Source organism: Campylobacter sp. GB48, from assembly GCF_049221845.1.
Classification (GTDB): domain Bacteria; phylum Campylobacterota; class Campylobacteria; order Campylobacterales; family Campylobacteraceae; genus Campylobacter_D; species Campylobacter_D lari_C.
The window spans coordinates 1-57,671 of sequence record NZ_JBMJAR010000007.1 but is presented as its reverse complement, the minus strand read 5'-3'; the positions used below and the strand labels follow the sequence as shown (position 1 = coordinate 57,671).

The window sequence follows — 57,671 nt, the reverse complement described above, 5'->3', positions numbered from 1 at the left end:
TTTCAAGCCTTATAACATATTTAGCAATTTTTGTTGTAATCATAGCTGCAACACAAATTAAAATCACATATTCAGGAGTTTTAATCCAAGTTAGCGGATGATGATCAAGTAAAATATCTCTAATCGAACCTCCGCCAATAGCTGTTACCAAAGCTATAAATATCACTCCAAAAAGATCCATTTTATGCCTTCCTGCAGCAATAGCTCCTGTCATCGCATCAACAGTAATTCCGATAATATAAAGTATAGTTAAAAGCATAATGAGTTTTTAAAAACCCTTGTTAAAACAAGGGTTAATTTTTACTTACGATATCAATGATATTTTGAGCTACTTTTTTAGCAATAGGCTCAACAAATTCAGCAGGAGAGGTAAATCCTACGCAAGAGCAGTTAATCTCACCTAAAACATATTTATCTTTACCATTTTCATCTGTATCTAAAATAAAATCAGCAGTCCAAATCAAAGGAATATCATAATTTCCAAGTTTTGAACGAATTTCAGGTAAGGTTGCTAAAAACCAATCAACCAATCCTTGCCAATCTTTTGGCTCATCATATCTATATTTTGCACCTGAAAAAAGTGTAGCAGAGAATGCATCAGCACCTTCTGCAGGCTTTTTATGCACTACATAAATTGGAGTATGATAAAGCATTAAAATTCTAATTTCACCTTCTTTAATACGCGGTAAGAAAGTCATATCTACAAGCATACCATTATCACCTATAATGTATTGCTCACAAAAGTCCATAAACTCACCAAGTTCTCTTTCTTCTGTGTGATTATCTTTTGCTTCTGTGCATTTGATTTTTGCATTTAATGGCACGCTCACAGCTCCTGCTGGTAGCTCATCCATCAATCTTACACGCCAAATTCCCTCACCTGTTGAGCCACGATTTTGTTTTAAAACCCTCTCACCCTTTGCTAAAGTTTTTGGAAAACTTTCTTTAAAAGTTTTGATATCATAATACGCATAAGTATCTTCAGGTACTAAAGCTGTTTTATTAAGCTTAGTAAGCGCATCTTTAGCGCCATATCCTATCATCGCATCAGGATGAGGCATACCTATAACACCATTTGCGCAAAGTTTTCTAAGCATATCAAAATACTCATTTTCTTCTTTTAAATTTCCTGGGTTGATTCTAGAAACATAAGCATCGGCATTGTTTTTTACATATTCATAAATTTCATCTTTTTTCTCTACTTCAAAAAAGATAACCTCAGCATTCCAACCTTGTTCTTTTAAGGCATTTACCATAGGCATAGTATCTTTTCTATGACCATCCTCACCTTTATCGCTACCACCTCTAACTTCAAAAAACACAATATTTTTTTTCATATTTCTCCCTTTTTAAAGATATTTTATCATCATATCTAAATAAGTATTAAATTTTTATTTATTTTTTACATAAACTCGTTGTAAATTTTGCAAATTTGAACTTGCATTTAAAAGCAAAGCATCAGCCATGCAAATTGCCACCATAGCATTTACTACAACACTACCCCTTATACCCACACAAGGATCATGTCTACCTTGTAACTCGTGTATAATATTTTCTCCTTGAATATTTTGTGTTTGTTGGGGTAAAAATATAGAGGGCGTTGGTTTAAAATATGTTTTTATATCGATAAAGTCCCCATTAGAAATTCCACCTAAGATCCCACCGCTATGATTGCTTAAAAACACCCCATCTTTTAACTCATCATTATTTTCGCTTCCATACATATAGCTACTTTGAATGCCACTTCCTATTTCTATAGCTTTAACCGCATTGACTCCCATAATTGCATGAGCAAGTTTAGAATCAAGCTTATCATACAAAGGCTCACCTAAGCCTATGATAGGATTTTTTACTCTAGTAAAAACTCTAGCACCTATGCTGTTTTTAGCTTTTTTAGCTTTTAAAATTTCATCTTTAAAACTTTGCTCTAAATTTTTATCTAAAGCATAAACTTCACTATTTTTAGCATAATCAAAATCAAACTCATCATTACTAAGTTTGCTATCAATACTTCCTACTCCAAAAACTCCACTCATTATCTCTATGTCAAATTCTTTTAAAAGCATTTGTGCCACAGCTCCTGCTGCTACTCTTGCTACACTTTCTCTAGCACTAGCTCTTCCACCACCTCTATAATCTCTAATGCCATATTTGTGATAATAAGTAAAATCAGCATGTGCGGGACGAAATACATCTTTTTCATAATCCTTCGAACGTGTATTTTCATTATACACCAAAACACTTATAGGAGTTCCTGTTGTATAACCTTCAAAAACTCCACTTAAAACTTGAGCCTTATCTTCTTCTTTTCTAGGAGTGCTAAATTTATTTTGACCTGGTTTTCTTTTATCTAGCATTTCTTGCAAAAAATCAAAATCAAATTTAACCCCTGCTGGCATACCATCTATCACACAACCTATAGCTTGACCATGAGATTCACCAAGGCTTGTAAATTTAAATCTTATTCCAAAGCTATTCATAGTTTTCCTAATTTTTCAAGTGCGATTTTAGCACATTGTTGCTGGGCTTCTTTTTTGCTACCTGCTGTAGATCTTGCTACTTCTATGCCTTGAATTTTCACTGCAATTTCAAATTGCTTTTTATGATCAGGTCCAAAAGCCTTTACTACAATATACTCAGGAGTTCCCGCCATATTTGCTTGCGTGATTTCTTGTAATCTTGTTTTATAGTCTTTAAATAAACTTTGTGTGTCAATATGCGGATAAACTTCATTAAGTAAATTTAATGCTATATTTTTAGTTTTTTCAAAACCTATTTCTAAATACAAAGCTCCCATTAGTGCTTCAAAAGCATCAGAAAGTATGGAAGGTTTATTGCGTCCATCGTTATTTTCTTCTGCAATAGACATAAAAATACATGCTCCAAGATCAAGTTTTTGTGCTAAAGTTGCAAAAGATTTTTCATTCACCAAAGCTGCTCTAAGTTTAGAAAGGTTTCCTTCTGAGTCTTTTTGAAATTTAAAAAACAAAAACTCCCCTACTACTAAATCCATTACAGCATCACCCAAAAACTCTAATCTTTCATTATTATAAGGCTTTTTGTAGCTTTTATGCGTCAAAGCTTCGATGAGTAATTGCTCATTTTTAAAATGATAATTTAGTCTTTCTTGGAGTTTTTTAAGCATTTATTGCCCTTTCTTCTTGGAGTTTTAAGGCTGCATTTCTTGCTAGCTCATCACAACGCTCATTTAATTCATGGCCATTGTGTGCTTTGATCCAAAAAGCAGTTATTTTATGATCTTTAGCTACTTTTAAATACTCTTTCCAAAGATCAATATTTTTTTTACCCTTAAAATCTTTTTTTACCCAACCTTCAAGCCATTCATTAATACTTTGTACCATTAAATTTGAATCTGTATATAATTTTACCTCACATGGTTCTTTTAAAGCTTTTAAAGCCTCTATAATAGCCATTAACTCCATGCGGTTATTTGTTGTATTCTCACACGCCCCACTTTGTTCTTTTTGATGATTTTTATAAGTTAAAACATAAGCCCACCCTCCAAAACCAGGGTTGTTTAAACAAGAACCGTCGGTATAAATTTCAATATTTTTCAAGCTTTTACCTCATAATAAATCTCGCATTTTCCAAATTCATAACAAAATGGACAATGATAAAAAAACAAAGGACTTTGATTTTTACAATTATTACACACATAAGTAAAGCTAAGATTTGCACTTAGCTTATTATCATTTAAAATTTTTAAAATTTTTAGTTTATGATTTTTGATAAGAATAGCTTTTGTGCTTAAATTTTTTGCATAAAAAAACTCATGATATTTTTCATCTTCAAGATTAAGCGGACTTTTGCATTCATTAAGCAAATCAACGACATTTTCAAATTGAGGCATTTGGGTAAGTTTATCTTTATAATGTAAAAAACAAAGTCTTAAAATATACTCATTATCCTTGCTTAAAGCTAAAATTTTTTTTAGTTTTTGCTCTTGCTCTTTAAAACTTGCTTGAATTTTCAAAGCTTTTATCAAAGCTTTTTCTGCATATATATTTTCTCCTAGCTCAAACAAACATTCTAAAACATCCAAAACCTTATCATAATCTTTGAGTTTTAAATAAACAATTTTTAAAAGTTTTAAGCTTTCTTTATTACGTGCTTTGATTTTTAAAGCATTTAATAAAGCTTCTACGCTACGCTCTAAAAATCCTGCTTTTAAATATACTTGTGCTAGTGAAAAAAAGATAAATTCTTTTTGGCTTGCTTCATTTGCTTTTTGCAAAGCTATGAGATAAATCCCCACAGCTTTTTCAAATTCACCACTTTTGGTAAAAATTTGAGCTAAGAAGTTTAAATTTTCTATGCTTAAATTAGCATTTTTTAAAATTTGTTGGTGTGTAGAATTAATTTCAAATTTTTTTACAAAACGATCAAGTTTGCTTTTTTGATCTTTATTTGCAAAAATACGCCATATATAATGCGAACTGGCTATGATAAAAACCAAAGCAGTCAAAACAATAAGACCAAATAAAGGATCGCGGTATTCTACAAAGAAAAAATCCATAACCTTGCAACTTAATTTTCAAATTTATAACAATTATAGCTAAATGCTTATATAATTTTCTTTAAGGTTTAAAGATGATAGAACAAGCAAGTATAGAACAACTTTTACAAAAAACAGATATTGTTGATATCATAGCTCATTATGTTGAAGTAAAAAAACAAGGCTCAAGCTATGTTTGCATTTGTCCTTTTCATGATGATAAAAATCCTAGTATGCATATTAATTCTATTAAAGGATTTTATCATTGTTTTGCATGCAAAGCTGGGGGTAATGTTTTTAAATTTGTAATGGATTATGAGAAATTAAACTTCGTTGAAGCAGTAGAAAAAGTTGCTTCATGGAGTAATTTTTCACTTACTTATACCTCGCAAAAACAAGATAATAAAAAATCCATCATTCATATCTTGCCTACTCTTAACGCTTTTTATAAGCAAAACTTAGCTAAAAACAAAGAAGCTTTAACTTATCTTTATAAAAGAGGTTTAAATGATGAGGATATTAGAACTTTTGAGCTAGGTTTTGCACCAAGTTCTAATGAAACACTAAGACTTTTACAAAATGAGCAAATCACTCAAGAAGAGGCTTTAGAAGTAGGCGCAATAAAACAAAATGAAAATGGCGCTTATGCAAGCTTTATCAACCGCATTACTTTTAGCATTTATGATCATAAAAATTTGCTCATAGGCTTTGGTGGTAGAACTTTAGATGAAAATAATATGGCAAAATACGTTAATTCCCCCCAAAGTAAACTTTTTGATAAATCACGCGTTTTTTACGCACTTAATTTAGCAAAAGATACCATTTATAAACAAAAAGAAATGATAATTTGTGAGGGTTATATGGATGCTATAGCCTTTCATAAAGCAGGATTTAAAAATGCTGTAGCAGTTTTAGGAACCGCTTTAGGTGAAAATCACATACCTTTGATAAAAAGATTAGAAGCAAGAGTAATTTTGTGTTTTGATAATGATAATGCAGGACTTAACGCTGCTGTGCGTTCAGCACATTTGCTAAGTTTAGCAAAAATTGATGGAAAAGTGGTCTTAATAGAAGGTGGGAAAGATCCGGCTGAACTCGTAGCAAACCATCAAGAAAAATTACTTTTTAATATTTTAGAAAAAGGTATAGAACTTGGAGAATTTTATATAAGAAGTTTGATTGCAGGTTGTGATTTAAACTCAGCACTTAGCAAACAAAAAGCTTTAGAAGAGGTACAAAAATACACTTTTAACCTTGAACCTTTAATAGCAAATTCCTACACTACCTTAGTAGCAAATCTTTTGGGTGTAAATATTAATGATATTAAACTTTCTAAAAATACAAGAAAAAACAACAACTTTACTAATCCCACCAAACAAAGCAAAATCAATAATATAAGCGAATTAGAGCTTTTGAAATTTTTATATGAAAATAATGAAATTATAGGACTTTTTAAACTTTTAAGCGCAAAAAAATATTTTTTACACCAAGATATCACTAAAGCTATTTTAGAACAAAAAAACTTTGAAGATCCTAGCATAAGAGAACTTTATGAGTTTGAAAATATCAAGAATTTAAGCAATATAGAAGAATTTTTATATGCTATTTGTAAGATCAACCTTGCATATTTTAATAAATTAAAAAGTTTAAATTTAAAACAAGCTTTTAAAAAACAAATTTATAATTTACTTAATCAAAATTTAGAAAAAATCAAAAAAAGCTATCAAAACGATGAAGTTTTTTTTAACCACTTGATAGAAGTTTTAAAAAGCGTACATTTTTTAGATGATGAAGAAAGTTTGGAATTATTTTTAAACAGACTACAAAAAAACATCAAAGATAAAAAAGCAATTCATTATAACTTCGAAGAAGAAGTTTTTTAAATAAAAACTTACACAAAAATTAAAAAATATTCACTACAATATGCCAAAAATTTCGAAAGGAAAAAATGAAAGCATTAGCACTTTTTAGTGGTGGCCTTGATTCTATGCTTGCTATAAAACTCATAAGCTCTCAAGGCATAGAAGTAAAAGCTTTAAATATCAATATAGGCTTTGGCGGCACAAGCGATAAAAGCGAACTCATGGCAAAACGTGCTGCTATGGCAGGAGCTAGTTTTGAGATGATAGATGTAAGAAATGCTTATTTGCAAGAAGTTTTATTTAATCCTCAATATGGATATGGAAAACATTTTAACCCTTGTATAGATTGTCATGCTTTTATGTTTAAAACTGCTCTTTCTATGTTAAAAGATGAAAACGCAAGCTTTATCATCACAGGAGAAGTGGTTGGTCAACGCCCAATGAGCCAAAGAAATGATGCTATGGCAAAGGTTAAAAAACTAGCTCTTGATGAAGAAGATTTAATCTTACGTCCAATGTGTGCTAAAAATTTACCTCTAACCAAACCTGAACGCGAGGGTTGGGTTGATAGAGAAAAGTTAGAAAACATAAGCGGAAGAAGTAGAAAAAGACAACTTGAACTAGCTGCCAAATTTGGTTTTGAAGATTTTGAAAGCCCAGGTGGTGGATGTTTGCTCACACTTGAGAGTTTTTCAAATAAAATCAAAGATTTTATTAATTTTGATAAAAATATGCAAGTTAATGACGCTCAACTTTTAAAATACGGGCGCCACTTAAGACTTCCAAATGGCTCTAAAATGATAGTGGGTAGAAATGAGTTAGAAAATCAATTTTTAAAAGAATTAAAAACTCAAAAATATGAAGAATTAAAACTTTTTGATTTAATAGGTGCTTATTCTTTAGTAGATGAAAACATCAATCCACAAGATCTTGAACTTGCTCTAAGCATAGCACTAACTTATGCTAAAACTCAAAATAATACAAAATACAAAATAGGCTTTAAAGATAAAATTTTCCAAAGTATGGCTTTTGAAGATAAAAATAAAATTCAAGAATATTTTATAAATTAAACTACCCTTTAAAGGGTAGTTTTTTAGAATTTCTTTCTTCTAACTTCTGCTACAATATCAGCTGACATAGAATCAACTTCATTTGCTACAGAATTTGTTGCATGTGCAATTTGTGAATTTTCCTTAGTTAAACCATCTATTACTGAACAGATTGATTAATTTGTGAAATTCCTAAAGCTTGCTCTTTAATACTCTCACCCATTTCATTAATAGATTGAACTAAGATATTAGTATTAGCTTCAATCTCACCTAAAGACTTTTGAGTTCTTGCTGCTACTGCATTCATAGAAGCACTCATTTCCTCAACCGCAGCGGCACTTTCTTGTAAAGAATCAGCTTTAGTTTGAAACATTTCTCCTTGACTTAATGAAGCTTGAAGCATTTTTCTAATCTCTGCTCCTACTGCATTAAGTGATTTTTCTATCTCTCCTTCTGCATTGTCAAGTTTATCTGAGAAATCAAGATTTTGAAAACTACAAAAACTCTTTCTATTTCATTTAAATCTTTACCTATTTTCATTTGCATATCATCAAGCATTTTATTTAATACTTCTTTTAACTCTACAAGTTTTGGATTAACAGGATTTGTATTTATTCTTTGGGTAAAATATCCTTTTTCTATATCACAAGATACTTCTATAATATTTTGCACTGTTATTTCATCTTTTTCTAAGCACGTATGAATATATTGAACATTATCATTAATCATTAATGCCATTTTTCCGAGTTCATCATTATATCTAGGTGTTAAAACTTCAACAGATGCTACTTCGTGATTTAAATATTTAAAAAATTTCATCAAATGGTTTTGTAATCTTTGTATTTGTATTGAAACAATTCTTTTTACCGAAGTACTAATAACAATCACAATGAAAACTACCGCAATAACCGAGCTAATTAGGATAATATTTCTAAGTTCTGTAATAGGCGCATATACAGATTCATTTGGAACTATAGCCAACATTGCCCAATGAATTCCAGTGTTTGGCCATACTTCAAACACCCTTATAGCCCCATGATATTCACTACCATCATCTGCTATATAATTAATTGGACCAACATAAGCTGTTTTTTGCAAATCTAATATAAAAGCTGCATTTTTATTCACATCAGAAATTTTTTCGTAACAAATTCCGCATTTGGATGTGTAGCTATAACACCATTACTTGCTATTAAAATTCTTCTTGCACCTTGATAAATCGATCTTGAAGAATCATTCAAAAATGTAGCAATAGGCTTAAGATCAAAAAGCATACCGACAACACCTATTGCCTTGCCTTTTTTATCTGTTATAGGTGCAGCTACGTTAAGCCCTAAAAACTTGTTTCCGTGAATATTATACCATCTTGGTTCACCAAAATATAACTTATTTCCATTCATTAAATTTTTAACGGCTCTAGTTTTTGCAATCTCTTCACTTGCTGCTAAAATTTGCATTCCTCCAGCATTGTTTATATCCGAATCTCTCATCAAAACCATAAATTCGTTATTATTGGTAAAATATTTTTCTTTAACATCCAAATTCTTATACATTGTTCCATCTTGCAAATAGTAATACCCATAAGCTATGTCACGATTAGCATCAACGGCTTCTCCAAGAATATTTTCTATTTTTTTTGGATTTATAGCACCTTCTAAAATAAGGTTATTTAAAGTTCTTTGCGTACCAATGGTACTAATAAACAAAGATTTAATAGATGTCTCAGTTTGATTTCCATAACGATGCACAGAAGCTGTGAGTGTATTTTCTATTTGTGTATTTAAAATGGTAATAGATCTGTTAATAATAAGCACAGATAAAATATTTAAAATCAAAACAACCGTGATAATAGCTATAGCAACAATTTTTGCACAAGACTCCAATTACGCATTTTTTCTCCTTAAATAACTATGGTAAAAATTTTTTGTTATTGTAAATCTTTTTTATTAAAAAAGTATAAAAAATATTTTATTTTTATTTATTTATTTTTTAAACAATATTGTATAAATTTACTTTTTTACACAAATGTCTATAAAATATGGGGGGGGGAGGTATAACGGATTTTTAGCTAATAAAATTTATTATTTACATTTAAAATACATTAAATTTAACAAAATCACTTGCTCCATTTTCACTAATAATATTAAGAGTGTATTTACCTTTTTTTAAATCTAAAGGTAAAAGCTCTTCTTTTCCTTCAAAAATCAATTCTTGATTTAAATACCAAAAAAGTTTTTCTTTTTTAGGATTTATAAGCTTAATTAACAATTTTTGCTGATATTTTAAATCTTTTGGCAAAATGATATTAAGATTATTTAGCGGATATATGATTTTTAAATTTTGATTAGAGCTTTGTAAATTTTGCTTTTCTTTTGTAAAAAAAGCTTGTGCATTAGAAGGTAAATTTAAAATAATTTTTTTCTTTGCGTGGATAAAATTTTTATCTAAAGAATCAACTTCTTTGTTTTTATACATAAAAACTTCTTTTAAAAACGGTGAAGTTCTTAATATATTTGCATTTTTTGGGTAAAGCACCTCTTTAAAATCAAATTTATAATCATATCTATACCCTGTTTGGTTTTCTATCTTGATAGTAACTAAATCATTAGGTTTTTCAAATTCTAAATTAATCCCATCAAGTAAAGATAAAAGCTCAAAAAACAACTCTCCTGCTATACTCACACCATATAAATTTGCATTTGCCTCACCATTAAAATTTCCAATCCATACTCCTAAAGTGTATTTTGGAGAAGTTCCTATGGCCCAGGCATCTTTTCTACCATAACTTGTGCCTGTTTTCCAAGAAATGATAGTATTAAAATCATATTGTCTTAATCCTACTTTATCTAAATCCTTTAAGGTTTGCAAGGTTAAAAAGCTTGCTCCACCACTAATAAGCTTTTTATCTTCTTTAGTAAATGCATTTTCTTCATATAAAAGTTCTTTAAAATTTCCATAATTTCCAAGCCCTAGATAAATTTTTACCATATCTTCTAAACTCAATTCTTTTGTACCCAAAATCAAAGAAAGTCCGTATTTTTTAAAATTTTCATCTTCAAAATCTAAAATATCTTTGAGTTTATAAAAAAACTTCTCATACCCATATTCTGCAAGTAAGCTTACAAAAGGAATATTAAGTGATTTTTGCAAAGATTCTTTTGCGCTAACAAAACCATGATATTTTTTATTTGCATTTTGTGGAGCAAAATTAGAAAAATATGTAGGCACATCAAGCATTAAAGATTCAGGCACTATAAGTCCCTCATCTATAGCAAAAGCAAAAAGCAAAGGTTTTAAGGTTGAACCCACACTACGCTTTGCTATCACCCCATCAACTTGACCAAAACTTGCAAAATCATAAAAATCATTAGAACCTACATAAGCTAAAACTTTATTTGTTTTGGTATCTGCTAACAATATAGCTAAATTTTTTATACCTTTTTGTTGTAGTTTATAAGAATATTCTTTGGCCTTTTCTTCAAATTTAATTTGAATTTTTTTATCTATACTAGAAATGATTTTTTCTTTATCCGCTAAAAACCTACGTGCTAAATGTGGGGCCAAGTTTTTTCTTGCTTTAAAACTAGGAAGTTTTTCAGCCTTTGCAAGAGTTAAAATATCTTTAGAAAAATATCCCTTTTCAAAAAGTCTATCAAGTAAAACATTGCGTTTTTTTAAAAGCTTATCTTTGTTTTTTTCAAGATTAATTAAACCTGGATTATTAGGAAGCACAGCAAGCAAAGCTGCTTCACTCCAAGTAAGATCTTTTAAATCTTTTTCAAAATAAAACAAACCCGCACTTGCAACACCTACTAAATTTCCTCCATAAGGAGCATTGTTTAAATAAAGCTTTAGAATTTCATCTTTTTCATAAGCACTTTCTAAAGCAAAAGCTTTGATGATTTCGTTAAATTTATTAAAATATGTGCGTTTGTTTTGCTCTAGAAGTTTGATTGTTTGCATAGAAATCGTGCTTGCACCACTTCTTTTACTTGAAAAAAGATTATTTTTAAAAGCCCTTATAAGCGCTAAAAAATCTACTCCATAATGAGAATAAAAATTTTTATCTTCATATAAAAGAACTGCACTTTTTAATTTTTGCGGTATAAACTCACTCTCTAAATGCCATTGTTCATTAGCATCTAAAAACACACTAAGAATTTCTTTATTTTTATCAAGCAAAACCTTGCTATAAGTGCCTTTAAATAAATCCTTGCTATCAAAACTAAAATAAACTAAGCCTATGTAAAAACATAGGCTTAAAAAGCATATTGCAAGGCTTATTTTGATTTTCACTGCACTACTTTGACTCTTTTACTCTCACTTAAAGCTTTATAAGCATTATCATACATTGCCTCAGCATAAGCTCCGCTCAAAGTATAAACACCCGGAGTAACAGCACTTAATTTCACAAAAAATTCTCTTGATTCATCAGAATACAAAGGAAAGAAATACATAATCTTATCATCTCTTATATCTACAAAATCATAATAAGAATTTTTTACAAAATCAGGAGCTTCATCATCTAAAAGATCATACACTATCTCCCATCCACTTGGTAAAATTTGAGTTAAAGCTATATTAGAAGCACCTGGATAATTTTTATTTGATATTTTTAATTTCATATAAAAAATTTGAGAGCTTTTTATAGCACTTTCATCTATTTCATTTCCATTTTCATCATAAAAACTTCTTTCTATATACATACGCTGTGCAAAAGGCTCAGCAATACCTTTTTTAATACCCTCTACTCCAAAATGTACATAGGTATCTTCTTTAGCTTCTATCAAAGCACTACCTTGATTGAACTCGAATTTAGAAAAACTTGCATTGAGCTTTTTACTCTCACCGTTAATTTTTAGGCTTGCATTGATAGTTTTAGAACTTTCATCGCTAAAGCTATTTGCCAAAGCATATAAAGCATAACCTGTACTTTGAGTGCTAAGCCAAGCATGGCTTTCTAAAGTTTTTTTAATATCATCTAATAATTCATCATTATCTTTACCATAAACTATTTTATACGCATTTGCAATAATAGCTTCATCTCTTAAAAAAGATCCATAAGTATGAGTGTAATTAGCTTTTCCATCAGGCTTTATGCTTAAATTTTTAGCTATATTTAAAGCTACCTCATCAAAACCTGCTAATTTATAAGCTGCGCTAAGTTGCCAAAGACTTACATTATTTAGGCTTTGCAAATAAGCGCTATCTTCATAAATAGCATTCATTATACTTAAATTTGGCTCTTTAGCTAAAGCTAAAAGATATAAAGAATTTATTCTAATTTCTTTATTTGTTTGAGCTTTTAAAACATAGCGTTTTTGATAATCAAGCCATGCTTTAAACATACCCTCACCCACATAATAGCCTCTTTCTTTGGCTAAAATCATAAACATACCCGCATAATTACTTCCCCAAGCATCAGAATCTTTAAGTCCTTGCCAATAAGCAAAGCCACCATTAGCGGTTTGAAAATTTGCGTATTTACTTAACAATGCATTGATATTGTTAATATTTTTTTGCTTATTTGCCCCTTGATCAAGTTTTTGTAAAAAAAGTTGTGGTAAAACTGCTGAAGTACTTTGCTCTATACATCCATAAGGATAATTTTGCAAGTATTTTAATCTATGATTTATATTTAAAATAGGCTTAGAACTCACACTTAAAAACGCTACTGGATTAATATAATCTTGTGTGATTTTAAACTCCATAGAAGTATTTGCAGGAATTTTAAAAGATTTACCCTCATAAGTAATGGTATTTAGCGCTTTTATATCAATTTGCGTATTTTGAGTATAAGTATAATCTTTTGCATTTAAACTTAACTCTATTTCCTCTACTCCAAGCTTGTTTGAATTTACTTTTGCATTAACATAAATATCTTTGCTTTTTTCATTACTAAAATCAATCAAAATTTCATCATTTTCAAAATTTATGAGTGAATTTTTTGTTTTTAATTTAAGTTTTGCATTTTTTACATCATCATCTACTTTAAATACTTGTACCAAAAACTTAAACTCATCATCAAGTCTTAAAGCTCTTGGCAAGGTTTCAAGCATCACAGCAGGTGCGCTAACTTGGATATCTTTAGAAGCACTGCCAAAACCTGCTAAGTTGTTTGCCACTACCATAACTCTAACCGAACCTAAGTATGATGGCATATTAAATTTTAATTTTGCATAACCATTTTCATCGCTTTGCACTGGTTCTTGAAACAATACAACCGGTTTAAAGCGTCTTGCTTTTTCATCATTTTTGCTTTTATTTGCTCTACTTTCTAAGAAAACATCACCACCCGTAGTCAATACCTTAGAAACATTAGAAATATTTTTAGCAATGATTTTATCATAGGTATCATATATACTCATATTAAAGCGTGTTTTTTGGTAAAAATACCCCCAAATATCTGGGGTTTTAAAAGCATTCACATCAAGCAAGCCCTCATCTACAATAGCGATGGTATAAGTATAACTTTGCTTGTTTTTACTTTGAATTTCTACTTCAAAATCTTGTTTGGGCATGATTTTATCCGGTACTTTTAAATCAAGCTCGATTTTACTTTGCTCATCTACTACATTCAAAGGCACCACGCCAAAAAGTCTCAAGGCTCTATCATTAGTATATTGATCATAATCTTGAAGCAAAATCACACTCACATAAACATTTGGCATATATTCTTTAAGAATAGGAATTTCAACCTTTGTAATATCTTCATGTGTATCTATCACAAAGCGTTTTAAAACCTTTACATTATCATTTAAAGTAATAATAGCTTTGGCACCCTTAACACTTTCAAATTCTATAAAAGCCGTTTCATTTGGTTTGTATTCTTTTTTATCACTTTTAATCTTTAAAGAACTCACTATATCAGCATTACTTGGTGCACCAAAACTACTAATATAAAAAAACTCCCCTGTGCTTGTTTTACTTTGTACATCTTCAAGTTCTATAAACATTTCACCATGATATTCTTTTGGATCAAATTCTATTTTAACTGGTTTATCTTTACTTAAAATGGTTCCTTGTGTAACTATTTGTGTGTTTTTATCCTTTTTGAGTGATTTTAAAAAATCATCATAATTATCATAATCCCACCACCAAGAATAATCATTTGCATAAATAGTGTATTTAATTTCCCTATTTGCTATTAAATTCTCATCTAAATCGCTCACAATGGCTTCAAAATTGACAATAGAACCCGAGCTTAAATAGTGATTTTTTAAACGCTTAATACCTACAAAATACTCATGCAATATTACCTGTGAATTTACAAGTGCTTCAACCGACCTTGAACCTTTTTCAAAAACTCTAGCCCTTATACTAGCTTCAAGGTTATATGGGGTATTTTTTAAAAAGTCATTTAAAGTAAATTCTTGCTTTGTAAAGCCATTTTCATCTAACATACCTTTTAAATTATCTTGATATTTTTGTACTAAAACACTAGGATTTGAAAAAATGTATTCTGGGTATTTTGAATTTTTATATTCTTTTTTACTTACAAATAAATCAGCTTGATATTGTAAATTACTTGCTGGTGTTCCAAAAAGATATTTTGAACTAATATTAAAATCTAATTTTTCATTTTCTTTTATACTTTTTGGAGCTTGCATAGATACTTTTATACGATTTGGTACTATATTTTGCACTAAAATTTCTTTATCAAAAACAGCATTTGCAAATTCAACCCTAGCCAAATACACTCCACTTAAAGCTTGTTGATCAAGTGAAATCTTTTTATAAAAAGTTCCATTACTCAAAGAATCAAGCTTGATTTTATCTAAAAGTTTTTTATTACGTGGGTCAAAAAAACTTAAAAATATAGGATGATTAACAACTCCTTTATCATTTCTTGCAACCATAGTTAAATAAATATCATCACCTGGTCTATAAACCCCTCTTTCTGTGTAAATAAATACTTTATTTTGAGAAGTTAAATCAAAACCATCTACATCAAAACCATCATATAATAAAGGTGAGCTTAAACGCAAAATAGAAGCCTGTTTATCTTTTGAAGCGATAATAAACAAAGCTTTTGACTCATCAATATCATCAAAAACAGCTAAACCATTATCATCACTCATTTTAGAAGCTAAAACTTGATTGCTTTTGCTAATCACATCAACCTTAACCCCACCTAAAGCCTTTTGCGTAGTAAAATCTCTCACATCTACAAAAAGCTTTTTATTTAAATTTTGAGCAATCAAAGCTATATCTGAAAAAATTAAGTTCTTACTTACTTTTGCTTTTTGGTTAAAAAATCTATATTTTTTCCAACTCTCCATTCCCTCATCAAAAACATAATCAACATCTTCTTCTTTAAAATAAAGCTTCACTATAAATACACCGCTTAAATCTTTTAAACCATCTAATACTATTTCATTTTCTTGCCATTGATTTTTGGTGTTTTTTATATCAAAGTCTTTTTTTAACACCACTTCACTAGTGTAATCGCTTTCTGAAAAAATATCACTATCATAGTCGCTTAAATTTTTAGCACCTTGAAGATTTTTATATCTTAAATATTCACTTAAGTTATTTGAAAATACTTGATAAACTTCTAAATGAACCTTTTTAATATTCATACTCTTAAAAGCTATTATTTTGCTTGCTTTACTAGATAAAAAAACTCCTTGATTTGTAAAACTTATAGCAGGTTCATAGTCTTTTAAACTTACTTGAGTTTTATAATCTTCTTTTGTGCTAATTCCATCAGCACTTTTAATCCCTTGAGCAAGTTGAATTTCATAAGTTTTATTCGGAGAAAAATCACCTGTAAGTTTAATTTTATTTCCAAAGGCTAATGCTTTAAAATCTACTTTGGGAGTAATAAAAATCAAATCTTTTAAATTTTGATCTTGCGAAATATTTTGAGAAAAAAGCAATTCTATATTTTTATTAACCACATTTGCATTTTGAAAAACAAATTCATTCTTAGCAAGCAAAATATACTCTAAATTTATATTATTTTCTAAACCTAAATTTTCTTTATCAAAAACTACTTTTACATTAGTATTGGTATTTTTGATATTCAGCACTTTAGAATACACACTTGCCATATCACCTTGAATGATGATTTTATCTACTTGAATTTCTTTTTCTTGCACATTAATTTTAATAGCTTTTAACAATTCATCTTTATTAAGAGTATAAAAACTTTGAATATTTAAAACTAATACACTCTCATCATTTGAAATATTTTGAAAATATCCTTTAATATCTAGTTTTTCAAAAGGAGTTTTTACTTTCAATTGTACTTTTTCATTAGCTATGATATCATTTAAATCTATAAAAATATCATATTTTTGATTTGCTTTTAAAGCTGTAAAAATGTTCAATCTTGTAGGTGTTTCAAACTCATATTTTACTTTTGTCTTTTGATTATTAAGAATAATCTCTCTTTCTTTTATAACACCTATTTCTTGATTAATGATATTGGTGTTAAACTCTACAAAAACACTTTGTGTATTTTCATTAAAACCATAAGCTCTTATAATAGAGCTTTTATCCTCATTTTTAGAACAAGCAAATAATAAACTTACAAGTAAAAAAGCAAAAAAATAATGTAAAAATCCTTTCATATATACCCCATTTAATAAATTTTTCAAATTATATCTAAATTCACTCTTGCTTCACTCAAAAAATTATATAATTCTTACTATAAAAAATAAAGGAGAGAAAAATGAAAAAGAAAATTACTGCATTGTTAACAGCTTTAAGTCTTTCAAGTCTTGCTTATGCAGATGAAATTTATGGTGTGATAACGGATGTAGATGATAGCACTAAAACTATTTTAATTGATACTACTTATGGAGAGAAAATGAATGTAAAAATTCTACCAAATACAGAAATAGATATGGATGATTGTGGTATTTTTGGTATGGACAAATATGGTACTTTTAAAGATTTAAAAGTAGGAACTTTTATAGAAGCTAAAGTTTTCCATAGCCACGCTCAAACAACACCAAACCCACAAACTCCAAATCAAGTTCAAAATATAACCGCTAAAGAAATCAAAATCGAATGCAAAAAAAGAGCTTATTGAGCAAAATAACTCCTAAAAAGGAGTTATTTTAATGCGTTTTTTTCTTATATTAATTTGCATTGGCACTTTTGCATTTGCTTATAAAGTTCAAGGTATTTTAAAAAACACCACCGCACATACATTAAGCATCCAAACAAGTTTTGATAATAACTTAATTATTACCATTTTACCCCAAACACACGTTGATATTTATAATTGTGGAATTTTTGGAAGCAACAAAAAACAAGCTAATGTACAAGATCTAAAAAAAGGAAGTATTGTTAAAGTCAAGGGTAGTAAAAATGGAAGTATCATCATCGCTGAAAAAATTATAGTAGAATGCGATGATCAAAGAAGAGCTTACTAAGATAATAGCTCTTCTTTATCTTCTTTGTTGATTTTTTCTATATAAAGACTTTGTGAAGGAAAAGCAAAGCTAAGTTTATTTCTTTCAACAATTTTCATTAACTCAAGTAAAATACTTTGTCTTGCCTCTCTAAAACCCGCACCACTTATTGCTTTAGTATAAAAATACACCTCTATATCAATAGAGCTTGCACTAAAACCACTTACAGCCACATAAGTGCTATTTTTATAACCTTCTAAATCATTTACTGAAACTAAATTTTGTCTATATCTAGCACGTGTTCCACCATAATTCAACGCACTATCATCAACTTGTGCTATTAAAGGACTAGTAGCTAATAAATATCTTATATCTTCTACGCATTGTTCAAGTTGTTCAGGTTTTGCATCATAGGTTACACCTATAAATAATTTTACATGGCGTCCTATTTTTCTTTTACTCCAGTTTTTTATATTTGCACCCATAATAGTCGAATTTGGCAAAAATACCAAAGAATTATCAAATGTTCTAATAGTAGTTTTCCTAAGCCCTGTTTCAACAACAGTTCCTTCTATACCAGAAACTTCTATCCAATCTCCTTGATTAAAGCTATTATCAAAAAGCAAAAGTACCGAAGCAAAGAAATTTGCAATGATATCTTTAGCTGCTAAAGCCACAGCTAAACCGCCAATACCCAAAGATGCAATTAATGCTGAAATATTAAATCCTAAATGTGCTAAAACAAATAAAACAGCTATCACTATAATGATAAAATATAAAATTTTAATAATTAAATTTACTACTTCACGTTTACCACTTTTTTCAGCAAGCTTTGCCACTATCATCATGCCATAACTATCAAAAACATTAATCACAAGCCAAGCAGTCAAAATAATATAAGCTATAGATAAAATATTACTAATTCTTATATCTATAGGTGCGGGATAATAAAAAATAGTAAAACAAATTCCGATAGCATAAGCAAATAAAAACCAACCTATTGGTCCTTGGAGTTTTTCTAGAAAATGAGTTTTTATTTCCATATTGGCTGAATTTTTTCCAAACAAATGTATAAGTATAAAATATAAAATCTTTGCTAGATAAAATTTCAAAGAATAAAAAAAGACAATAACAGCAATAGAAATAACGATTTTTCCAACATTTACACTACTAATAGAAGTTTGTTCGTTAATATAATTAATTGCGTTTTGCAAACCCAAACCTGTGAATAAAAAATTAGTTTCAAGCAAATTGGCATTATTTCTTAGATAAACTAAAATTTCATTATAAGATTTAATAGTATTTCTTAAGCTGTTTTCATTGATTTCTAAAGTTCTAAGCTGAGCAATATCATTAATTTTTTCTTTATCTAAAGTAAAATTGAACACCAAATCTTCTTTAAGCGAATCAATGCTTTTGTCGATAATATTTCTTATAGTCTGACTTTGAGCTCCTTCAATAAAAACTTTTTCTAATTCAAATATGCATAAGTAAAAATGCTCCGCAGAAGTTAAATTTAAAAGCTTGATTTTATTGTTCACATAATCATAATATCTTTTTTTAACTTGAGCATTTTCAACACTTTTTTGCAAATCATTTTTGGTTTTTAAAAAATCTTTTGCTTCTTTATCATCAATTTTTTGAGAAACAATCTTTAAAGGCAAAGTAGTTAAAATTGCGTCTTTTTGTTTTTCTATTTCTTTAATATTATCTTGAAATTCAGTGCTATTTGTATCACTATTTTTAAAGTTTTCTAGAAGCAAATTAAGTTCTATATAATTTTGTACCAAAGCAAAAATACTATTTTTATCTTCTAAAATATTTTTTTCTTGCCCATATAAAACATTGACAAATAAAAACACTAAAATAAATTTAAAGATTTTATTCATATTTTTTTGTCCTTTCTTGAATTAAAACAAAATTTTCAAAATTAAAATCATATTCATAAATTTCGCCTGTTTCTATGATGTAATACCAAGCATGAAGCTCGATTTCTTTTTTATTTAAAGCTTCCTCTATACCTGGATATGTTAATAAATTTTGTAAAGAATTAACCAAATTCATTTTTTCAGTCATCCAAGCACGCATAGCAAAATCATTACCTGCAACTTTTAAAACATTACTTTTTATAGGCTCAAGCAAAGTGAGCCATTTTTTAACATTAGGCATATTTTTTAAATCATTGTCATCCGCATATAAAGCCGCACAACCTCCACAATTACTATGTCCACAAACAATGATATTTTTTATATGCAAAGAGTTAAAAGCATATTCAATAGCTGAGGTAGTTGCTAAAAAATCATCTCCAACTCTATAAGGTGGAACTATATTACCTATATTTCTAATAACAAAAAGCTCTCCCGGCCCTGTATTGGTAATTAAATTTGGTATTACTCTTGAATCAGCACAACCTATAAAAAGCGTATGAGGATTTTGTTTGTTTTTTAAACTTTCAAAAAGCTCTGCATGTTCTTTAAAATCTTCTTGCATAAATTTCAAAGCACCTTCAATCAAGTCTTTCAAAAAAATCCTTTTTTTTGGTTTTAATAAAACATTATACTAAATTATTTTTACTTAAAACAAATCAATAAATTTATTTTTTATTATATTTTTATACAATTTTAATATTTTATTTATCTTTTTTTTGTAAATTTTAATTTTAAAAAATATTGGAGGATTTTAATGAGTCTTTATGATAGAGATTATTCTAACTCTAAAACTCAAGAATTTGAAGGTTATGCTAGAAGCGATTTAAGCATTTTTATAAAACAAACTTATCAGCTTTTTGCTGCTTCATTATTAGCTGCAACAGCAGGTGCTTACATAGGAATTTTTGCCCTAGCACATTTATTTGCACAATCTCAAGCAACTTTTTGGATTTTATTTATCATTGAAATTGGCTTATTATTTGCATTACAATGGAAAAAAAGAGAGGCTCCGCTTAATTTAATTTTACTTTTTGCCTTTACTTTTGTTTCAGGGCTTACTTTAACACCACTTTTATATTCAGTTTTAGCACTTCCTGCAGGAGCTAGCATCATCGCTCAAGCTTTTGCTTTAACAACAGTAGCTTTTGGTGCTTTAAGTGTATTTGCTATGAATACAAAAAGAGATTTTACTATGATGGGAAAAATGCTTTTTATAGCTTTAATCGTTATCGTAGTAGCTTCTTTAATTAATCTATTTTTCCAAAGCTCACTTGTAAGCTTAGCTATTTCTGGTATTGGTGCAATTTTATTTTCTTTTTACATCCTTTATGATACTCAAAACATCATTAGAGGAAACTATGAAACACCAATCGAAGGTGCTGTTGCACTTTATCTTGATTTTATCAACCTTTTCATCTCTCTTCTTAATATTTTAAGAAGCTTTAATAGCAGATAAAAATTTGCGAGAAATAATCTCGCAAATTTTCTTTACCTCTTTCAAGTTTTTATCAAACTTTTTAAGTTACAATACTCATTTTATTTTCAATAAGGAAAATTTATGACTACTCTTTTAATTATTTTGCAATTTGCAATTGTCGTGATTATTTGTATTGCGGTTTTATTACAAAAAAGTTCAAGCATAGGACTTGGAGCATATAGCGGAAGCAATGAAAGTTTATTTGGAGCAAAAGGTCCTGCGGGATTTTTAGCTAAATTTACTTTTATAATGGGTGTTTTACTTATTGCTAATACAATTGCTCTTAGCTATATGTATAATAATGCTAATTCTAACTCACTTGCTGAAAAAGCAGAACAAATTTTACCAAAAGCACCTGAAACAAATACAACTAGCATTCCAGTTGCACCAAGCGCCCCAATTAGCGAAAGTAATACTAGCAAATAAAAAGGACAAACCATGCTAAATGAAATTTATACTAAACAAAAACAACAATCAGATAAAAGCTTAGAAGCTTTAAAAAAAGATTTTACTACCATAAGAACTGGTAAAGTAAACATCAATATACTTGATCATATTCATGTTGATTATTATGGTAACGCAACCCCACTTAATCAAGTAGCAACAGTTTTAGCAACCGATGCTTCAACCATTAGCATTACTCCTTGGGAAAAATCGATACTAAAAGCTATAGAAAGCGCCATAGCTGCAGCAAACATAGGAGTAAATCCAAACAATGATGGTGAAAGCGTGAAATTATTCTTCCCTCCTATGACAAGAGAACAAAGAGAAGAAAATGCTAAAAATGCCAAAGCTATGGGAGAAAAAGCTAAAGTGGCTATTAGAAACATTAGAAAAGATGCAAATGATGCGGTTAAAAAGCTAGAAAAAGATAAAACAATTTCAGAAGATGAAGCCAAAAAAGCTTATGATGAAGTCCAAAAACAAACCGATAGCTACACAGCAAAAGTAGATGAATTAGTTAAAAATAAAGAAGCAGAACTTTTAAAGGTTTAATAATGAACTTAAAACAAATTTATAAAGATTGTGGAGCATATTTACAAGGGCATTTCTTACTTAGCTCAGGAAAACATTCTGAGTTTTACCTTCAAAGTGCTAAAGTTTTAGAAAATCCAAAACTAGCAGGTGAGCTTTGCGAGGAGCTTGCAAAAGTTATTGCTAGTTTTAACATTGAATTTGATAGTATTTGTTCTCCTGCCTTGGGTGGAATTTTAGCAGGCTATGAGCTTGCTAAAGCTTGCAATAAACGCTTTATTTTCACTGAGCGCGTAGAAGGAGTAATGAGCCTTAGACGTGGTTTTGAAGTAAAAAAAGGTGAAAAATTTATCATTTGTGAAGACATTATTACAACAGGTGGTTCTGCACTTGAAAGTGCAAAAATCATCGAAAGTTTAGGTGGGGAAGTGGTAGGCTTTGCGGCTTTGGCAAATCGTGGCTTTTGCACAGTAAAAAATTTAAACAATCCAAGAAAAGAAAATGCAAAACTGCCTGAAAATTTACCACTTTTTGCACTAGGAAATTTCGAATTTGATATTTATGAAGCAAATGCTTGTCCACTTTGTGAAAAAGGCACCAAAGCTATCAAACCTGGTAGTCGTGGAAACTAATGAAAACTAAAGCAAAAATAGCTACTCGCTTTTTAAGATTTAAAGCTTTTTTGATTGATCTATTTTTGCTTTATGTGCCTGTTTTATATTTATTTTATTTTACACTTGGCTCTAAAGAAGCCTTTTTAAACAATCAACTTATAATTTTTTTATGTTCTTTGCTTTTTGGGCTTATACAGGCCTTATTTTTAGCAAAAAAAGCTCAAAGTCCTGGACTTAAAGCTTATGATTTATATTTAATTGATCTTAAAAATGGCCAAAAACTTAATTTTTTTAGAATACTCTTACGCTATATAATTTTTATCGTAAGTTTTGGTTTATTGATTGGGATTTTGGTAAGTTTTTTAAGAAAAGATACTTTGGCTTTACATGATATTTTAAGCCAAAGTGTTATTGTCACAAAGGTAGAAAAATGAATAGAAAAAGAATTTATAATCCAAAATCAAATGAAACTTTAAATGATAGAAAAGTATTTAATGGTAATCCTCATGGGATTTTAAATTTTACTAAAGCAAAATACACTTGGGCTTTAAAGCTTTGGGATTTAATGGAGGCAAATACTTGGTTTCCAAAAGAAGTAGATACAACCAAAGATGCACTTGATTATCGCTGTAATCTAACCGTAGCAGAAAAAAGAATGTATGATTTAGTTTGGTCTCAACTTATCTCAATGGATAGTTTTCAAACAAACAACCTTGCTGATAATATCAATCCTTACATCACAGCACCTGAAATCAATGCAGTTTTAGCAAGACAAGCTTATGAAGAAGCAAATCACTCAAAATCTTATGCAGTAATGGTTGAAGCAATCTGTGAAAATACAGACTTAATTTATGAAATGGAAAAACATGATGAAACTTTAAGAGAAAAAAATGATTTCATTTCAAGTATTTATGAAGAACTAGCTGGCGAAGTAGATGATAATAAACTTTTACTTGCAATGGTAGCAAATCAAATTTTAGAAGGGGTGTATTTTTACAGTGGCTTTACTGCTATTTATGCTTTAGCGCGCGCAGGAAAAATGCTAGGTTCGGCACAAATGATACGTTTTATACAAAGAGATGAGATCACGCATTTGTTATTATTTCAAAATATGATTAATTCTGTACGCAAAGAAAGACCTGATTTATTTAATGATACTAATGTAAGTAAAATCTATGACATGTTTAAAAAAGCAGGTGAGCTTGAAATCAAATGGGGTAAATACATCACTCAAAATCAAATCATGGGTTTTACAGATGATATTATAGAAGAATATATTCACTATCTTGTTGATCAAAGACTCACTGCTATTAATCTTGATAAAATCTACAACGCAAAACATCCTATTAAATGGGTGGATGATTTTTCTAAATTTAATGATCAAAAAAGTAATTTCTTTGAAAGTAAAGTTACAAATTACTCCAAAGGTAGTTTAAGTTTTGATGACTTTTAAGTCACAAAACTACTCATTTTTTTACACTTCTTAAATTAATTCTTTTTTATTGTTTAATATTTCTAATTTATTAAAAATAATATTATATAATTCGCAGTTTTTATTTTAATTTAAAGGGGTAATTATGGAGTTTTTAGAACTTTTGTTAATCTTTATCGCCATAGTTCTCATGATAGTTAAACCTGAAAAAGAAAAACTAGCTTTTTCTATACTTGTAATTTCATGGGCTATTATGGTATTTGACTATCTAGGTCGTAAATCAGGCGCAATCTTAGGCCTAATGAATCTATAAGGTGGCAAACATGTGTGATATTAACAAAACTAAATTCTTTTACTTTTTAATGTGTTTGGCAGGTTTTTTAGTTATTTTAATGCCTGTTGGAACAGCAAATTTAATTTTTGGCTATATGTTGGGCGATAGCCCTTGTACTTCTTGCTGGGGCCAAAGAGAATCTATGATTTATATCGGTGTAGCGGCTTTATTTATTGTACGCTATGGTATGAAAGGTAAATTTTTAGCTTTCCTTTTGATTGCAACTGCATTTGGTTTATGGCAATCATTCAACCATGTAAGTGGCCATGCGCATCGCGATCTTGATCAAGGTTTTGGCTTACCTATTTTTGGTTTACATACTTATTTTTGGGCTGAAGTGGTATTTTGGGCTGTGGTTTTATTGCTTGGTGTTATTTTTGCTTTTGCTCCAAAATTTGGCTCATTTGAAAAAGAAATGGAAGGCGCAAGCTTTAGAAAATTAACTAAATTTAACTTAGCTGCTATGGTTATTGTTGCTTTTATTGTAGCTTCAAATGTATTTCAAGCTTTCGTAAGTACTGGTCCTATTCCATATAGTGGACAAGGCGATCCGGTTCGCTTTAGTTTAAATCCAAAATACATCATTTGGGATGACTCAGGCTGGAGTAAAAGCTGGAAAAGCATTTCTTTCTTAGGAAAACGCGATGTTAAGGAACCTGATTTTGCTTTTGCACCTGCTAGTGAAAAATTAGGTATTCAATTTGATAATAACATTAGCAATGCTCCATTTGCAAATATTGATGATAATCTAAAAATTACAAGCGAAATGAAAATTGATCTTCCTAAGCCTATCAATACTCTTGATTATATTAACGGAGAGTATGTTGCAAGCTCTAAATGGGAAGTATTTTTCTTAGATGATAACTTTAGCACTAAAGCAGACTTTCTATTAGATCCATATTTTTCAGCTACAATTAACCCTATTGTAGGAATTATTCCTTATTTAGACAATAAATACATCTTAATGGGCTCTAATAAATCTTTCTTGAGATTTGCTCAAAATCCTAACGCAGATGAAGCATTACAATATGCTGATTTTATGAGAGGAGCAAATAATTTCGAAGGACAAGGTAAAGATCTTGGTCGTGGTAGAATTGATACAGTTAGAGCTAAATTCCATCATGTTTTAAGCACAACAACAGATGGAAAATATATGTATCTTGCTACTGTTCCAAACAATAAAGATGCTAAAACTTTTGTAATCTCTAAAATTTCTTTAGCAGATAGAGTTCTTTCAGCTGAATTTACTCCTAAAGCTGACTTAAAAGAAGGAAAAACTTTAGGCGATCTTTATGTAACTTCAATGGCATTTAAAGATGGTAAAATTTATGCATTAAGTAAAAAACATAATGTTATTGCTGTAATTGATTTAGATAAAGAAGAAATTGTAAAAACTATTTCTTATCCAGAAAATATCACTAATGCAAGAAGTTTATTCTTCAAAGATGGCAAAGCACACATCTTATCTTATCAAGATGGATCAAACATCCTTTATACGCTTGATTAATCTTAAGGCGTTTTACGCCTTAAGAATTTTAAGATAAATAAATAATTTTTAAGATAAAATAACACTTTTTTACCAAGGAGTGCTTATTGATTCATATATTTGAACAAAAACAGTGTCAAACAATGGCAGAAGAAATTCGCAAAAATACTTTCATCAATGAAGAATTATTTGAAGCTTTTTGTTCTACTCCAAGGGAAATTTTTTCACCTTTAAAAATGCATGCTTATAGGCTTGATGCTCTTCCTTTAATGGGAAATCAATGGATAAGCTCGCCCTTAACCGTAGCTAAAATGACTATGGCGCTTGATTTTAAAGATGCAGATAGTGTTTTAGAAATAGGCTGTGGTAGCGGGTATCAAGCTGCAATTTTAAGTAAGCTTATTAGAAGAGTTTTTACCATAGAGCGCATTGAAAAACTTGCGATTAGCGCTATAGAAAAATTTAAAAAACTAAACTATGCTAATATTCATGTAAAATTTGATGATGGGCAAAATGGTTGGAAAAATTATGCGCCTTATGATAGAATTTTACTCTCAGCTTATATAGAGCATATCCCAAATGTATTATTTGATCAACTTGAAAACAATGGAATTTTAGTAGCTCCTTTACTCATAGGAAATCAACAATTTATCACTAAATTTACCAAAAAAGATGGCAAGATTAGTAAAGAAGTTTTAGACGAATGTCTTTTTGTGCCTATCAAAGATGGTAAAGAATAGTTAAAATTTCATTTTTAAAACAATAAAACCATATTCATCTTTATATTCACTCTCTTGTAAAAAACCATTTTTCTGATAAAATTTATATGCCTTATAATTATCTTTATTTACTTCAACATATTTCAAATGATAATTATTTACAGCTTTAGATATTAAAGCAGTACCTATACCTTTGTTAAAATATTTTGACCTTAAAAACAACATTTCAATTTTATCGTCCACAAATGCTAAAAATCCAATCATTTCATCTTTATCATAGCAAATCAAATAATTTAAACTAAAGAATACTTGAGAATTTAAAAGATCATTTTTAATCTTTTCTCTATCAAAATCAGATAAAAAATCATGGGAATATTTTACACTATCCTCCCATATATCAATCAATTTATCCTTAATATTATCTGTAATTTTTTTAAAATATTTAATTTTAATATAATTATTTTTAAACATAAGCTTCTTATAGGATTTATTTTTTTATAATTATACTAAAAAAGGAATATTATGAGTTTTAAAAAAATACTTTTTGGTTTATTTACCACTAGCATGCTTTTTGCCTATGAGCAAATGCCTCAAAATGCCTCACATGGAAATTTCTTAGACAAAGACAAATGGAAAAATTTAGATAAAAACTGGATTTATTGTGAAAGTGGATTAAATCAAGATTTTATCAATATAAACAGTAAAAAGGTTACAAATAAAAATCATTCTTTAGAATTTAACTATTCAAACGATTCTTTTGGCTTAATAAATGATGGTTATACTATAAAAATGCATTTTGCAAGCAATGGAAGCCATATCGTGCTAGATAATACAGCCTATAATTTATCTCATTTTCACTTTCACGCTCCATCAAAAATTTCTATTGATAAAAAGTCTTACCCTTTAGAAATTCATTTTAGTCATGTAAGTCAAAAAGGCGATATAGCAGTGGTTGCATTATTTTTACAAGAAGGCGTGGAAAATCCTTTTATTAAAAAAATCATTCGTGCTTTTCCTAAAAAAGAAGGCGATAAGCTTTATATTCAAGGCTTAAGTGCTAATGAGTTATTACCAAATGATCTTCAATCTTTTTATATCTTTAAAAACAAACTCAACAAGCCTTGTAATCAAAAAATCACTTGGATAGTTTTAAAAGATATAAGCTATGCCTCTAAAGAGCAAATCCAAACCATACAAAATTTAATGGGAAAAAATGAGAATTTAAAAATACAAGAAATTAATAATTTAGAACAAAATGATTAAGTAAGCTAAACTTAATCATTTATAAAAGCTTGAATTTTTTCTAAATTAGCTCTAAAAAGTTTAAAATTTAACTCGCAAGATATTTTTAAATCAGCAAAAAAAGGATTTTTCAAACTTGCTATGAGCAAGTAATCATCTTTTTTCAAAACTCTTTGTGTAGAAAATTCTTTATCTTTTACTTTTTCAAAAATACTTTCATTAGAGTTAATATCTTCTTTTAATTTCTTACTATAAAGCAAAATTCCACAAAAGAAATTCCCAAATTCATCTTTAAATTTCACATCATAAAGAATAAAATCATCAAAAATAAAAGAATTTTGAGAATGATAAGTTTTTAAAGAAAAATCAAAAGCAATTTTTTCAAAATCTTTTTGATCAAAACCTTGTTTGTCAAATTTAGCATTGTTTTGTTTTAAAAATTCTTCACACATTTTAAATACAAGCTCATTGCGTCCCCACATAAGCTTTCTTCCTAAAATTCTAAAAAACAAAACTCCTGCTAAAACAGCAAAAAATAAAGCTATAATCACATCTTTGCTAAATTGAAAAGCAAGAAAAAATATAACCAAAGCTTCAGCAAATGCTAAAATTTGTAAAGCTTTGAGTCTTTTATTTAAAGCTTGTCTTATGGCTTCAAAATCCATTAAGACTTAGCCTTTTCCATTCTTTTTCTTTGAGTAGGATCAAGATATCTTTTTCTAACTCTAATATTTTGTGGAGTAACCTCTACAAGCTCATCTTCTTCTATCCACTCTAACGCTCTTTCAAGGCTTAATTTTCTAGGCGGTACAAGCTTAATCGCATCATCACTACCACTTGCCCTAACATTCGTTAAATTTTTACCTTTAATAGGATTAACATCTAAATCATTTGGACGTGAATGCTCGCCTATAATCATACCTGTATATACTTTTGTTTGAGGATCGATAAACAACACCCCTCTATCTTGCAAATTAAATAAAGAATACCCTAGCGCAACACCATTTTCCATAGAAATTAATGCACCATTATTTCTTTTTTCAACTGCCCCGCTAAATGGACGAAACTCTAAAAAGCTATGGTTCATCACACCCTCGCCTTTAGTATCTGTTAAAAATTGTGATCTAAATCCTATAAGCCCGCGCGCAGGAATTTCAAACTCAAGTCTTGTTTGACCATCTCCAGTTGGTGTCATAGTTTTCATTTCAGCTTTTCTTTTACCTAGTTTTTCAATCACCACTCCGGTAAAATCATCAGGCACATCAATCACTAAATGCTCAAATGGCTCTGTTTTAACTCCATCTTCTACCTTAACGATAACTTCAGGTCTTCCCATGCAAAACTCAAAGCCTTCTCTACGCATATTTTCCGCTAAGATAGTTATTTGAAGCTCGCCTCTTCCGCTTACTTTAAATTTACCCTCGCCTGTACTTTCATATTTCATAGCAATATTAGTTTTCATTTCCGCTTCTAAGCGTTCTGCGATTTTATTTGAAGTTACATGTTTACCTTCAGTACCTGCTAAAGGACCATCATTTACTGAAAATACTATACTTAAAGTTGGTTCTTCTATATGCAAAGGATCAAGTGGCATAGGGTTGTTTGGATCTACCACACTATCTCCCACATCTAAAGCTTCAAAACCTGCAATCGCTACAATATCGCCTGTCCCTGCTTCTTCAATATCCATTTTTTCTAGACCCATAAAACCAATAAGTTTTGAAATTCTTCCATTGATTTTAGAACCATCTGCCTTAGCAAGCATTACATTTTGATTTTTCTTTACTTTACCATTAAAAATTCTTGCAATTCCTATTTTACCAACGAAATTATCATAACCTAGAGTAAAAACTTGAAGCTGCAAAGGGTTTTCATCGCTACCACTTGGAGCAGGTACGCGCTCAAGTATAGTCTTAAACAACGGCTCCATATTAGTGCTTTCATCTTCAAGTGCGAGTTTTGCATAACCATTTTTAGCAGCCGCATAAACTACAGCAAAATCAAGTTGTTCATCATTTGCCTCTAAAGCCACGAAAAGATCAAAAATTTCATTGATTACTCTTTCAGGATCAGCAGCTGGTTTATCGATTTTATTAATAACAACAATAGGTTTAAGTCCTAAAGATAAAGCCTTTTTTACCACAAATTTAGTTTGAGGCATAACCCCTTCTTGTGCATCAACTAAAAGTAAAACCCCATCAACCATTTTTAATACACGCTCAACTTCGCCACCAAAATCAGCATGGCCTGGAGTGTCTATGATGTTTATTTTAGTGCCTTTATAATTAATAGCAGTATTTTTAGAAAGTATAGTAATACCTCTTTCTTTTTCTATATCGTTGCTATCCATTACGCGCTCTGCTATTTGCTCACGCTCGCTAAAAGTTCCTGATTGCTTTAAAAGCTCATCCACCATCGTTGTTTTTCCATGGTCAACGTGAGCTATAACGGCTATATTTCTAATATTATCCAAGTTTTTCTCCAAAGTCTTAAAATTAAAATCTAATATTATATAAAAAAATACTTAAAAATTAAGATTAAAAATTTGGAACACTTGTTGCTTTTCTCTGAGATAAGAATTATTTTTAAGGAGAAAAATATGTCAAACTTGGGAACTCAAATCTTTAACGCTAACTTAGAAAAACAAGGAACTTCAGTTTTAAATAGTAAGCATTTTATGGAACTTTTAAATTATTTAGAAGTTGTAAATTCAAACGAAGAAAAAGAATTAAACTATGCAAAGCTTTCAAGTAAAGTAAGCGAAATTTTAGATGATGTTCATAATGAAAATGCTGTTTTAAACGCTAAAAATATAGAAGAATTGTTAGTAATATTTAAAAACTTTAATCTTTCTCATGAAAATTTAAAACTTGATTGTGCAGCGCAATTGCAAAATTTATTTCCAAATTTAGCAAAAAATAATTTTTTAGTAGGTTAATTAATGTCAAATATCCAAGCAGGCGATGCTTTAAATTTACTAAGCATCGCTCCACAAAATGAAAATCCTAGTAAAGAAAGTACTAATTCACAAAACGATGGAGAGGAATTTTTAAATTCCTTATTGCAAGCAATAAATGAAAAAGATGGAAGCATATCAAAAGATTTTAAAGCATCACAAAAAGAAAACTCAAGCAAAGATAAAGACTTAAAAGACACCAATAATAAACTTTCGCTAGATGAAAAAGATGCTATAAAGCTTTTTGAGGGTGCAAATTTTATGCAAATTCTTTCTTTATTAGAGGTTTTACAAAGTGATAGCAAGGATATAAAATTAAATAAACTTGTCCAAGATAATACTGCCATTTTAGCTCTTGAAAGAAACTTGCACAAGTTGAAAAATATAAAAAATATTAATGAGCTTTTCAATGTTGCAAAAGAGCTTGGATTAAATATAAAAAACATAAAATTTGAACAAATTAAAGATTTAAAAGAAACCTTTCCAAATCTTGATAAAAAAGGTTTTTTTAAAACTTCAAATTTAAACAATAAAGACTTAATTGAACCACAAAAACAAAACAATACTAATGTTTTTCAAGATTTAATCAATCAAAAAATCACTAAACTTTTAAAAGAAGAGCCAAATTCAGGTAAAAATATAAAAAGCAAAGAAAATGAAGGTATTTCTTTGCTTTCTTCTGCTTTAAAAAATATAGAACTCCCAAAAAAAGATGTAAAAGCAAAAGAAAATATTCAAAACATCGATTTTAAAGAAAAATTTATAGAAAAAATTCAAATTCAAGATAATAAAGAAATCAAAGACACAAAAAATATAAAAAATATTAGCAAAAATGATAAACTAAATGATATTGAGCTTATCAATCTAACTCAAAATCCAAACTTAAAAAAAGAAATTAAAGACAAAGAAAAGATAGATTTTAAAGAAATATTAAAAAGTGAGAAATTAACCACCAGCGAAGATAGCTTTAGTAAAAAAATAAGTTCTGTTTTAGAAAATTCAAAAGATTTAAAAACCGAACTAACAAATACAAAAAATATCCAAAATTTACAAAATCAAGATTTGAAAATTAACTTAGAAAATTTACTAAATACTCAAGACAAACAATTAAAAACAGACAAAAATACTCAAAACACAGACAGTTTTAGTGATATTTTTAAAAGCACTAAAGAAGTTATAAAAGATGAAAAAGATCATAGCGAGGAAAATTTAAATTCTTATGTGAAAGAAATGAATAGAGTTTCTAATAATTTTGTAAAAAATCAAAATATTCCTATGAAAGAAACTTTCAATGATTTTGCTCAAGAATTTAAAGAAAAACTAGAAAGCTATAAAGCACCTATAACACGCTTTAGTATAACTCTTAATCCACACAATCTTGGGGAAGTAGAAGTTACCTTGGTCCAAAGAGGATCTAATCTAAACATCAGCTTTAATTCTAATCAAAATACTTTAAATCTTTTCATACAACATCAAGCTGAGTTTAAAAATGCTCTTGTAAATATGGGCTTTACAAATTTAGAGATGAATTTTAACAACCAAGAAAGAAAAGAGCAAAATAATCCACAAAGACAAAAAAACAATAATAATAAAGAAGATAAGGTGAATTTTGAAAAAGAAATTCAAGAAAAACCAAGCTTAGAAATGGTTTTGGCAAAATATTTTTAAATGGAATATTTTTTGCTTTAAGCTTTAAAAACATATAAAAAAGGATTTTTATGTCAAATATAAATACACAAACTCTTCAAGGTCCTTTAGCAGCACTTAATACCAAAGATATGCCAAATGCTAAAGGAAATACCAGAGCTGGAGAAAGCGGTGGGGATGATGGATTGATTTACAATCCTGGAGCAGAACTTGACAAGGATGCATTTTTAAAGCTTCTTTTAATCGAACTTCAACATCAAGATCCAACTGATCCTATGGATACTGAAAAAATGCTTACTCAAACGGCCCAACTTTCAGCACTTGAAATGCAAGATAATACCAATAAGACCATGACTCAACTTGTAAATGCAATGACTAAATTACAAAATTCTATCGCAGCAAGTACAGGTATGAGCGCATTAGCTGCGGTTGGTAAGCTTGCAACAGTTAAAGACAATTATCTTGTAGTAGCAGATGATGATATACAATTTCAAATTAATATGTATTTACCGCAAGAACCACAAAAAGGTAAAAAGACTGATATTGACACTGAAGATTTTGAACTTAAGAAAAATGGCGAAGATAAAATAGATATTACAGGTAAAGTGGATAAAGAAATAGCTGAACCTGGTGAAACTATATATGTAAAATTAGTTGATGATAAGGGTCAAGAAGAAACCGTTAAAGCAGTAGTTGGAGAAGATCAAACATTTAAGATTATAGGACATACTCCAAGTGTTGATATAAAAACAGCAAAAATTGATTCAGCTTACAAATCAGATAGCGAACCTGTAACATTTACTATTTATAACGAAGCAGGAGATCCTGTAAGAACAATGAAGGTTAAAGATATGACCGCTGGTATGAAGCAAATTGTTTGGGATAGAACAGATGATAGCGGAAACCCTGTACCATCTGGAAAATACTATGTAAAAGCAAGCTATATAGGAGAAGATGGAAAAACAGTTAATTCAACATATGGTGCCTATCCTATTACTGGAGTTAAATTTGAAGAAGGTGAAGCCTTAGTTGGTATGGGTGGTAGCTGGGTTAAATGGGAAGATATTAAAGAGATTACAGGATAAAATTATGTTTACGGCATTTTACAATGGAGTAAATGGGGTAAAATCCCAAAGTTATGGTATAGACAATACAGCTCATAATATAAGCAATGTAAATACGGTTGGATTTAAATACTCTGATGTAGCTTTTAAAGATGTATTTTACAGTACCATAACAACACAGTCATACAACAAAGGTCAAACTGGTTATGGTAGTGTAGCAGGAGCTACAAATGATATTTTCGAACAAGGTCCAATAGTTTCTACCGATAATGAATTTGATGTAGCAATTGCTGGAAAGGGCTTTTTTGGTGTAAGTAATGGCAATGGAGTTTATTACACTAGAAATGGCGCTTTTAAACCTGATGCAAATGGATTTTTAGTAGATTCAAATGGTAATTATGTGCTTGGAACTATGAATCCATCATTAAAAGAAATTCAGCTAAGCGATAGGGTTTCAAATATGTTTGGTCAAGTTATGGGACAAAAAGTTACCACGGCTTGGAGTGGAACGCCTGGAGAAAATTTCCAAATAGGTGGAGTTAATACTCAAGGACCTATTTCTGTACCTAAAAATCTTTATTTGCCACCTCAACCAACACAAAATATCACTTGGAGTGGAAATTTAGACACAAGCACTAAAACAGAAGCAGTAAATGTAGATGTAGATGCTTCTAAATTTGAATTTAGTAAAAATGAAGATGGTAGTGTAAAAATTTCAGGTAGTGTAAAAGATGAGCAAATTTATGGCTTAAAACCTGGTGATACTATATATTTTAAAATTACTGATGAAAAAGGTGCTAGTCAAACATTGCAAGCTACTTTAGATGAAAATTTAGCTTTTAGTATTGATAATCAAAAATTAGATAAAGTAGATTTAGAAACAGCTAAGCTAGAATCATCTCATTTAAGTGTAGAAAAAGAAGTAGCTGATAGTACAGAACTTTCTGCAAAATTAATTAATCCTGATGGTTCTACTAGCTGGGTTAAGGTTAAATTAGATAGAGTTTTACCACAAAATGGCACAGACTTAGAATACAAAGCCGTTGCTCAAGTATATGATAATGATGGCAATAAAATAGGTGGAACAACTGAAGGTTTAATCACCTTTAACGAAGCTGGAGCTTTAGTTTCTAATACTCTAAATTCAGTAGATAATAATGGCACAAAAGTCAATATAAACCTTGGTTCTTACTATGATCCAAATATACCAAATTCAGGTTATGATGGACTTCATGCTTTAAAAAATAAACAACCTTCAGTGCATACACAAACAGATGGCAAAGGCGAAGGGTTTTTAAATAATTACTCTATCAACACAGATGGTACTATTATCGCCACTTTTACCAATGGTGATCAAATAGCTATGGCTAAACTTGCTTTGTTTAATTTTACCAATGAACAAGGTTTAGAAAAACTAGGAGAAAATCTCTATGGACAAACTGGCAATAGTGGCAACCCAACCTTTTTACTCGATGCCAATGGAAATTTCAGTACAGCTACTTTTGAAGGTGGAAAACTAGAGCAATCAAATGTGGATTTATCGGTAGCTTTTACAAACTTAATCACCTTACAAAAAGCTTATGATTCAAGTAGTAAAAGTATCACAACAGCTGATCAAATGATACAAAAAGCAATCAACATGAAACGCTAATTTTAGCCTTTCATGATGACTCTTTTGAATTTTTTTCTAAAATATATTTTATTTCTTGCTCAAAAAACTCATATACTCTAAGTTGCACTAAAGCTTCTTCTTCATTTTTATCCATCAAACGCTCAAGCCTATGAAAATTAATCTTTTTTGCATATCTTGGATTTTTTTTTAAAAGCAAGGCAATATTTTTAAGCAAAGCATCCAAGCTAAGCTCATTTTTTAAAACTCTATCTACATATTCTTTAGAAGTTTGTACTAAAATAGCCTGCCTACTTTTATCATCTGGATAAACTTCACTTGCAATATCAGCTAAAACTTGCCAAATTTCTGCTTTTATATTTTTATTTGCCACGATAATGGCAGCAAAAGATTTTGCTCTAAATTCTAAAGACAAATGACTAGGAACAAAAAATTCTCTAAATTTAGACAAAAAGTTTGCAAATATACTCAACATACTTCACCTCAATGTTTTTTAAGATATTTTAAGGTATTATTTCAACTGCCTTCTCTTAGACCTGTGCAATGCTATTTTTAAGCACCGCTTCAGGGTGGGAACACAGCAGAGCACTTAGACTTAGTGTGTGCCGCAGTCATCTGGGAGAGGGTTTTTAAAGTTTAAAATACCCTTTAATATCCTCACAAATTCTAAAGAAATTTACTCCATTAATAGTCGGATTTGTTTTAAAATATTCATACATTCCCATAAAACCGCTTTCAAGCTCTTTAGACTTTACTCCATAGCTAATTGACAAAGCTGCTTCTATAAAAGCTGCTAATTTATCACAATACTTCAAAGCCTTTCCATCAATAGCCTTAAAACGATCCTCATTAACCGCATCTAAACTACCACTATAAACACTTGGTTTGTTATTAAAAATACGATTTTCAAATTCATTTTTTACAAAGGAACTTACTTCATTTTGTCCTTCTCTAATACCAAGTATATAACTAAATTCTTCTCTAAAAGATAGTGGTATAAAAGGTAAAATTTTCTCATTAATAAGCTTCATTTCATACTCATTGATGATTTCATTTAAACCATCTATGCCATATTTTACCGGAGAGATGATATCTCTAGTTAAACTTTCAGGCAAATCATGAAACAGCGCACAATAAAAATTGCTTTCTATTCTACCATCGCATGCTTTTACTTCTAAAGAATAAAAATAAGACAAAATAGCCACTACAAGCATATGTCCTAAAACCGCAGTTTCAGGAATCCTTGGAGTTTGCGCCCATCTTTTTTGAAAACGCAAGCGTCCGCTTAGATCGATTATTTTAGAAATTTTTTGATTAAGAGCTATTTTTCTTGCGCCAATTAATTCATAATAATCTTCTAATTCTTCTTCAACCTTAGCCTTAATCTCATCAATATCACTTAAAAACGAGCTAGTTTGATAAACTATATTAAACTCCCACCTTGTCGCAAAATACGAAGCAGCTTTTAAAATAAGCCTTTCTTTTGCATAATCTTTACCTTGCAAAAAAAGCTCATAGCGTTTTAAAAATGCACCATTTTCTATATCTTGAATCATCGGTGCGATTTTACTTAACACCCAAGCACTTACTTGCTCATTTTTTGCACGCGTTATCTCATGATACACATCAGGGCGTATATCAGTCACTACCACCCTGCTTAAAAACTCAAAAATCCCCGCTTCTATAATAAAGCGCATATTGACATCTTTTTCCATTTTAGCAATGAAATAAGCGATGATAAATTTATGCGCTTGTTTATCAAGCTCGACTAAATTTGTCATTCTAGGATAATCATTCCACCTTGATATAGAAGCAGCTTTAAAAATATGCTCTATTAATTCTACACTAATCATTTATTTCCTTTTTTTTGCTGTGATTTTACTTTATTTTATAATCTTTAGCAAATTTTATTTTGATATTGTGATTTGATATTTTATTGTAAAATAATCTTTAAAACTTATCATCAACATAAATACGAGGTTCTACCATGATTAAATTAAACAACAACCAAGGTTTTGTAAATATAAATGGTAAAAAAATGATGTGGCCGATTTTTGATGAAGTTTTATTTTTTCACAATGATATAGCAACAGTAAAACTCAATGGCAAGTGGGGCTTAATAAATAAAAATGGAGATTTTATAATAAACCCAATATATGACTATATTAGTCACCTTAATGAAAATTTTATAACTATTCAAATAGGTAATAAGTACGGTTTCGCTGACAAAAACGGAAAAATTATAACTGAACCAAAATTTGACGATACGAATGGTTTTTACGAAAATTTGATATCGGTTTTAATAAACGACAAATGGGGCTTTATTGACACAAATGGAGAATTTATAATAAAACCTAAATTTGATTATGCGGGAAATTTTAACGAAGGACTTGCAGATATAAAACTAAATGAAAAATGGGGGTTTATAAACAATAAAGGGGAAATTGTTATAAATCCTATATTTGATGAAGTAGAGAGTTTTAGCGAAGGCCTCGCAAAGATAAAATTAAACGAAAAATTTGGGTTTATAGACAAAAGTGGAAATATTGTTATAAACCCTATATTTGATGAAGTAGAGAGTTTTTATAATAAAGCCGCAATAGTTCAGCTAAATGGAAAATGGGGCTTTGTAGATACTAATGGAAACATTATAAAATAGCAAATATAATTTGATATTATTCCAATTACTAGAACTTTTATTTTCGCATACTCATTATAATTTTAGCAAATTAAAAACTTTCTATATCACTTAACTTAAGATAAACCTCATCATTTTTACTAAGCTCTTTATGATGATAAATGCTAAAAATATGTCTTTCCAAACTCACGCTTAACTCATAAAAATCCCCATAAAATACGCATTCTAAAACATTGGCTTTTAAAGGGGTTTGTGAAGTTGAAATTTGTATATCATTAGGGCGTAAAATGCCATTTTTACTTTGTAAATATGCTTTGAATTTCTCATCTAAAATTGTATTTGGATCTATAAGAAATGCCTCGCCCAAAAAGCAAGCACTATCTATATTTTTAGGCTTGTAAAAAAGCTCTTTAGCGCTTCCATAGTCTAAAATTTTCCCATCCTTAATCAAAGCGATATTATCTGATAAATAAAAAGCATCGTCTTTATCATGTGTGACAAAAATAGCACTAAGCTTATGCTCTTTTAAGATATTTTTGATTTCTTTGCGCATTTTAACGCTTAAAGTGTGATTTAAATTTGAAAAAGGCTCATCAAAAAGTATGATTTTTGGCCTTGCGACTATGGTTCTTGCTAGTGCTACTCTTTGGGCTTGCCCGCCACTTAGTTCATTTGGATAGCGCTTTAAAAGTGTCTTTAAATTTAAAATTTCTAAAACTTCATCAAGTCTTTGTTTTTGCTCGTTTTTACTTAAAGAGCTTATACCAAAACATATATTTTCTTCTACATTTAAGTGCGGAAACAAAGCATAGTCTTGAAACAAAACTCCCACATCACGCTCTTGTGGGGCTAAATACACATTCTTAGAAGCAACTAGTTTATCCCCTATATAAATGCTACCATCATTGATTTCAAAAAAACCTGCTATACAACCAAGCAAAGAACTCTTACCACAGCCACTTTCTCCCAAAATACTGACAATCTCACCTTCTCTTAAACTCAAAGAAATTCCTTTTAAAACCTCTGTTTTTCCAAAAGATTTGTAAAGATTGTCAATTTTTAAGATTTCCATTATTGTCCTTTTTGATTGTTTTTATTTTGCAAATAATGCATTAAAAATGTAGGGATAATCCCAAATAACACTATAATCAAAGATGGCAAAGAAACATTGTAAATTAACTCATTTTCACTATAAGCAAACACAAGCGATGAAAGCGTTTGAAAGCCTGAAGGTGAAAGTATAGTCGAAATAGGCAATTCTTTTAAAATATCCACACAAATAATCACCACAGCCAAAGCCAAATAATGCTTCATCAAAGGAAAATGAATTTGAGTGAAAATTTTAAGTGGTTTTGATTTTAAGGTTAAATTTGCATAGTCTATGTTTTTAGAAATTCGCTCATAGCCTGATTGAGTTGCAAAAATCCCTGAAGCTAAAAATCTCACAAAATACCCAAAAAACAACACTAAAAATCCACCACCTATGGCATATTCAAAAGACAAAAGATCAAAAATATAATTTAACACACCCAAAATCACTAAAATTCCTACAGCCACCACAGCTCCAGGTAAAGAATACCCCAAAGTCGTAAGCCAAAGGATGGCTTTAGAAGCTTTTGTATCATTTAAACGCACCACAAAACACAAATAAAATGCCACTCCCACAATAGTAAAAGAACTCGCCAAAGCCACGCTAAGGCTATAAAATGCAGGTGTTAAGACATTGCTTAAATTTTGTATAAAATCAAACCCAGTCCAATAAACAAGCCATATAATAGGCACGACAAAAGCTAAAAATGCCACTAAAAAGCACCATAAAAAGGCTAGAAATGCCTTAAAGCCTTTTAACTCATCTTTTGGAGTAGGCAAAAACACATTTTGATTAAAGCCTTTTTTACCTCTTTGAATTTTTTCTAAAAGCATTAAAAGTGCGATAAACACAAGCAAAGCTACGCTCAAAGCCACAGCGCTGACTTCATCACCACCACTTCCCCATGTTCTAAAAATTCCTGCACTAAAAGTATCTACACCAAAATACGCCACCAAACCATAATCACTCAAAACTTCCATAGCCACCAACAGCAAAGCACCCACTATACCCACACGACAAAATGGCAAAATCACTTTAAAAAATGTTTTTAAATTAGAAGCTTTCAGTGTTTTAGCACTTAAAATGATATTTCCAAGTCCATAAGCAAAGGTATTTTTAGCAAAAAAATACACATAAGGATAAAGTGCAAAAGATAAAATCACAATCACCCCATAAGCATTCATGATATCTATACGCCTATCAACACCTAAAAAAGTAGGGATTAAGCCTTGAAATTCAAACAAATCAATCCAAACAAAACCCATCACATAAGAAGGTATTGCCAAAGGTAAAATCAAAAACCATTCAAAAAATTTCGAGCCAAAAAATTTATAAAAAGCTATCAAATAAGCACTAACTAAACCTATAATCAAACACAATACTAAAGTCCCAAACAATATAAAAGCACTACCAAAAATATATCGTGGCAAGACATTTTTACTCAAATGTTTTAAGGTATTAATATCTATAAAAGGAAGGTGCAAGATAATAGCAAGTATAGGCAGTATGATTAAACTACAGAAAAAAAAGGTGGCAAAAGACCACCTTAGACTTAAAAATTTCAAATTTTATTTTTCCTTAAAATTATTTCCATTGAACTTCATCAAAAATCATTAAAGCTTCTTTAGCATTACCCCAGTAAGCTTCAAAATTTGGTTTTTCGATTTTAAACTCACCCCATGATTGTAAAATTTTAGCAGGTTTTACTTCTTTGTTTACCGGATACTCATAATTTTGGTTTGTTAAAATTTCTTGTGCTTCTTTTGAAAGCATAAACTCGATAAATTTAACCGCAGCTTCTTTATTTTTAGAAGTTTTTAAAACACCTATACCACTTACGTTAATATGCGTTCCTCTATCATCTTGGTTTGGAAAAATCACTTTTACTGAATTTGCAGCTTCAACATCTTTAGGATTTTTTGAATTTGCTAAGTGTCCTAGATAATAGCTATTTGATATAGCTACATCACCTTCTTTGGCATAAACTGCACGAATTTGATCACGATCTGCGCCTTTTGGAGTACGTGCAAGATTATTTGCTATGCCTTGAGCCCATTCTTTTGCTTTTTCTTTACCCAAAGTATCAATCATTGCACTTAACAAAGAAATATTATAAACATTATTTGAACTTCTTACTAAAACTTTACCTTTAAATTTAGGGTCAGTTAAATCTTCATAAGTTTTAATCTCTCCATCTTTAACTCTATCTTTAGAAGCAACGATAATTCTTGCTCTTGTTGTAAAAGCATACCATTCGTTGTTTTTACCTCTTAATTCTTTTGGAGAAAGTTTTTCTAACTCAGGAGAACTCACTGAAACAAAAAGATTATTTGTGCGAACTTGTTCTAAATTTCCCGCATCAGCAGTCATAAATAAATCTGCTTTTGAATTTTTACCTTCAACTTCCAATCTTTTAGCAAGTTCATTAGCCTTAGCTTGCACCACATTTACACTAATGCCTGTTTTTTCTTGAAATAATTTGAAAATTCCTTTATCGCTATCATAATGACGATGAGAATAAATCGTAAGCTCTTGAGCACTTAAACTCATAGCAGCTAGTAAAGATAGTAAAACTACTTTTGCTTTCATTTTATAAATTTCCTTAATTTAAATTTTGAAATTGATAAGGATTATTATATTAATAATTCACTTTATATTTACTTAAATTGATACACATAATCATTTTAAAATAAAATGATACAAAATTAACATAAATCAAGATATTTTTTCTCTCATTTTTATATAATCATCAAAAATACAATATACAAAGGAGAAAAAATGACACAAGAACAAATTCAAATCATCAAAGATTGTGTGCCGGTTTTACAAAAAAATGGTGAAGTTTTAACTAAAGAATTTTATAAAATCATGTTTGAAGAATATCCTGAAGTAAAACCTATGTTTAATATGGAAAAACAAGCTTCAGGCGAGCAACCAAAAGCTTTAGCAATGGCTATTTTAATGGCAGCAAAAAATGTAGAAAATTTAGAAAATATGAGAAGCTTTGTTGATAAAGTAGCTATCACTCATACAAAATTAAATGTCAAAGAAGAACATTACCCTATAGTAGGTGCTTGTCTTTTAAAGGCTATTAAAGTAGTATTAAATGCAGATGAAACTACACTAAAAGCTTGGGAAGAAGCTTACAAAGCTATCGCACAATTTTACATAGACATTGAAAAAGAAATTTATGCAAAAGCTAAGTAATCATAGGCTTTGATTTTCAAAGCCTATTTTAAAAACGCTATCCCTGCTTTAGCTATTTTTACATCCTCATCTAAGTGTGCTCCACCCACACCTATACCACCAACAACAACTCCATCTATAAAAATCGGCACCCCACCAGGCATAATGGAAAACTTATCATCTAAATAACGAATATCTTCAGGTATTTTACCCTCTTTTACACCTTTAAAAATAATCGCTGTTTCTCTTTTTTGTGAAGTAGCCGTGTAAGCTTTTTTATAACTAGCATTAAGCGTATGCACACCCGCTTTATCATCTCTTAAAACTGCTAAAATTTGACCAGATTTATCTACTATGGTAATGCTTACATGAAAGCCATTTTTTCTTGCTTCTTTCTTTGCAAGCTCCAAAATCCCTTCAACCATTTGTGTAGTTAACACAGGCTCTTTTACGAGCTCAAAAGATTTTGCCATCAAGTTTACTCCTAAAAATACACATAAAATGAGTAATTTTTTCATTTTTTTCCTTTAAAATTTTTCTACCGCATTTTTTGCTAATTCTTTTATATCGCCTTTTAATTCACAAATTTGACCATTTTGTGCGAGTAAAATTCTATCAGCCATATCAAAATACACATCATCATGAGTTATAGCAAATATAGTAATACCTTTTTGCTTTAAAAGTGGCAAAAGTTTAGTATAAAAAAACTTTCTAAACATAGGATCTTGATCGGCAGCCCACTCATCTAAAATCAAAATATCTCTTTTTTCAAGCAAAGCATTAAGCATAGCTAGACGCTTTTTTTGTCCAGCTGAGAGCTTTATAGTGCTAAAAGTATTTTCTACAAGCTCTACTTTTTCATTTAGCTCTAAAATTTCAAGCCAATATACCAAGTCCTCTTTGCTAAATTTCTCATCTTCTAAAACATGCTCAAACAAATGGAAATCACTAAAAATCGCACTAATTAAACTTCTATACTCATAAATATTTTCTGAAGTTATTTTTTCATCATCTAAAAAAATATTTCCTTTAAAGTCTGTAAAAAGCCCTGCTAAAATCATAGAAAAAGTAGATTTACCGCTACCATTTTTACCTATTAAAAATACACATTCGCCTTTTTTAAGCTCAAAATTTACAGGTTTTAGTGTAAATTTTTCATTGTATGCAAAAGATACATCTTTAAAAGAAAGTTTTTGCCAAGTTTTTTTATTTTGACTGAGTTTAAACTCATGAGAATAATTTTCTAAATTTAAATTTGAAATTTTATCTAAAGCGATTTTTGCCATCATAAGTGTAGGAAAACTCCCTATCATAGCTCCAAGTGGCGCTCTTAAAAAAAGCACACTTAAAGCAATAGTCGTAGCACTTTGCAAACTAGCAAGTTCATAGCTTAAAGCTATATAAAACTCCACTCCTACTAAAGCTAGCATAGCACTATTACTCCAGTTATTAGATAAAATATGCAAGATATTTCCCATAGTGGAACTTTTTTTCTTTTTTAGGGCATTTTTTTCAAACTCATTTTCATAATAATACTTTGCTCTTAAAGGATTTAAGGTTAATTCTTTATGTCCTTGTAAAATATTTTGATAGTTTTTTTGCAAAGCATCATCATTTTCTCTAGCATTTTTAAAATAAAAATACACCTTGCTCATCAAAAAATTATCCACCAAAAAAACACACACTATCCACGCTAAACATAAAAAGAAAATTTCCAAAGAAAGATAAGCTATATAAGCACTTACACAAATAATCAAAACACTTGATTGTATAAATTCAGGAAGCCTTAAAAGCCCAAAAGAAATACTACGCACATCATTATTTAAAGAAGCTAAAATCTTTGCTTTGGTGGTGTTTAAAATACTCAAAACACTTGTATCTAAAATTTGTTTTACAACCCTTCTTTGCATTTTAAAAATAAAGCTTTGCCCAAACGAGCTTAGAGCAATTTCTACAAAAGAAGAACTCGCAAAAAATACAAGCAATAAAAGCACAAAATACACGATAATATTTGAGTTTTCAAGACTGGTTTTTAATAAAAACTCATTAATAAAAACTAAAGTCAATACACCTAGTAAGCTTGTAAAAATACTAAAAAGCAAAAAAAGAATGATTTTAAGTTTATTTTCTTTAAAAAGAATAAATATAAATTGCAACTTTAGTTACCACTTAAAAAATACACCCTAGTAGCTAAGTCTTTAAAAGCTTTAGAGCGGATTAGACTTTGACAAGCCTTAGACTTTGAAGTACTTGTAAATTCACTTTGACTAAAAGCATTTAAAGCCTCATCTAGTTGAGTTTTTATACTTTGATTTTTAGGATCTTTCAAAGTTTGATTTTTTAAATCTGCTATATTTTGGGCTTTGCTTTTTTGGGTACTATCAACTATAAATGCCAAAAGTAAAACACTTTCTTTATCTACAAAAAGCACTTTAAAACACTGCTCATCATTTCCTACACTAAAATCAAGTTCTTTGGTGAAATTTTGCAAATTTGATAAATCTTCATTTTTTATATTTGCTACATTACTCATCAAAGCTATACTGGAAAGACTTTCATTTTTTAACACATAAGAACTTACATCATTGATAAAAATTTTTAAATTTCCTAAAGCTTGAGCTGTGTTTGCTTCATCTTTACTTGCGCTAAATTTTGGCAAAGCAACCGCAGCTAAAACCCCAAGTATAATCACAACAAACACAAGTTCTATAATAGTAAAAGCTTTTTTCATAACACGCCTTGTAAGTTTTTTACCTTAGGGCTTATAAGATCATCTTCAATACTTACAAATTCTTTACGCTCATAAGCTTCGCAAGCTGCTCTTGCTATCATCAAAGCATTGTCTGAGCAATACTCAAGTGGAGCTAGCAAAAGCTCACATTGATAGCTTTGGCATAAATGCTCTATTTGACTTCTTAAGCTTAAATTTGCACTAGCTCCACCTACTATGCCAAAACGTTTAAATTTATACTCTTTAAAAATTTTTTCTAACTTGTTTAAAATATGCGCTATGGCTGCTTTTTGAAATGCAAAGGCGATTTTACTTTTACGCTCTAAGCTTAACTCTTCTTTTAAAATTTCCAAACGCACTTGGTTTTTAAGTCCTGAAAAACTATAAGCTAAGTCTTTAGAATGGAGCAAAGGTATGCTAAATTCTAAATCACTTTCTTTTACATTTTTAGCTAAATTTTCTATGATGGCCCCACCAGGATAACCAAGCTCCATCATCTTAGCTACTTTATCAAAGCTTTCTCCAAAGCTATCATCAGTTGTTCTTGCTAGTTCTGTGATTTTACCTTGCTCATCGATAAAAAGCACCATAGTATGCCCACCACTTACAAGTAACACACCCATATCAAAACTAGCTTTTTTATCTAAAAACATAGAGTAGATATGTCCTTTTAAGTGATTAATCGCTATGAGTGGTAAATTTAAACTAATGGCAAGCATTTTAGCCATAGCAACCCCGCCTATTAAACTCACACTAAGACCAGGTTCATTTGTAACTGCTATAGCACAAAGCTTATCAAAGTATTTTTGGCATTTTTCTAAGATTTTAGGTAAAGCTTCGCTGTGTAATCTTGCTGCAAGCTCAGGCACCACCCCACCATAAACGCTATGAGCATTTTCTTGAGAAATCTTTGTATGAAAAATGCATTCAAAACTACTTTTATCTATGATGGCAATAGAACTATCATCACAAGAGCTTTCTATGGCAAGGATTAAGCTTTTCATTGAAATTCCACTAAAATCATACCAATAAATTTGTCTTTTTGCTCTGCTTTTTCTATGGCTTTTGCAGGTATGTTTGCTTTTTTGATTTCTTTAAAATTTGTCTTTTTTTCTAAGGCTTGATCTGCCAAATTTGCATTTTTTAACTCATAAAATTCCACTCTATAAATTTTTCTTTTTTTATCTAAAGAATAACGGCTTTGCATTTGACTTTTACTTATCTCTATACCACTTTCATCATTACCCCTATCAAAACCTATGACATTAACTCTTACACCTACAATAGAAGGAATTTTAAAACTATCTTTTACCATGATTTTTTGAGCAAAGCTAGTTTGTATGTTTTTTCCATCCACTATCATTTCAACACTATCTAGGGCATTTGAAAATTCAAAGTATTCAGGGTATAGTCTAGTTTGCAGGCGATTGCCGTAATTGACTGAGTATGAATTAGCATTTGAAATCACTGCTGTAATTTCATTGCTTGCTTCATAATTTAAAGCTTGATTAACAGGGAAAGGCAAGAAATTTATAGCATTAGTAGGCTTGTCAAGATAAAGTAAAATTTTATCATTAAAAAGTCTTACTTCTAAAGGCTTTTCAATAGCTCTATAAACCCCATTTGGAGTTAGCTCAAAAGTTCTTTGAAATTCTATATTTGCCTTTTTTAGATAATACTCCACCGCCAAAAGATGATAATATACTCTTAAATGGGTTGGTAAATTTTTGCTTGCCTCATTTGCAAAAGCTGCTTTATGATTGGATATTACAAAATAAGTCAAAGCTTTTAACATATCTTTATCATTATTTTCCTGTGTTTTGGTGTTCTTTAAATGATATTGATGTTCTTCTTTTACCAAAGCTTTATTGATATTTTCCACTGCTTCCTTGGCTATACTTTCTAAGTCTGCATATTTTGTAGAATTTACCTCACTTTGATCAATAATACTGGTATTACCCCAGCGGTTTGGATTTTTATCTTTACTTTCATATTGAGGTCTATAAAAACCGCTTCCATCGTGTAAATTTATAACCATATTTACCTCAGGATCCAAAATAAGCTTTTTTATACGCTCTATAGTGTGAAAATCAGGATCGCTTTCATCTATATGAGCAAATTTTCTATTTAAATCTCCAAAATTTCCTCTATTTCTAGCAATAATACTTTCAAAGGCTAAATTTGGCGCGACAATAATTTTACCTTTAGTGATATTATAATCACTCAAAAGCAAACTAGCAGCATGAAACCCACCTGGTTCATCTCCTTGTATGCCTCCAAGGATTAAAACTGTGTTGTTATCATCTAAGCTTTTTCCATTTTCTTTCACACTAAATTCTAAAGCAAAAACTGCATTTATAAAAATCAAAATACTTAAAAAATATCTCACTTCATTTCCTTATCTAAATAAAGCCTTACTTGTTTATCATACTCAAAAACATCTTCAATTTGGTTAATCTTTGGTACACCAAAATGATCTAATGCTTTAAAAATTCCTTTAGCTATGTCTAAAAACTGCACTTTTTGAGCTAAAAATTTATACACCATATATTCATTTGCACTATTTATAATCACACCCAAGTCAGGCTCTTTCAAAAGCTCATCTTTGAGTGAAAATATAGGATATTTTTTTAAACTAATTTTTTCAAATTTTAAACTCGGCATAGCTAGCAAATCCAAATTTTCTATAAAGCTTTGATCATGCTCATCTAAAATCGCTTGAGCTATAGACAAACGCATATTTGCATGAGAAAAATACGCACTTATACCACCGTCTTTAAACTCACACAAAGCATGCACTAAAGATTTTCTTTCTATCAAAGCATCTATTTGCTTAATACCATAAAGATGATAAGCTTCGATGATTTCAAAAAGCTTATTGCACATACTAGCACTATCTATAGTGATCTTAGCTCCCATACTCCAGTTAGGATGCTTGAGAGCTTCTTTTACACTGACATTTTTTAAATCTTTGATTTTATAATTATAAAAGGCCCCGCCACTTGCTGTGATGAAAAGCTTTTTAATGTTTTTTCTTTTATCTATCAAGCACTTTAGTGCTGCATGTTCGCTATCTATGGCTTTAATTTTGGAAGTGTCAAAAAATTTCCCTGCTACTACTAGGCTTTCTTTATTTGCCAAGGCTAAAGTTTTACCAAGCTTTTGCGCCATAAGACTTGAGTTTAACCCTGCAAAACCTACTATAGCATTTATCACCAAAGAGCTTTTACACTCAGCTATCATCGCTTTTAAGCCCTCTTGGCCACAAAAAATCTTATCATGATCAACCAAGGTTTTATCTTTTTCATCTTGGATACATACAAATTTAGGTTTAAAAAGAGCTATTTGCTCATTTAAAAGCTTGATATTTTTACCACAAGATAAAGCTTCTATGCTTATGTTTTTTTCTTTAGCAATAAAAAGAGTATTAACCCCTATACTTCCCGTGCTTCCAAGTACAATCATACTAAAGTTGCCATTGCAAATGCTGCAATGATAACAGCATCAATTCTATCTAAAACTCCCCCATGCCCTGGGATTAAATTACCGCTATCTTTAATGCCTGCTTGTCTTTTAAAATAACTCTCAAGTAAATCCCCTATCACAGCAAAAATAGCTACTATTAAAGATATATAAATACTTTTTACCAAGCTAAATTCAAAAGAGCCTATGATAGTTCCTAAAATCCCTGCACAAACTATGCCACCAACAACCCCTTCTAAGGTTTTATTTGGGCTTGTTGGAGAAAAAGCTCTCTCACCAATGAGTTTTCCTATAAAATACGCCCCACTATCGCAAGCAACGACAATCGCTATAAGCCAAAACAATACAAACATACCCTCATAGCTTAATACTTGATAGAGCATTAAAATAGGCAAAGTAGGATATATATAAGGCATAAGTTCATTTAAATTTTCACTTTTTTTATAAACTAAATATCCCAAAATCAAAATCAAAGCCATAAGTCCTATAAAGAAAGGTTTATCTAAAAATGCTCCTATTGCAAAAATACACAAAGCCACAAAAGCACTTGCATGTTTGCTTTTAAACATAGCTTTTGCTTCATTAAATGCCAAAAACAATAAAACACCAAAAATCGCAAAATTAATAAAAAAATTATCCACTAAAGCAACAACAGCTATCACAGCTATCATCACAATAGCACTAAAAATTCTTGTCTTTGAAAACATTTTTATCCTTTCTATATACTTAAATCAAGCAAGTGAGAGCTTTTTTTAACCACTTCTTGCTCTTCTTGTTCATCTTCATCTTCTTGCTCTTGTTCTTGTTCTTGTTCTTGATGATGTTTAGAATGTTTCCTTTCTTCCTCTTGTCTTTCTTTTACTTCATCGCTTACTTCGTGGGTTTGATTAACTTTTTCAAGTTTTTCAACTGCCTTTTCTTTTGCTTGAAACTCACTCATATTTACTAAAGTTGCAAAAGAATCTTTTGCTAGTTCATTGCTTACTTGTGCTGAATGTACCGGTGCATTTTGGTTAGCATAATTAACGCCACCTATGGGACTTATAGGCATATTCACTCCTTTAAAATGCTTATAGTCTTATAATTTGTATAATTTACAAAAGCCTTTTCTCTAACCTTAACAAAATTCTTACTCGTATAATCGACCAAATAAGCTCCAGAGCTTAGCTTGGAAAATTCCACACAAAGTTTTGCTGCAAATTCTAGCACTAATTGACTTATTTTTAATTTATTTGAAGTGATGATCACATGTGCACTAGGATAATCTTTCACATGCAACCAAATATCATCTTTTTTAGCTATTTTTAACAAGTATTCATTAGCTTTTTCATTGCGCCCTACGCTGATTTTAAACTCATCAAAATAAAAACTACTAACCCCTGTATTCAACTCTTCTTTTTTGGTTTTTTTACTTTTTTTAGGCATTAAAACTTCTAATTCTCGCAAAGAAGTGCTTTTAGTGATTAAATCTTTTAAATTGATTAAAAAATCAAGTTTTTCACTTAAAATTTCTCTTTCTATGTTGATATTTTTAGCCTTTTGTTTTAGCTTTTTAGCCATTTTATAAAATTCATTCGCACTGTTTTTAGGTGTATCTTCGAGTTTAAAAGCAAGTTCATTTGCATTAAAATCTTGCAAAATAAATTCTCTTTGATAATCTTTTAAAGAATTTAAATTAGCAAATAAAACATCTGCTTTTTGGCTTAATTCTTGAGCTTTTTTTAATAAATTGCTTTCTTGTTCTAAATTTTCTATACTCTCTTTAAGGGTAAAGATTTTTTTATCTACATTTAAAAGTTTATTTTCTTTTATGTCTTTTAAACGATCTTGCTGTAACTTTTTAGCACTTTCTTTAAAATATGCATTAAAATCATCAATCTTTACAAATTCTTCTTTGATCTCATAAGCTTTTAAAGCTTGGAGTTTTTCGCCTATTTTTACAATACGGTAGCTTTTATCTATATGGCGCAAAGCTTCTATGATAATATCATTAGTGTCTGTGATGATTACATTAGTGTTTTTTCCTGTAAATTCAAAATAAATCTTAGCCCCATAAGCTTTGTAAGATTTTTCTGATAAAACTTCAAAAGATAAAATTCTATTATTTTCTAATACTTCTAAATTTAAAATCTTTGCATTAGAAAAATATTTTTTTAACATAAAATCAAAAGGTGCATTATAGACTTTTGCTTGGAGTTTATCTTGGTAAATTCCACTTTTTCCGCGTGTTAAATCTAGTATAAAAGCTTGATGATCTAAGCTAAGCTCTAAGATATTATCATCAAGGCGTTTGAGATAATTTAGTCTTTGGCATTGTTTAAAATAATCTTTTATTTGTATTAAATCTGTATATTTCATAAATGTATTATAAAATATTTTGATGAATTTATGAGGTTTTTATGAGTGAAAAAATTCCCTATCCTTGTGTGATTTTATGTGGCGGAAAGTCTTCACGTATGGGAGAAGATAAAAGCTTATTGCAAGTAGATGATAAAAACTTAACTCTTTATCAATATGAAAAGATGTCAAAAATTTTTAATCAAGTTTTTATTAGCACCAAAAAAGATAAATTTCATCAAAAAAACTTAGCACTTATTTTAGATGAGGATTTAAACAACTATTCTCCACTCATTGCCTTAAATTCTATACTTAAACATTTTCAAAATACCTATGTATTTATCCTTAGTGTAGATACTCCGAGCATAAGTAAAGAAAGTATTTATAAGCTTTTTCATCATCTAAAAGCACAAAATATACTCTTAGCAAGCACAAAAAAACACAAGCATTATTTATGTGGATTTTATCATAGTAGAAATTTTGAAAAAACTTTGCAATTTTTACAAGAAAATAACCATAAACTAGCTCTTTTTTGTGATACAATGAAAGCAGAATTTATAGAATTTGAAAATGAAAATGAATTTATAAATTTAAATTATTTAAACGAATACAAAAAGTGGCTTCATGAAAAGGACAATTCTACCCATACTATGTGCTTTTAGTGCTTTAGCAAATGAGGATTTAATCAATCAAGCCTTAGAATATGAAAGGCAAGGTAAGTACAAAAAAGCTATGCAAATTTATAAAAGCTTAGCTTTAAAAGATACAGCAAAAACAAAAAATTTAGAACTTTCTCTTAATAATGAGCAAAATACAACAAAAGAACGCAAAATAGATGATTTTAACCCAAGAAGCGAAGCTTTGGCAAATTACCTTGGCACAGAAAAATCATACAATCCTTTTGGTATTAGCACGCATAATCTTAGTTATTTTATGCCTGTTTCTTATAGTTTTAGCAAAAGAGATTATAAAAGCACTGAAACTAAATTTCAAATTAGTCTTAAAAAAACTCTTTTTGAAAATCTTTTGGGTTTAAATGAGAGTTATAACATAGCTTATACACAAATTTCGTGGTGGCAGCTTTATGAGCATTCATCGCCTTTTAGAGAGACTAATTATTTGCCTGAATTTTTCATCAATTTTCCTATAAGTGGGCATGGAGCTTTTGAAAATTTAAAAAATGTACGTGTTGGTTTGTTGCACGAATCAAACGGACAAGATGATCCAAAATCAAGATCTTGGAATAGAATTTATCTAAGCAATGCGTGGTTTTTTGGGGACTTTGTGTTTATACCTAGGGTTTGGCTAAGAATTCCTGAAAAAAGCTCAGAGGATGATAATCCCGATATAGAAAAATATTTGGGTAATTTTGATATCAATCTTGCTTATACTCAAGATGATTATTTTATCAATATCTTATGGCGTAATAATTTAAATTTTGCTAATAACCGCGGTGCAGTGGAAATAAGCGGAGCTTATAAAATCTCTAACAATGGCTTGTATATTTACACTCAGTATTTTAATGGTTATGGTGAGAGTCTTATTGAGTATAATAAATCTTCAAGCAGACTCTCAAGCGGAATTTTGCTAATGTATTAAAATGGAAAAATTTTGTTTTATTAAGTTTATCATTAACGATGAAAAATCTTTTAAAAGATTATGTGAGTTGTTTAATTATATTAAAATTTTAAAAGATGAAAATTTACAAATAGAAGATTTATACACAGATGAAAGTATATATAATTTTTATAGCAAAAAAGAATTAGAATATTTCTCAAGCAAAGATTGCTGGGAATTTGATGATATTTTTGATTGTATAGGAAATGGAGAGTATTATTTTCACTCCATAGAAAAAATAGAGGAAAATATTGCCAAATTATATTTTTACCCCGTTTCTTTTCCTTATGGTGGAGTTGAACCTATAATCGAGTTTATAAAATCATTCCAAATGAAAATTCTTACAATTGATTGTGGTTATGTGGAAGAATTTGAATATTAAAAGCCTTTTTAGACTTTTAATATTAAAGCAAGCAAAATGCTATAACACTACCTAAGATAAGTAAAGAGCCATTAAAGCATAAAAAGGTTGGTATACAAGTATCTTTGATATGATCACCTTGCTTATCTGCATTAAGCCCTACGCTCACTCCCAAAGTCGTTTCACTAGCAGGCGATCCTGCATCGCCTAAAGCTCCAGCAACACCGATGATAAAAATAATCGCAGCAGGTGAAAAACCAAGTTCTATACATATAGGACAAAACAAAGCAGCGATGATAGGAATAGTACCAAAAGAACTACCTATGCCTATGGTAATTAAAAGCCCTATAGCTAGCATGATAAAAATAGCTAAAAAGTGACTTTGCTCCATAAAAGGCACGCTTGTTTTTACAAGCTCAGCTATACCTCCACTTTGTTTTAAAACCTCCCCATATCCTGAAGCAACAAGCATTACAAAGGCTATATAACCCATGATTTTAAGCCCATCATCAAAAACTAGATTAACTTTGTTATACTCTACTCCGCCCAAAACCACCATCAATACAAAACCCAAAAGTCCTGATAAAGGTAAATTATGCGTTAAAATTTGCAAAATCAAAGTCAGCAAAAGACCAGCTAAAACGCCCCATTCTTTTTTACTCATTTTTAAATTTTCAAAATCCATTTTGGCAATTTGCTCTTCTTGATATTCTCTTGGTTTAGCATAAAATACAAACACAGCCAAAAACAAACCAACTAGCATACAAATAGCCGCAAAAGCCATAGTTTGAGAAACTTCTCCTAGGCTAATTTGCACTCCATTTGAATTTAAATTATCCACAAGCAAAGTTTGAAAAATAAGCCCAAATCCCAAAGGTACCACCATATAAGGAGTTGTAAGTCCAAAAGTTAGCGCACAAGCAATAGCCCTGCGGTCTATTTTTAATTTATTAAAAAGCTTTAACAAAGGTGGGATCAATAAAGGCACAAAAGCCACGTGAATAGGGATTAAATTTTGTGAAAAACAAGCAATAAATGCCAAAGAAAGTATAAGTAAGTATTTTTTATGTGAAATATAATGCGAAACTATTTTGATCAAATATGCCGTTAGATTAGTTTTTGATATAGCAGCAGCCACTGCTCCAAGTAAAATATAACTTAGTGCTGTTTGTAAATTTCCTTGCATACCATCGATTAAAACTTTCATAGAATCCATCATAGCTTGCGGAAGTTGAGTAAAAAACTCCATCAAAGTTAAATGCTCTACATTCATAAATTTAGACCAAACACTTACAAAAAGCCCAGAAAGCAAAACACTAAGCAAAACATTAAACCTAAAAAAACACAAAAGCGTCATCAATACAACGCCTATAAATACTGGATTAGTTAAAAGCATTACTTTCCTTAAATCAAAATAATTGCACATTTTAAATAATTTTCTTTAAAATACCATTTAAGTTTAAAAAATTTAAGCAAAAATTGCAAAATAAAAGCATAAAATGATAGTTTTTACTTTAAAAAAGGATACAAATGAGAAGTGACGCGATCAAAAAAGGACATTTAAAAGCACCAAATCGCTCTTTACTTAGAGCATGTGGTTTAAATGATGAGGATTTTAACAAGCCTTTTATAGGTGTGGCAAATAGCTATATAGATATCATTCCAGGACATTTTTTCTTAAACGAATATGCAAAAATCATTAAAGATGAAATTCGTAAAAATGGTTGCATTCCTTTTGAATTTAATACTATAGGTGTGGATGATGGTATAGCTATGGGGCATGATGGTATGCTTTATTCTTTGCCAAGTCGTGAAATCATCGCAAACTCTATTGAAACAGTAATGAATGCACACCAACTTGATGCACTAATTTGTATCCCAAATTGCGACAAAATCACTCCAGGTATGCTCATGGGGGCATTAAGAGTTAATGTGCCGACTATTTTTGTGAGTGGTGGGCCTATGAGAGCAGGAGTAAATAAACACGGAGAAAAAATCAGCCTAAGTTCTGTTTTTGAAGCAGTGGGAGCTTATGAGGCTAAAAAAATCGATGAAAATGATTTAAAAGATATAGAATGCAAAGCTTGTCCTAGCGGGGGATCATGCTCGGGTATGTTTACCGCAAATTCTATGAATACTTTATGCGAGGCTATGGGTATAGCACTAGAAGGAAATGGAACTATTTTAGCACTTAGTAAAGAAAGAGAAGAGCTTTTAAGAAAGGCTGCGCGTAGAATTTGTGAAATTGCTCTAGATGAGCGTTTTAAAATTCGTAATATCATTACTAAAAAGTCCATTAACAACGCTTTAGTTGTTGATATGGCTATGGGTGGAAGCTCAAATACTATCTTACATATGCTTGCTATTGCCTATGAAGCGGGTGTAAATTTAGATATAAAAGAACTCAATCACATCAGTGCTAATGTAGCTCATATAGCCAAAATTGCTCCATCTTTAAATACTGTTTATATGGAAGATATACACAAAGCAGGTGGGGTAAGTGCGGTAATGGCTGAAATAGCTAAAAAACCAGGCCATATTTTAGAACTTGATACTCTAGATATTAGTGGAAAAACTTTAAAAGAACGTATTGAAACTGCTAGCATTAAAGATGAAAATATTATAAGAAAAATAGACAATGCTTATTCAAATGTAGGTGGACTTGCTATACTTTTTGGGAATTTAGCTGAGCAAGGCTGTGTGATAAAAACTGCAGGTATTATGGGTGAGCGTAAATTCAAAGGAAAAGCGGTTTGTTTTAATTCTCAAGAAGAAGCCATTAAAGGCATTATAAAAGGTAAAGTTAAAGAAGGTGATGTATGCGTAATACGCTATGAAGGGCCAAAAGGCGGACCTGGTATGCAAGAAATGCTTAGCCCGACTTCATTGCTCACAGGTATGGGACTTGGTGCTAAAGTTGCACTTATAACAGATGGTCGTTTTAGCGGAGCTACAAGAGGGCTTAGCATAGGTCACATTTCTCCTGAAGCTGCAGAAGGTGGGCTTATAGCGCTTTTAGAAGATGGCGATGAGATAGAAATCGATGTGGATACTTGCAGCATTAATGCAAATTTAACCCAAGATGAAATTAGCAAACGCAAAGTAAACTTTAAAATGCCTTATAAACAAGTAAATTCAAGATGGCTTAAAATGTATCAAAAACTTGTGAGCAATGCTAGCAAAGGCGGAGTTTTAGACTTAGAATAATTTTCTTAATTTCTTAGAGAAATTAAGAAATATCTTTTTAAATGTAAAACAAAAATATGAAAAATTATGTTAAAGTGGCCGGGAGAAAGGGATTCGAACCCCTGGAGGTGTGACCCTCAACGGTTTTCAAGACCGCCGCTTTCGACCACTCAGCCATCTCCCGAAAGAATAAAAATATCAAGTATTAATATCGCATTGGAGGCGACATCCGGATTCGAACCGGAGATCAAGGCTTTGCAGGCCCATGCCTTACCGCTTGGCTATGTCGCCTTGAGTTACCAAAAAGTGGTGCCCGAGGCCGGACTTGAACCGGCACGGAAGAAAAATTCCGAGGGATTTTAAGTCCCTTGTGTCTACCAATTCCACCACCCGGGCGGGTGATAATGGAGCGGGAAACGAGATTCGAACTCGCGACCCCAACCTTGGCAAGGTTGTGCTCTACCCCTGAGCTATTCCCGCTTAAATATAATGATAAGTCGAAATTATACAGATAAAAACTTAAATTTAAATAAAAAATATTTGTTTTTTTATTGCTAAAATATATCCCTATATTATATCAATGAACAAAAATTTTATTTTTTTTTAATTTTTTTAGTTTTACAATACACGTTTAAAAATTTAAAACCAAGGAGTGTCTAAACGCATGTTTAAATTTAACAGCTTATCAAATAAAATAACTATGATAGCTTGTTCTCTAATAGCTATTATATTAATAGTTGCAAATATAATCAACTATTATCAATCCAAAGAAAGCACTAGATATTATTTGGAAGAAATTCAGAAGAAAACTATGTTTGATGTAAATTCAGCTTACAATATATATTCTGGTGCAAAAAGAGAAGCAATTTCATCAATTGTTAAATTTGTAGAAAAAAATCCTAAAGTTGATACTGCAGAAATATTTGATATGTTAGAAACAATAAAAGAAGCTGCTGGCTTTAATGTGGTATATATTGGATTCAATGATGATGGAAAATTATATCAATCCAATAGAATTATCAGAAGTCCAGAAGAAACAGGTTTTGATGCAAGAACAAGATCATGGTATCAAGAAGCTAAAGCAGCAGGAAAGCTTGTAGTATCTGATCCTTATAAAAGTATAGAAGATGGTTCTATAACAGTTTCCTATACAGCTCCAATTTTAGTGAATGGAAAACTTTTAGCTGTTGTTGGTGGAGATTATGATTTGGAGAGATTTTCAAAAGATGTGCTTGTTATGGGTCATTCGCAAAGTTCATATGCAGCAGTTTATGATAAAAACGATGGTAGTATCATTTTTCATGAAGATAAAGACAGAATGCTTACTAAAAATGACCTGAGTATTAATATAGCCAATGCTGTTAAAAGCGATCCTGATTTAATAGATCCAAATAAAGAAGAATCCTTATTTTACGCTAAAGATGGAGCGGGTAAAACCCAAGTTGTAACTTGTAACCAAGCTTTAAATCCAAAATATGTTGTATGCTCCATTACAGATGAATCTGTATATACAGATGCAGTTAATAAAGTTTTATTCCAGCAAGTTATTATTGCATTAATAGCTATTATAGTAGCTTTAATTTTAGTGAGATTTGCTATTATTAAAAACTTAAAACCTATTGCAGTTATCACTACCGGCCTCAACTCTTTCTTTGATTTTATCAACTATAAAACCAAAGATTCAGCTATGATAGATGTTAAGACTAATGATGAATTAGGTGCTATGGCAAAAGCCATCAATGAA

General features: G+C 30.1%; 56 protein-coding genes, 4 tRNA genes and 1 other RNA gene (1 of these 61 running past the window's edge). 26 read left to right on the top strand and 35 right to left on the bottom strand.

Features of this window, described 5'->3' with window-relative positions:
• The 6 genes in view from ACOTVC_RS05285 to ACOTVC_RS05260 are tightly spaced (at most 54 nt apart) and all read right to left on the bottom strand, a layout consistent with a single transcriptional unit that may run on beyond the window.
• A protein-coding gene (locus ACOTVC_RS05285; RefSeq protein ID WP_039629140.1) for a trimeric intracellular cation channel family protein crosses the window boundary here: on the bottom strand, positions 1-259 show its beginning. 368 nt of this gene lie to the left of the window's left edge; 259 of the gene's 627 nt are visible here — the first part of the coding sequence; its start codon is at positions 257-259; the stop codon falls past the left edge of the window.
• Positions 260-293: 34 nt separating this feature from the next.
• Positions 294-1,337 carry a Cj0069 family protein gene (locus ACOTVC_RS05280; RefSeq protein ID WP_087685316.1) on the bottom strand — a complete coding sequence of 348 codons (1,044 nt, stop codon included), beginning with the start codon at positions 1,335-1,337 and terminating at the stop codon, positions 294-296.
• Between the two features lie 54 nt (positions 1,338-1,391).
• Positions 1,392-2,480: a chorismate synthase gene (gene aroC / locus ACOTVC_RS05275; protein ID WP_214115920.1), complete on the bottom strand. Its 1,089-nt coding sequence runs from the start codon at positions 2,478-2,480 to the stop codon at positions 1,392-1,394.
• On the bottom strand, positions 2,477-3,145 hold the full coding sequence (rnc, locus tag ACOTVC_RS05270; RefSeq protein WP_039619409.1) for a ribonuclease III: 669 nt from the start codon (positions 3,143-3,145) through the stop codon (positions 2,477-2,479). Before rnc ends, aroC begins: the two co-directional genes overlap by 4 nt.
• Positions 3,138-3,578, bottom strand: coding sequence for a ribonuclease HI (gene rnhA, locus ACOTVC_RS05265; RefSeq protein WP_214115918.1), 441 nt, complete (start codon positions 3,576-3,578; stop codon positions 3,138-3,140). The genes rnc and rnhA overlap by 8 nt, the downstream gene beginning before the upstream one ends.
• On the bottom strand, positions 3,575-4,537 hold the full coding sequence (locus tag ACOTVC_RS05260; protein WP_039642424.1) for a hypothetical protein: 963 nt from the start codon (positions 4,535-4,537) through the stop codon (positions 3,575-3,577). Before ACOTVC_RS05260 ends, rnhA begins: the two co-directional genes overlap by 4 nt.
• Before the next feature lie 74 nt (positions 4,538-4,611).
• Between ACOTVC_RS05260 and dnaG the strand changes: the two genes are divergently transcribed.
• Positions 4,612-6,399, top strand: coding sequence for a DNA primase (gene dnaG, locus ACOTVC_RS05255; protein ID WP_214115915.1), 1,788 nt, complete (start codon positions 4,612-4,614; stop codon positions 6,397-6,399).
• A 65-nt stretch (positions 6,400-6,464) separates the two neighbouring features.
• A complete protein-coding gene (locus tag ACOTVC_RS05250) occupies positions 6,465-7,448 on the top strand; it encodes an MnmA/TRMU family protein (protein WP_039642426.1) in 984 nt (327 codons plus the stop codon).
• A gap of 139 nt (positions 7,449-7,587) precedes the next feature.
• On the opposite strand, the gene ACOTVC_RS05245 is transcribed toward ACOTVC_RS05250, so the two are convergent.
• The 5 genes from ACOTVC_RS05245 to ACOTVC_RS05225 form a co-directional block, all read right to left on the bottom strand.
• A complete protein-coding gene (locus ACOTVC_RS05245; RefSeq protein ID WP_214115914.1) occupies positions 7,588-7,830 on the bottom strand; it encodes a hypothetical protein in 243 nt (80 codons plus the stop codon).
• Between the two features lie 38 nt (positions 7,831-7,868).
• Positions 7,869-8,555, bottom strand: coding sequence for a hypothetical protein (locus ACOTVC_RS05240; RefSeq protein ID WP_214115913.1), 687 nt, complete (start codon positions 8,553-8,555; stop codon positions 7,869-7,871).
• On the bottom strand, positions 8,552-9,310 hold the full coding sequence (locus ACOTVC_RS05235) for a hypothetical protein (RefSeq protein WP_214115912.1): 759 nt from the start codon (positions 9,308-9,310) through the stop codon (positions 8,552-8,554). Before ACOTVC_RS05235 ends, ACOTVC_RS05240 begins: the two co-directional genes overlap by 4 nt.
• A 208-nt stretch (positions 9,311-9,518) precedes the next feature.
• Entirely contained in the window at positions 9,519-11,723 is a 2,205-nt protein-coding gene (gene pbpC, locus ACOTVC_RS05230; protein ID WP_214115911.1) for a penicillin-binding protein 1C, read from the bottom strand.
• A complete protein-coding gene (locus tag ACOTVC_RS05225) occupies positions 11,720-17,005 on the bottom strand; it encodes an MG2 domain-containing protein (RefSeq protein ID WP_421627889.1) in 5,286 nt (1,761 codons plus the stop codon). The genes pbpC and ACOTVC_RS05225 overlap by 4 nt, the downstream gene beginning before the upstream one ends.
• 101 nt (positions 17,006-17,106) lie before the next feature.
• Here ACOTVC_RS05225 and ACOTVC_RS05220 point away from each other — a divergent pair, with 101 nt between their 5' ends.
• Together ACOTVC_RS05220 and ACOTVC_RS05215 are read left to right on the top strand one after the other, a co-directional pair.
• Positions 17,107-17,469, top strand: a complete 363-nt coding sequence (locus ACOTVC_RS05220; protein WP_039642431.1) for a hypothetical protein — start codon at positions 17,107-17,109, stop codon at positions 17,467-17,469.
• A 31-nt stretch (positions 17,470-17,500) separates the two neighbouring features.
• Complete coding sequence (locus tag ACOTVC_RS05215) at positions 17,501-17,815, top strand: hypothetical protein (protein ID WP_087690250.1); 315 nt, start codon at positions 17,501-17,503, stop codon at positions 17,813-17,815.
• Here ACOTVC_RS05215 and ACOTVC_RS05210 read toward each other — a convergent pair.
• Positions 17,812-19,683 (bottom strand): mechanosensitive ion channel family protein, encoded by a 1,872-nt coding sequence (locus tag ACOTVC_RS05210; protein ID WP_087690252.1) that lies wholly within the window; start codon positions 19,681-19,683, stop codon positions 17,812-17,814. The genes ACOTVC_RS05215 and ACOTVC_RS05210 overlap by 4 nt on opposite strands.
• The gene (locus tag ACOTVC_RS05205) at positions 19,676-20,317 is read right to left on the bottom strand and encodes a carbonic anhydrase (protein ID WP_214099452.1); all 642 of its coding nucleotides are present in this window, start codon (positions 20,315-20,317) and stop codon (positions 19,676-19,678) included. The genes ACOTVC_RS05210 and ACOTVC_RS05205 overlap by 8 nt, the downstream gene beginning before the upstream one ends.
• A gap of 159 nt (positions 20,318-20,476) precedes the next feature.
• Here ACOTVC_RS05205 and ACOTVC_RS05200 point away from each other — a divergent pair, with 159 nt between their 5' ends.
• From ACOTVC_RS05200 to ACOTVC_RS05160, 9 genes are all read left to right on the top strand, one after another.
• On the top strand, positions 20,477-21,178 hold the full coding sequence (locus tag ACOTVC_RS05200; protein ID WP_039642435.1) for a Bax inhibitor-1/YccA family protein: 702 nt from the start codon (positions 20,477-20,479) through the stop codon (positions 21,176-21,178).
• Positions 21,179-21,280: 102 nt separating this feature from the next.
• Positions 21,281-21,625 carry a preprotein translocase subunit SecG gene (gene secG, locus ACOTVC_RS05195; protein WP_039619422.1) on the top strand — a complete coding sequence of 115 codons (345 nt, stop codon included), beginning with the start codon at positions 21,281-21,283 and terminating at the stop codon, positions 21,623-21,625.
• A gap of 12 nt (positions 21,626-21,637) precedes the next feature.
• Positions 21,638-22,195, top strand: coding sequence for a ribosome recycling factor (gene frr / locus ACOTVC_RS05190; protein WP_214099451.1), 558 nt, complete (start codon positions 21,638-21,640; stop codon positions 22,193-22,195).
• 2 nt (positions 22,196-22,197) lie between these two features.
• A complete protein-coding gene (gene pyrE / locus ACOTVC_RS05185) occupies positions 22,198-22,806 on the top strand; it encodes an orotate phosphoribosyltransferase (RefSeq protein WP_421627886.1) in 609 nt (202 codons plus the stop codon).
• Positions 22,806-23,222 (top strand): RDD family protein, encoded by a 417-nt coding sequence (locus ACOTVC_RS05180; protein WP_039642439.1) that lies wholly within the window; start codon positions 22,806-22,808, stop codon positions 23,220-23,222. The genes pyrE and ACOTVC_RS05180 overlap by 1 nt, the downstream gene beginning before the upstream one ends.
• Positions 23,219-24,241 (top strand): aerobic ribonucleoside-diphosphate reductase Ia, B2 protein subunit NrdB, encoded by a 1,023-nt coding sequence (locus ACOTVC_RS05175; RefSeq protein WP_039619426.1) that lies wholly within the window; start codon positions 23,219-23,221, stop codon positions 24,239-24,241. The genes ACOTVC_RS05180 and ACOTVC_RS05175 overlap by 4 nt, the downstream gene beginning before the upstream one ends.
• Positions 24,242-24,365: 124 nt before the next feature.
• Positions 24,366-24,533, top strand: a complete 168-nt coding sequence (locus tag ACOTVC_RS05170; RefSeq protein WP_039619427.1) for a hypothetical protein — start codon at positions 24,366-24,368, stop codon at positions 24,531-24,533.
• A gap of 10 nt (positions 24,534-24,543) precedes the next feature.
• A complete protein-coding gene (locus ACOTVC_RS05165) occupies positions 24,544-26,061 on the top strand; it encodes a disulfide bond formation protein B (RefSeq protein WP_087685467.1) in 1,518 nt (505 codons plus the stop codon).
• A gap of 89 nt (positions 26,062-26,150) precedes the next feature.
• Positions 26,151-26,780 (top strand): protein-L-isoaspartate(D-aspartate) O-methyltransferase, encoded by a 630-nt coding sequence (locus ACOTVC_RS05160; protein WP_087685667.1) that lies wholly within the window; start codon positions 26,151-26,153, stop codon positions 26,778-26,780.
• On the opposite strand, the gene ACOTVC_RS05155 is transcribed toward ACOTVC_RS05160, so the two are convergent.
• Entirely contained in the window at positions 26,781-27,164 is a 384-nt protein-coding gene (locus ACOTVC_RS05155; RefSeq protein WP_214116370.1) for a GNAT family N-acetyltransferase, read from the bottom strand.
• Positions 27,165-27,281: 117 nt separating this feature from the next.
• On the opposite strand from ACOTVC_RS05155, the gene ACOTVC_RS05150 reads away from it, so the two are divergent.
• Positions 27,282-28,022 carry a carbonic anhydrase family protein gene (locus ACOTVC_RS05150; RefSeq protein ID WP_214098001.1) on the top strand — a complete coding sequence of 247 codons (741 nt, stop codon included), beginning with the start codon at positions 27,282-27,284 and terminating at the stop codon, positions 28,020-28,022.
• 11 nt (positions 28,023-28,033) lie between these two features.
• On the opposite strand, the gene ACOTVC_RS05145 is transcribed toward ACOTVC_RS05150, so the two are convergent.
• The gene (locus tag ACOTVC_RS05145) at positions 28,034-28,666 is read right to left on the bottom strand and encodes a poly(A) polymerase (RefSeq protein WP_214115146.1); all 633 of its coding nucleotides are present in this window, start codon (positions 28,664-28,666) and stop codon (positions 28,034-28,036) included.
• Positions 28,666-30,474: a translational GTPase TypA gene (typA, locus tag ACOTVC_RS05140; RefSeq protein ID WP_039629177.1), complete on the bottom strand. Its 1,809-nt coding sequence runs from the start codon at positions 30,472-30,474 to the stop codon at positions 28,666-28,668. Before typA ends, ACOTVC_RS05145 begins: the two co-directional genes overlap by 1 nt.
• Before the next feature lie 126 nt (positions 30,475-30,600).
• On the opposite strand from typA, the gene ACOTVC_RS05135 reads away from it, so the two are divergent.
• From ACOTVC_RS05135 to ACOTVC_RS05120, 4 genes are read left to right on the top strand one after another with little or no spacing between them, the layout of a single operon-like run.
• Positions 30,601-30,939 (top strand): hypothetical protein, encoded by a 339-nt coding sequence (locus tag ACOTVC_RS05135; RefSeq protein ID WP_039642443.1) that lies wholly within the window; start codon positions 30,601-30,603, stop codon positions 30,937-30,939.
• A gap of 3 nt (positions 30,940-30,942) precedes the next feature.
• The gene (locus tag ACOTVC_RS05130) at positions 30,943-32,625 is read left to right on the top strand and encodes a flagellar hook-length control protein FliK (RefSeq protein ID WP_421627882.1); all 1,683 of its coding nucleotides are present in this window, start codon (positions 30,943-30,945) and stop codon (positions 32,623-32,625) included.
• Between the two features lie 50 nt (positions 32,626-32,675).
• Positions 32,676-33,689, top strand: coding sequence for a flagellar hook capping FlgD N-terminal domain-containing protein (locus ACOTVC_RS05125; RefSeq protein ID WP_214097997.1), 1,014 nt, complete (start codon positions 32,676-32,678; stop codon positions 33,687-33,689).
• A gap of 4 nt (positions 33,690-33,693) precedes the next feature.
• Entirely contained in the window at positions 33,694-35,319 is a 1,626-nt protein-coding gene (locus ACOTVC_RS05120) for a flagellar hook protein FlgE (RefSeq protein ID WP_421627879.1), read from the top strand.
• A gap of 10 nt (positions 35,320-35,329) precedes the next feature.
• Here ACOTVC_RS05120 and ACOTVC_RS05115 read toward each other — a convergent pair whose 3' ends face one another.
• Positions 35,330-35,773 carry a hypothetical protein gene (locus tag ACOTVC_RS05115; protein WP_115646321.1) on the bottom strand — a complete coding sequence of 148 codons (444 nt, stop codon included), beginning with the start codon at positions 35,771-35,773 and terminating at the stop codon, positions 35,330-35,332.
• Between the two features lie 52 nt (positions 35,774-35,825).
• On the opposite strand from ACOTVC_RS05115, the gene ffs reads away from it, so the two are divergent.
• Positions 35,826-35,923, top strand: an RNA gene (gene ffs / locus ACOTVC_RS05110) — signal recognition particle sRNA small type.
• A 4-nt stretch (positions 35,924-35,927) separates the two neighbouring features.
• Here ffs and ACOTVC_RS05105 read toward each other — a convergent pair.
• Positions 35,928-37,151: an HD domain-containing protein gene (locus tag ACOTVC_RS05105; RefSeq protein ID WP_087690273.1), complete on the bottom strand. Its 1,224-nt coding sequence runs from the start codon at positions 37,149-37,151 to the stop codon at positions 35,928-35,930.
• Positions 37,152-37,285: 134 nt separating this feature from the next.
• On the opposite strand from ACOTVC_RS05105, the gene ACOTVC_RS05100 reads away from it, so the two are divergent.
• A complete protein-coding gene (locus tag ACOTVC_RS05100) occupies positions 37,286-37,957 on the top strand; it encodes a WG repeat-containing protein (protein ID WP_263662116.1) in 672 nt (223 codons plus the stop codon).
• Positions 37,958-38,027: 70 nt separating this feature from the next.
• Here the strand turns inward: ACOTVC_RS05100 and ACOTVC_RS05095 are convergent, their stop codons facing one another.
• From ACOTVC_RS05095 to ACOTVC_RS05085, 3 genes are read right to left on the bottom strand one after another with little or no spacing between them, the layout of a single operon-like run.
• Positions 38,028-39,008 carry an ABC transporter ATP-binding protein gene (locus ACOTVC_RS05095; protein WP_421627877.1) on the bottom strand — a complete coding sequence of 327 codons (981 nt, stop codon included), beginning with the start codon at positions 39,006-39,008 and terminating at the stop codon, positions 38,028-38,030.
• Positions 39,008-40,591, bottom strand: a complete 1,584-nt coding sequence (locus ACOTVC_RS05090) for an ABC transporter permease (protein ID WP_421627876.1) — start codon at positions 40,589-40,591, stop codon at positions 39,008-39,010. Before ACOTVC_RS05090 ends, ACOTVC_RS05095 begins: the two co-directional genes overlap by 1 nt.
• A gap of 19 nt (positions 40,592-40,610) precedes the next feature.
• A complete protein-coding gene (locus ACOTVC_RS05085) occupies positions 40,611-41,615 on the bottom strand; it encodes a Fe(3+) ABC transporter substrate-binding protein (RefSeq protein ID WP_039619437.1) in 1,005 nt (334 codons plus the stop codon).
• Positions 41,616-41,804: 189 nt separating this feature from the next.
• Here ACOTVC_RS05085 and cgb point away from each other — a divergent pair, with 189 nt between their 5' ends.
• Complete coding sequence (gene cgb / locus ACOTVC_RS05080) at positions 41,805-42,233, top strand: single-domain globin Cgb (protein ID WP_039619438.1); 429 nt, start codon at positions 41,805-41,807, stop codon at positions 42,231-42,233.
• A gap of 23 nt (positions 42,234-42,256) precedes the next feature.
• Here the strand turns inward: cgb and ACOTVC_RS05075 are convergent, their stop codons facing one another.
• From ACOTVC_RS05075 to ACOTVC_RS05035, 9 genes are read right to left on the bottom strand one after another with little or no spacing between them, the layout of a single operon-like run.
• Positions 42,257-42,730, bottom strand: coding sequence for a GlcG/HbpS family heme-binding protein (locus tag ACOTVC_RS05075; protein WP_214115154.1), 474 nt, complete (start codon positions 42,728-42,730; stop codon positions 42,257-42,259).
• Between the two features lie 9 nt (positions 42,731-42,739).
• Positions 42,740-44,368 carry a multidrug ABC transporter permease/ATP-binding protein gene (locus tag ACOTVC_RS05070; RefSeq protein WP_421627873.1) on the bottom strand — a complete coding sequence of 543 codons (1,629 nt, stop codon included), beginning with the start codon at positions 44,366-44,368 and terminating at the stop codon, positions 42,740-42,742.
• A 2-nt stretch (positions 44,369-44,370) separates the two neighbouring features.
• A complete protein-coding gene (locus ACOTVC_RS05065) occupies positions 44,371-44,943 on the bottom strand; it encodes a type II secretion system protein (RefSeq protein WP_214115156.1) in 573 nt (190 codons plus the stop codon).
• A complete protein-coding gene (tsaD, locus tag ACOTVC_RS05060) occupies positions 44,940-45,947 on the bottom strand; it encodes a tRNA (adenosine(37)-N6)-threonylcarbamoyltransferase complex transferase subunit TsaD (protein WP_039642452.1) in 1,008 nt (335 codons plus the stop codon). The genes ACOTVC_RS05065 and tsaD overlap by 4 nt, the downstream gene beginning before the upstream one ends.
• The gene (locus ACOTVC_RS05055) at positions 45,944-47,332 is read right to left on the bottom strand and encodes a M99 family carboxypeptidase catalytic domain-containing protein (protein WP_214099437.1); all 1,389 of its coding nucleotides are present in this window, start codon (positions 47,330-47,332) and stop codon (positions 45,944-45,946) included. Before ACOTVC_RS05055 ends, tsaD begins: the two co-directional genes overlap by 4 nt.
• Entirely contained in the window at positions 47,329-48,408 is a 1,080-nt protein-coding gene (gene dxr / locus ACOTVC_RS05050; RefSeq protein WP_214116400.1) for a 1-deoxy-D-xylulose-5-phosphate reductoisomerase, read from the bottom strand. Before dxr ends, ACOTVC_RS05055 begins: the two co-directional genes overlap by 4 nt.
• Positions 48,405-49,133 carry a phosphatidate cytidylyltransferase gene (locus tag ACOTVC_RS05045; RefSeq protein ID WP_214116402.1) on the bottom strand — a complete coding sequence of 243 codons (729 nt, stop codon included), beginning with the start codon at positions 49,131-49,133 and terminating at the stop codon, positions 48,405-48,407. Before ACOTVC_RS05045 ends, dxr begins: the two co-directional genes overlap by 4 nt.
• 11 nt (positions 49,134-49,144) lie before the next feature.
• Positions 49,145-49,477: a hypothetical protein gene (locus tag ACOTVC_RS05040; protein ID WP_421627870.1), complete on the bottom strand. Its 333-nt coding sequence runs from the start codon at positions 49,475-49,477 to the stop codon at positions 49,145-49,147.
• Between the two features lie 2 nt (positions 49,478-49,479).
• Positions 49,480-50,784: an NFACT RNA binding domain-containing protein gene (locus ACOTVC_RS05035; protein WP_421627869.1), complete on the bottom strand. Its 1,305-nt coding sequence runs from the start codon at positions 50,782-50,784 to the stop codon at positions 49,480-49,482.
• A 41-nt stretch (positions 50,785-50,825) separates the two neighbouring features.
• Here ACOTVC_RS05035 and ACOTVC_RS05030 point away from each other — a divergent pair, with 41 nt between their 5' ends.
• The 3 genes from ACOTVC_RS05030 to ACOTVC_RS05020 are packed head-to-tail and all read left to right on the top strand — an operon-like array spanning position 50,826 to position 52,762.
• Entirely contained in the window at positions 50,826-51,425 is a 600-nt protein-coding gene (locus tag ACOTVC_RS05030) for a molybdenum cofactor guanylyltransferase (protein WP_047208706.1), read from the top strand.
• The gene (locus ACOTVC_RS05025; protein WP_047208707.1) at positions 51,388-52,362 is read left to right on the top strand and encodes a phospholipase A; all 975 of its coding nucleotides are present in this window, start codon (positions 51,388-51,390) and stop codon (positions 52,360-52,362) included. The genes ACOTVC_RS05030 and ACOTVC_RS05025 overlap by 38 nt, the downstream gene beginning before the upstream one ends.
• A 1-nt stretch (position 52,363) precedes the next feature.
• Positions 52,364-52,762, top strand: coding sequence for a hypothetical protein (locus ACOTVC_RS05020; protein WP_039619457.1), 399 nt, complete (start codon positions 52,364-52,366; stop codon positions 52,760-52,762).
• A gap of 22 nt (positions 52,763-52,784) precedes the next feature.
• Here ACOTVC_RS05020 and ACOTVC_RS05015 read toward each other — a convergent pair whose 3' ends face one another.
• Positions 52,785-54,137: a Na+/H+ antiporter NhaC family protein gene (locus ACOTVC_RS05015; protein WP_421627867.1), complete on the bottom strand. Its 1,353-nt coding sequence runs from the start codon at positions 54,135-54,137 to the stop codon at positions 52,785-52,787.
• A gap of 134 nt (positions 54,138-54,271) precedes the next feature.
• Here ACOTVC_RS05015 and ilvD point away from each other — a divergent pair, with 134 nt between their 5' ends.
• Positions 54,272-55,948, top strand: coding sequence for a dihydroxy-acid dehydratase (gene ilvD / locus ACOTVC_RS05010; RefSeq protein WP_421627866.1), 1,677 nt, complete (start codon positions 54,272-54,274; stop codon positions 55,946-55,948).
• Between the two features lie 75 nt (positions 55,949-56,023).
• Here the strand turns inward: ilvD and ACOTVC_RS05005 are convergent.
• From ACOTVC_RS05005 to ACOTVC_RS04990, 4 genes are all read right to left on the bottom strand, one after another.
• A tRNA-Ser gene (locus tag ACOTVC_RS05005) sits at positions 56,024-56,111 on the bottom strand.
• 33 nt (positions 56,112-56,144) lie between these two features.
• Positions 56,145-56,218, bottom strand: a tRNA-Cys gene (locus tag ACOTVC_RS05000).
• Positions 56,219-56,234: 16 nt separating this feature from the next.
• Positions 56,235-56,323 (bottom strand) — tRNA-Leu (locus ACOTVC_RS04995).
• A gap of 9 nt (positions 56,324-56,332) precedes the next feature.
• Positions 56,333-56,407, bottom strand: a tRNA-Gly gene (locus tag ACOTVC_RS04990).
• A gap of 184 nt (positions 56,408-56,591) precedes the next feature.
• Here ACOTVC_RS04990 and ACOTVC_RS04985 point away from each other — a divergent pair.
• Positions 56,592-57,671: cache domain-containing protein (locus tag ACOTVC_RS04985; RefSeq protein WP_421627864.1), on the top strand; the 1,080-nt coding region annotated here is incomplete at its 3' end.

Coding starts and splice junctions, on each gene's coding strand:
- ACOTVC_RS05175 (WP_039619426.1), top strand. CDS start 23,219: ATGAATAGAAAAAGAATTTATAATCCAAAATCAAATGAAACTTTAAAT.
- ACOTVC_RS05105 (WP_087690273.1), bottom strand. CDS start 37,151: ATGATTAGTGTAGAATTAATAGAGCATATTTTTAAAGCTGCTTCTATA.
- rnc (WP_039619409.1), bottom strand. CDS start 3,145: ATGCTTAAAAAACTCCAAGAAAGACTAAATTATCATTTTAAAAATGAG.
- ACOTVC_RS05220 (WP_039642431.1), top strand. CDS start 17,107: ATGAAAAAGAAAATTACTGCATTGTTAACAGCTTTAAGTCTTTCAAGT.
- ACOTVC_RS05020 (WP_039619457.1), top strand. CDS start 52,364: ATGGAAAAATTTTGTTTTATTAAGTTTATCATTAACGATGAAAAATCT.
- ACOTVC_RS05210 (WP_087690252.1), bottom strand. CDS start 19,683: ATGAATAAAATCTTTAAATTTATTTTAGTGTTTTTATTTGTCAATGTT.
- ACOTVC_RS05035 (WP_421627869.1), bottom strand. CDS start 50,784: ATGAAATATACAGATTTAATACAAATAAAAGATTATTTTAAACAATGC.
- frr (WP_214099451.1), top strand. CDS start 21,638: ATGCTAAATGAAATTTATACTAAACAAAAACAACAATCAGATAAAAGC.
- ACOTVC_RS05095 (WP_421627877.1), bottom strand. CDS start 39,008: ATGGAAATCTTAAAAATTGACAATCTTTACAAATCTTTTGGAAAAACA.
- dxr (WP_214116400.1), bottom strand. CDS start 48,408: ATGATTGTACTTGGAAGCACGGGAAGTATAGGGGTTAATACTCTTTTT.
- ACOTVC_RS05065 (WP_214115156.1), bottom strand. CDS start 44,943: ATGAAAAAAGCTTTTACTATTATAGAACTTGTGTTTGTTGTGATTATA.
- ACOTVC_RS05130 (WP_421627882.1), top strand. CDS start 30,943: ATGTCAAATATCCAAGCAGGCGATGCTTTAAATTTACTAAGCATCGCT.
- ilvD (WP_421627866.1), top strand. CDS start 54,272: ATGAGAAGTGACGCGATCAAAAAAGGACATTTAAAAGCACCAAATCGC.
- ACOTVC_RS05165 (WP_087685467.1), top strand. CDS start 24,544: ATGTGTGATATTAACAAAACTAAATTCTTTTACTTTTTAATGTGTTTG.
- ACOTVC_RS05030 (WP_047208706.1), top strand. CDS start 50,826: ATGAGTGAAAAAATTCCCTATCCTTGTGTGATTTTATGTGGCGGAAAG.
- ACOTVC_RS05180 (WP_039642439.1), top strand. CDS start 22,806: ATGAAAACTAAAGCAAAAATAGCTACTCGCTTTTTAAGATTTAAAGCT.
- ACOTVC_RS05150 (WP_214098001.1), top strand. CDS start 27,282: ATGAGTTTTAAAAAAATACTTTTTGGTTTATTTACCACTAGCATGCTT.
- secG (WP_039619422.1), top strand. CDS start 21,281: ATGACTACTCTTTTAATTATTTTGCAATTTGCAATTGTCGTGATTATT.
- ACOTVC_RS05170 (WP_039619427.1), top strand. CDS start 24,366: ATGGAGTTTTTAGAACTTTTGTTAATCTTTATCGCCATAGTTCTCATG.
- ACOTVC_RS05075 (WP_214115154.1), bottom strand. CDS start 42,730: ATGAAAAAATTACTCATTTTATGTGTATTTTTAGGAGTAAACTTGATG.
- ACOTVC_RS05040 (WP_421627870.1), bottom strand. CDS start 49,477: ATGCCTATAAGTCCCATAGGTGGCGTTAATTATGCTAACCAAAATGCA.
- ACOTVC_RS05100 (WP_263662116.1), top strand. CDS start 37,286: ATGATTAAATTAAACAACAACCAAGGTTTTGTAAATATAAATGGTAAA.
- ACOTVC_RS05045 (WP_214116402.1), bottom strand. CDS start 49,133: ATGTTTTCAAAGACAAGAATTTTTAGTGCTATTGTGATGATAGCTGTG.
- ACOTVC_RS05135 (WP_039642443.1), top strand. CDS start 30,601: ATGTCAAACTTGGGAACTCAAATCTTTAACGCTAACTTAGAAAAACAA.
- ACOTVC_RS05215 (WP_087690250.1), top strand. CDS start 17,501: ATGCGTTTTTTTCTTATATTAATTTGCATTGGCACTTTTGCATTTGCT.
- ACOTVC_RS05085 (WP_039619437.1), bottom strand. CDS start 41,615: ATGAAAGCAAAAGTAGTTTTACTATCTTTACTAGCTGCTATGAGTTTA.
- ACOTVC_RS05145 (WP_214115146.1), bottom strand. CDS start 28,666: ATGGATTTTGAAGCCATAAGACAAGCTTTAAATAAAAGACTCAAAGCT.
- ACOTVC_RS05015 (WP_421627867.1), bottom strand. CDS start 54,137: ATGCTTTTAACTAATCCAGTATTTATAGGCGTTGTATTGATGACGCTT.
- ACOTVC_RS05120 (WP_421627879.1), top strand. CDS start 33,694: ATGTTTACGGCATTTTACAATGGAGTAAATGGGGTAAAATCCCAAAGT.
- ACOTVC_RS05125 (WP_214097997.1), top strand. CDS start 32,676: ATGTCAAATATAAATACACAAACTCTTCAAGGTCCTTTAGCAGCACTT.
- aroC (WP_214115920.1), bottom strand. CDS start 2,480: ATGAATAGCTTTGGAATAAGATTTAAATTTACAAGCCTTGGTGAATCT.
- ACOTVC_RS05250 (WP_039642426.1), top strand. CDS start 6,465: ATGAAAGCATTAGCACTTTTTAGTGGTGGCCTTGATTCTATGCTTGCT.
- ACOTVC_RS05245 (WP_214115914.1), bottom strand. CDS start 7,830: ATGCTTCAAGCTTCATTAAGTCAAGGAGAAATGTTTCAAACTAAAGCT.
- ACOTVC_RS05280 (WP_087685316.1), bottom strand. CDS start 1,337: ATGAAAAAAAATATTGTGTTTTTTGAAGTTAGAGGTGGTAGCGATAAA.
- ACOTVC_RS05115 (WP_115646321.1), bottom strand. CDS start 35,773: ATGTTGAGTATATTTGCAAACTTTTTGTCTAAATTTAGAGAATTTTTT.
- ACOTVC_RS05225 (WP_421627889.1), bottom strand. CDS start 17,005: ATGAAAGGATTTTTACATTATTTTTTTGCTTTTTTACTTGTAAGTTTA.
- pyrE (WP_421627886.1), top strand. CDS start 22,198: ATGAACTTAAAACAAATTTATAAAGATTGTGGAGCATATTTACAAGGG.
- ACOTVC_RS05260 (WP_039642424.1), bottom strand. CDS start 4,537: ATGGATTTTTTCTTTGTAGAATACCGCGATCCTTTATTTGGTCTTATT.
- ACOTVC_RS05025 (WP_047208707.1), top strand. CDS start 51,388: ATGAAAAGGACAATTCTACCCATACTATGTGCTTTTAGTGCTTTAGCA.
- tsaD (WP_039642452.1), bottom strand. CDS start 45,947: ATGAAAAGCTTAATCCTTGCCATAGAAAGCTCTTGTGATGATAGTTCT.
- cgb (WP_039619438.1), top strand. CDS start 41,805: ATGACACAAGAACAAATTCAAATCATCAAAGATTGTGTGCCGGTTTTA.
- dnaG (WP_214115915.1), top strand. CDS start 4,612: ATGATAGAACAAGCAAGTATAGAACAACTTTTACAAAAAACAGATATT.
- ACOTVC_RS05200 (WP_039642435.1), top strand. CDS start 20,477: ATGAGTCTTTATGATAGAGATTATTCTAACTCTAAAACTCAAGAATTT.